Raw genomic sequence first — 57,671 nt, 5'->3', positions numbered from 1 at the left:
CGCACCGGTGCCCCGGGGCGCCCCTCCGCGTACGGTCCGCGGCGGGGCGCCCCGGTCCGTTCCCCGGGCTCCCCCGAGCCGGGCGCCCGCGGGGCTCGCCCGGCCCTTCAGCCGTACTCCACCGCCGCCGAGCAGGCTGTCCGGGACAGCGACGGACCCATCGGGAGGAGCGCCATGACTACGGAGCCGCGGACCGGGGAGTCCCGGGTCGCGCTGGTCACCGGGGCCACGCGGGGTATCGGCCGGGCGGTGGCCCGGACCCTGGGCGGGACCGGGATCAAGGTCTTCATCACCGCGCGCGACGCCGGCGACGTGGCGGCGACGGTGAAGGAGCTGACGGCGGAGGGCGTCACGGCGGCCGGGGTCGCCGCCGACGTCCGGCGGGGCGAGGACGTCGTCCGCTCGGTGGCGGCGGCCGTCGACCGGTTCGGCCCGGTCGGCATTCTGGTGAACAACGCCGGACGCAGCGGTGGCGGGGTGACCGCCCGGATCCCGGACGAGCTGTGGGACGACGTCCTGGCGACCAATCTGACCAGTGTCTTCCGGATGACCCGGGAGGTGCTGACGGCGGGCGGTATGGGGGACGGCGGATCCGGCCGGATCGTCAACATCGCCTCCACCGGCGGTAAGCAGGGGGTGATGCTGGGGGCGCCGTACAGCGCTTCGAAGCACGCCGTGGTCGGCTTCAGCAAGTCGCTGGGGCTGGAGCTGGCGAAGACGGGGATCACCGTGAACGCGGTCTGCCCCGGCTATGTGGAGACCCCGATGGCCCGGTCGGTACGGGAGGGGTACGCGGGCCACTGGGACGTCACGGTGGACGAGGTCCTGAAGCGGTTCGAGGCGAAGATCCCGCTGGGCCGCTACACCTCGGCCGACGAGGTGGCCGCCCTGGTCGGCTATCTGGTCACCCCGGCCGCCGCCTCGATCACCGCGCAGGCGCTCAATGTCTGCGGCGGGCTGGGCAACTACTGATGGCGCGGTACGGCGCCGTCGGCGCCCCGACCGCAGGAGGAGGACGGGTTTCCCCATGGCAGTGACGCATCGAGCCCGGCACACCATCACCGTCGGCGCCCCGGCGCGCACGGTGTACGGCATCATCGCGGACGCCGCGGCCTGGCCGCGGGTCTTCCCCCCGTCGGTCCATGTGGAGCAGACCCCGCTGGGCGGCGGGGAGGAGACACTGCGGGTCTGGGCGACGGCCAACGGCGGGGTGAAGTCGTGGGAGTCGCGGCGGCGGCTGGACCCGGACGGGCTGACGATCGGTTTCCGGCAGGTACGTTCCCCGGCCCCGGCGGCGTCCATGGGCGGCGAGTGGCGGATCCGTCCGCTCGCCGACGCGCGCTGCGAGGTGGTGCTGCTGCACGAGTTCACGGCCGTCGACGACGATCCCGGCCATGTGGCGTGGCTCAACAAGGCGCTGGACGAGAACAGTTCGGCGGAGCTGGACCGGATGAAGGCCACGGCGGAGTCGGCGGACGGCCTCGGCGAGCTGCTCCATGTCTTCGAGGACTCGGTCCGGATCGAGGCCCCGGCGGCCGGGGTGCACGCCTTTCTGTGGCGGGCGGAGCACTGGGAGGAGCGGCTGCCGCATGTGGCGCGGGTGGAACTGACGGAGCCCCGGCCCGATGTGCAGACCCTGGAGATGGAGACGCTGGCCAGGGACGGTTCCCGGCATACGACCACGTCGGTACGGGTCAGCCCGGACCCGGCCCGGATCGTCTACAAGCAGCTCCGGTTGCCGCCGCTGCTGACCGCGCATGTGGGCGCCTGGCTGCTGTCGGAGTCCGGTGGTACGACCACGGCGACGGCCCGGCACACGGTGGTGATCGATCCGTCGGCGGTCCATCTGCTGGGGCCGGGGTCCACGGTGGCGGGGGCGCGGTCGTACGTCCGTGACGCGCTGGGCACCAACAGTCTGGCGACGCTCCGCCGCGCCAAGGAGTTCACCGAACGCTCCCCGGCGGCCGGCTGACGGCACGGCACGTCCCTGGGCCCGGACCCGCGCGTTCGGCGCGGCCCGGGCCCTCGGCACGCCCCGGCCGGGGTCGGCCGGTCCGTATCAGCCGGGTTCGTGGGGCTCAGGCGTGGCAGGTGATCGGGGCGCCCCCGTTGTAGTGGGCCATCTCGGCGAAGACCGGCGCCGATCTGATCTCGGTACCGGCGGGCGCGCCGGACTCCTCGGCGTAGGCCCGGTGCAGATTGGCCACCAGCCGTTCGGGGTCGCGAAGTCCGGTGTGTTCGGCGAGGTCGGTACCGAGGGCCGTCTCCAGCGGCGACAGCCCGGCGGCGAGTCCGCGCCGGGCGGCGGTACGGACCAGGAGGAGGTAGTCCCGGGTCGTGTCGAGCACTTCGGGTCCGGCGACGGGTCCGTGGCCGCCGACGACGACCGCCGGGGCCAGGGCGCGCAGCCGTTCGATCGCGCGCAGGGTGCCGTCGACCGAGCCCATCAGCACGAACGGCGTACAGCCCGGCATCAGGACGTCCCCGGCGAACAGGATCCGCTGTTCCGGCAGCCAGACGACGATGTCGCCGGTGGTGTGCGCGGTGCCGATGTGAAGGAGTTCGGCGGTCAGGTCGCCGACGCGGAGCACCGCCCGGTCGCGGAAGGTGAGGGTGGGCAGGGCGAGCCGGATGTCGCCCCAGTCGGTACCGGGCCAGACGTCGCGAAGGGCGAGTCCGCGCCGCGCCATCTCCTCCCGGGTGTTCTCGTGGGCGACCACGGCGGCGCCGGGCGCGGCGACCGAGGTGCCGAAGTGGTGGTCCCCGTGGTGGTGGGTGAGGACGACGGTGCTCACGGGGAGCGGGGTACGGGTGGCGACGGCGGCGCGCAGGGCGCGGGCCCGCCGCGCGGTGGCGGCGGTGTCCACGAGGGCGACCGTGTCGTCGCCGATCAGGACCCCGGCGTTGCCGAGGCACCAGCCGCCGTCCGGCTGGATGTACGCGTGGACACCGGGGGCCGTCTCCTCCAGCCGGGGCCGGAGCGGCGGGGCGGGGGTGGGTTCGGGTGACGGGTGCATCGGGGCTCCTTCACACCTTCGGCGGGCCGACTGCCGCGCCGGTCCCACGATCTGACGCCGGGTTGGAGAGCGGCACGTGCCGTGGTGGGCCGGACGGCCGGTATCCGCCGGTCGGCTTGCGCCCGCCCACTTTCTGGGGCATGCTGCTCCACATCTTCGGAACAGCTTGCCCCGAAGATCGGAGGTTCGGCTGTCCGCACCACCGATCGGCTCCGTACCGCGACGGGTTCCGTCCGGTTCCGTCCGCCGACCGGCTCCGTACCGCGACCGGCCGGTGCCGCGTTCCGCAACAGCACCGGCGCCGGCTGTCGTACGCGCGCCGCTTCGGCCCCGTACCACCCGGGGGCTCCCATCCACCGACGGCTCCGTACCGGGTACGGAGCCACCGGCCGGGGCCTCCGGCCGCTCGCCCCGTCCGACTCACCCGCAGGAGAGATCCGGTGTCCGAACGATCCGTCAAGCGGCCCCGCCCCGCCGGGGCCGTACCGTCCCCCGCCGCCGAAGTACCGGGCACCGGCGACCGCAAGGCGCTGGCCCTGGCCGTGATCGCGGTCGCCCAGCTGATGGTCGTCCTCGACGTCTCGATCGTGAACGTGGCGCTGCCGTCCATCCAGAACGCCCTCGACTTCTCGGCGACCAATCTGGAATGGGTGGTCAACGCCTACGCCCTCGCCTTCGGCGGGCTGCTGCTGCTCGGCGGCCGGATCGCGGACCTCTACGGCCAGCGCCGGACCTTCCTCGTCGGCGTCGCCGTCCTCACGATCGCGTCCCTGCTCGGCGGAATGGCGACCCATCAGGGCTGGCTGATCGCCGCCCGCGCGGTCCAGGGCCTCTCCGGGGCGCTGGTCGCACCGGCCGCCCTGGCGCTGATCGCCGGGACGTTCGCCGAGGGAGCCGAACGGACCAAGGCCATGGGCGTCTACGCCGCCATGGGCGGTGCGGGCGGCGCGCTCGGCAATGTCCTCGGCGGGGTCTTCACGGACGCCCTGAGCTGGCGCTGGGTCCTCTTCGTCAATGTGCCGATCGGGATCTTCCTGCTGTTCGCCGCGGTCCGGGCGTTCCCCGCCGAGCGGATCACCGCCACCGAGCGGCGGCTCGACCTGCCGGGCGCGGTCACCTCGACCGTCGGTATGTCCCTCGTGGTCTACGGGCTGATCCACGCGGCGACCGAGGACTGGAGCAGTGCGGGCACCGTCGGCCCGCTGGCCGTCGGCACCGCCCTGCTCGCCCTCTTCGTACTCGTCGAGGCCCGGACCGAATCGCCGCTGATGCCACTGGGCATCTTCCGCGACCGCAACCGGTCCGGCGCTTACGCGATCATGCTGGCGCTGGGCGCCGGGATGATCGTCCTCTTCTACTTCCTCACCCTCTTCATGCAGATCGTGATGGGCTTCAGCCCGCTCCGGACCGGCTTCGCGTTCCTGCCGTTCGCGGTCGGCGCGGCCGTCTGCGCCACCGTCAGCAGCCAGATCCTGGGCCGGGTCGGTCCCCGGGTCCTGCTGGCCGCCGGGACGGCGCTGGCGGCCGTCGCCTTCTTCTGGTTCTCCGGGATCGGCCCGGACGCCGGATACACCGGCGATCTGCTGGGCCCGCTGGTCCTGGCCGGCAGCGGGGTCGGCCTCTGCTTCGTACCGCTGACCCTGGCGGCCGTGGCGGGTATCGACAAGGCGCGGGCCGGGGTGTCGTCGGCGCTGCTCAACGCCGGTCAGCAGGTGGGCGCGGCGCTCGGGCTCGCGGCGCTGGGCACGGTGGCCGTGGCAGCCACCAAGGACCGGCTCACCGAGCTGATGGGCGCCGGGGCCGCCGCGTCGGCCGAGCACTACGGGCCCGCCGACGCGGCGAAGATGCCGCCGGACGTACGCGTCGCGGTCTACGACTCCCTCGCCCACGGCTACGGCATCGCGTTCCTGGCCACGACCTTCGTCCTGATCGCCGCCTTCGTCCTGGCGGTGACGGTGATCCGGGTCTCCGCCGAGGACGCCGCGAAGGCCGAGCCCGGCGTGGTGATCTGACCGCCCCCGGACCGCCGGGCCGGGCCGACGGCAGCCCGGCCCGGCGGTCCGGGCCCCGAGCCACGGACGGCGGGCCGCGTACGGGCTCTCGCACGGAACACGCCGGACACCACACCGGACAGCACGTCGATCCGCGTGCCGATCAGGAGGAGACCGCGATGAGCGGTACACGACCGGGCCGTACGTCCGGCGTCGATCTGACCATGATGTACGCCGTCCACCGCGCCCTGCGGCGGGACCTCGGCCGGCTGACGGCGGCCCGGCGGCCGGATCCGGACACCTTCCGGGCGGGCTGGCGGCTGTTCACCGGCTATCTGACGATCCACCACGTCTCCGAGGACGAGTCGCTCTGGCCGGTCCTGCGCGCCAAACTGGTCGACAAGCCGGAGGAGTTGGCCGTACTGCGGGCGATGGAGGCCGAACACACCCGGCTGGACCAGGTACTGGCCACGGTGGACGCGGCCCTCGACGGCGAACCCGGCACACCGGTCCCGGCGGATCTGATGGCGGATGTGAGCGCCTGTCTGACGGACCATCTGGACCATGAGGAGGCTCGCGCGCTGCCCATGCTGGAGGCCCTGCTGACGGCCGCCGAGTGGCAGGGTTTCGTCGCGGGGCAGCGCCGCCGGGTCGGCCTCCGGGGCGCGCCGACGTTCATCCCCTGGCTGCTGGACGGGGTGTCCGACGACGAGCGGCGGTCCGTACTGGCCGTACTGCCGGTTCCGCTGCGGCTGGTGTACGGCGCCTTCTGGCGCCCCCGCTACGAACGGACCTCGCCCTGGCGGCGCCCCGCCGGGGCCCGTTGACCCACTCCCCCGACTCCGGTGCCGGAACCTCGCGTCCCCCGTAGGTCCCGGCACCGGCCGTTCCCGGCTCGCAGCGGCCCGGGGACCTCCGCCGTCCCGGACCGTACGGCACGGTCCGGGGCGGCCGGAGCTCGACGGAAGGCCGTGACCCGGGGGTGTACGCCCCCCGAAGCGGCCCGGACCGGACGGCACCGGCTCACCGCAGGAGAACGGCCTTGCCGTTGATCCGGCGCTCGGCGAGCCTTCGCAACGCGGGCTCCGGATCCGACCACACACCGGTGAACGCCACCTGGGGGTCGAGCCCTCCGTCGGCGACGAGCCGGAACAGCGCGGCCAGATCACGGCCGACCGGTCGGCGGGTCATCTCGTCGAAGAGGTGCAGATAGCGCAGTCCGACCCCGGGCCGGGCGTGCCCCCAGTCGAAGGGCAGGCTCAGCTCCGCCCGTACGGTGTTGCCGTAGCAGACGACCGTGCCGCGCCGGACCACCAGGCCGTACGCGCTCCGCAGCACATCGCCGCCGACACTGTCGAGCAGGACGTCCACGGGGCCGGTGGCGGCGGGCCCCTCGGCGTAGGTCGTCGCGGTCCCGGCGCCGAGCCCGGTCAGGCCCTTCGTCCGCTCGGCGGACCCCGCCCAGGCCACCACGTCGGCGCCCGCGGCCCGTGCCAGCTGGACGGCGATCCGGCCCACCCCGCCACCGGCCCCCGTCACCAGGACCCGTCGACCGAGGACGGATCCGGCGTACCGCAGGGCGTACAACGCGGTGAGCCCGGCGACGGGCACGGCGGCGGCCTGCGCCCACTCCACTCCGTCGGGGAGCGGAGCCAGCCGGGTCGTGGCCAGCGCGACCCGCTCGCTCCAGCCGTCCTGTTCGGCCACGCCCGCCACCCGGGTCCCGGGCGGCGGTCCGCTGCCGTCGGCGGCGGCCCTTACGACGGTCCCGGCCACGTCGAAGCCGAGCCGGGACCCCGGGGGCAGCATCGCCAGCAGCGACAGGTCGCCGCGGTTCACGGAGACCGCCCGGACCTCCACGACGGCCTGGTCGGGCCGGGGTTCGGGCTCGGCCACGGGGCTCGGCCGCAGGCTGAGGCCGCCTTCGGCCGGGGTGAGATGTGCGAGCACGGGAACGTCCCTTCGGATCGCGGACGGATGGCACGTACGGACGGCGCGGAAGAAGCAGACGGCACGGAAGGCACGGACGGGCGGTTGCGGCCCGGATCGGGGGCGCGGAGGCGTTCACCCCCGTACGCCACCGCCGCAGTCGTCGGAAGCCGACGCGGAACCGGAACCAGCGTCGGCGCCGGGTGTCACCAGCGGACCGCGCCGTCGACGGGCAGTACGGCGCCGTTGACATAGCCGCTCTGCGCGGAGGCGAGGAAGACGGCGGCGGCGCCGACCTCGGCGCCCGTCCCCGGCCGTCCGGCCGCCAGCCCGGCCGACAGCCTCGGCCAGAGCCGTTCGTCGGCCATCAGCGCACGGCCCTGGCCCTCGTCGATGAAGCCGGGCGCCAGACAGTTGACCGTGATGCCGTCGGCGGCGAGTTCCAGCGCGCAGACCTCGGTGAACCGCTCCACCGCGGCCTTGGACGCGCAGTAGGCGGCGGCGCCCGGCACGGCCCGTCGGCCCAGGATCGAGGAGACGGTGATGATCCGGCCGTCGACCACGTCCCGCAGATAGGGCACGGCGGCCCGGACCGTGTGGAACACCCCCGTCAGGTTGGTACCGACGACGGCGTCCCAGTGTTCGTACGAGAGTCCGGCGACCGGCCCCGGCCTGCTGATCCCGGCGTTGGCGACCACGATGTGCGGACCGCCGTACCGGGCGCCGACGGTCTTCATCAGCGCCTCGACCGACCCGGGCACGGTGACATCGGCCTCGACGGCGACGATCCGGCGGTCCCCGTCCGGGGGCTCCTCCGGTACGTCACGGGCCGCCGCCACGACGACGGCCCCCGCGTCGGCCATGGCCCGCGCCACCGCCCGGCCCAGTCCGCGGGTGCCCCCGGTGACCACCGCCGTCCTGCCCTGAAGCAGCATCGTTCCTCCCCGAGTCGCCGGGCCCGTGCGGGCTCGCGCAGTCGATGCTGCTCGCCGCCGCTGGCGGACCGAGGGTGCCCCACTGGAGCCGAACGGCCCGGCGCGGGGCGGGGCGGCGGCACCCCAGCGGCGCTGGACCGGTGTCCGAGGCGCGGCGGCCAGACTCGGGCTCCGGCGGGCCCGTGGGAGGCCCCGCGGCGATGGAGGACGGCCGTGCCCGTACCCGTACAACGCGATCCCGAACGGACCCGGCGGACCCTCGCCGCCTGGCTGACGGCCCGTACGCCCGGGCCGGGGCCGGTGGACGTGGGCCCGGTCCGGGTCCCCGGCGGCGCCGGGTTCTCCGGCGAGATCCTGCTCTGCGACGCCACCCGGCCCGACGGCACCGTGGAACCGCTGGCGGTACGGGTGGCGCCGACGGGCCACCGGGTGCTCCCCGACGACAACTGGGCGGACCAGGTCCGGCTGCACGGGATCCTGACCGGAACGCCGGTCCGGGTCGCCCCGCTGCTGGGCCACGAGCCGGACCCGGCGGTCCTCGGGGCGCCGTTCCTGGTGATGCGCCGGGTCGAGGGGCGGGTGCCCGCGGACCTGCCCTCGTACCACCGCGAGGGCTGGCTCGCCGAACTCCCGCCGGACCGCCGCCGCGCGGTCTGGCTCGGCGGGGTGGAGACCCTCGCCGCGATCCACCGCCTCGACCCGTTCGCCACCGGCCTCGGCTTCCTCGGCCGGCCGGGACCCCACGGCGGCGGACTCGCCGGGCGGCTCGCCGACGACGCCGCCCGGCTGCCGTTCTACGGCGCCGAACACAACACGGTCGCCACGGCCGCACTCGACCGGCTCCGGGCCCGGCTCCCCGAGGAGTCCGGCCCGCCCCGGCTGCTCTGGGGCGACGCCAGGATCGGCAATATCGTCTACGCGGGCGAGTCCCCGGCGGCCGTACTGGACTGGGAGATGGCCGGGATCGGGGCGCCGGAGGCCGATCTGGCCTGGTTCCTCCATCTGGACCGGCATCTGAGCGAGGGCGTCGGCGCGCCCCGGCTCCCCGGCCTGCCGGACCGGGCGGAGACCGTCGCGTACTACGAGGAACTGACCGGACACCGGGTCCGCGACCTGGCGTACTACGAGCTGTACGCGGCCTTCCGCTTCTGCGTTCTGACGGCCCGGGTGACCCGGCTGCTGACCAGTACCGGAATCCTGCCGCCCGGGACGGACTTCCCCCTGCACCGCAACGCGACCCGGCTCCTCTCCGAGGTCCTCGCCGCGCGCACCGCGCCTTAGGCCGTCTCTTTCGGATCTTGCTGGGGCTCGCGTGCCCTGGCACCGCGCTCCCCCTGGGCCTGGCGGCCCGGGCGGTACCCCCACGCCGCGTTGTCGTCAATCACCAATGGCCCCCTGCGCCTAACGGCGCGGGAGGTACCCCCACCGCAGTGGCTCAATCCTCCGCCTTGCGATCCACGGCACCAGACCGCACTCACTCACCCAGCCTGACCCGAAAGAAACGACCTAGCAGCCCCCCGCCGGCCCGTCCCGGGACGGGCCGGCGGGGGGCGTGGGATCCGCGCGACCGGCCGCACCCGGCCCGCGGCCCCTGCCCGGGGGTCGTCCGGCGGGCGTCACCCGCTCGCGGACAGCACCCGGTTCACCGCGGCCAGGAAGTCACGGGGCGTCGCCACCCCGTCCAGGGCGTCGTCGCCGATGTCGACCCCGTACTCCCGGGAGATCCGCCCGGCGGTCTCCAGCAGAGCCAGGGAGTCGTAGCCGAGGTCGGTGAAGTCGGCGTCGAGCACATCGCCGTCGAGGTCGACCGACTCGTCCTCACCGGCCGATTCGCGCATGATGCGGATGAGGTCCGCCACGGCCAGTGCGGCCGGGCCCGTACGGATGTCGCTCATGGGTTGTCCCTTCGGCGGATACGTCGGTCGGATACGGAGATCGGAACGTGCGCGGACACCGGGCCGGGGTGCGGGGGCGGCGTCATACGCCGGCGCGCCGTACGACGACCGCCGCGTTGAACCCGCCGCGTCCGCGCGCGACGACGAGCGCGTACCGCAGGTCGGCGCGGCGGGGTTCCCCGGTGACGAGGTCGATGGGGTGGTCGGGTCCCGGGCCCGCGACATTCGCGGTGTACGGGATCACCCCGTCGCGCAGGGCCAGCAACGCGGTCGCCAGGTCGAGGGCCGCGCCGCCCGCGAAGAGCCGGCCCGTCATGCTCTTGGGCGCGGTGACGGGGACGCCGCCGGAGCCGAAGACCTCGGCGACGGCGCGGGACTCGGCCCGGTCCAGTTCGGGCACCCCGGCGGCGTCGGCGAAGACGACACCGATATCGGCCGGGCGGACTCCCGCGTCCCGCAGGGCGCCCCGGACCGCCCGGACGAGACCGGTCGCGCCCGGCCCCGCGGGATCGGGCCCGGGGTCGAAGGTGGCCCGGTATCCGGCGATCTCGCCGTAGATCCGGGCGCCGCGCCGGGCGGCGCTCTCCGCGTCCTCCAGGACGAGGAACGCCCCGCCCTCCCCCGGGACCTGGCCGGGCGCGCCGTCGGCGAAGGGCAGATAGGCGCGGTCGGCCCGGTGACCGCCGGTGGTCATGGTCCCGGCGCTGAGCTGTCCGGCGAGGCCGAGGGGGCAGAGTGCCCCGTCGACACCGCCGGTGAGCATGGCGGTGGTGCCCCGGCGGATCCGCCGCCGGGCGTCGCCGACGGCGTCGAGGCCGCCCGCCGCGTCGGTGACCAGGGTGGCGCTGGAGCCGCGCAGCCCGTGCCGGATGGAGATCTGGCCGGTGTTGACGGCGTAGAACCAGGCGAAGGACTGGTAGGCGCTGACGAACCGGCCGCCCTTGCTCCACAGGTTCTGGAGTTCCCGCTGGCCGAACTCGAAGCCGCCCATGGTGGACGCGGTGGCCACGCCCATGCCGTAGGCGGGGAGGGCGGCCGGGTCGAGTCCGCTGTCGCGGAGGGCTTCGTCGGCGGTGAAGAGGGAGAGCCGGGTGTGGTGGTCGGTCTGCGGCAGCAGTCGGCTGGGGATGTGCTCGCCGGGGTCGAAGCCGGGGACCTCTCCGGCCAGCCGGAGCGGGTATCCGGCGGTGTCGTAGCGGGTGGTGGGCGCGATCCCGCCGCGGCCCGCGAGGGTCGCGGCCCAGTAGGCGGCGGTACCGAGCCCGTTGGGGGCGGCGACGCCGATTCCGGTGACGACGGCCCGTACGGTGCCGGTCGGGCCGCCGCCGTCCGTACGTCCGGCACGGCCGGTACGGATGGCGGTGGCGGTAGGGCCCGCGGGGCCGGTGCGGATGTCGCTCATGCCGTCTCCCGTTCGGGCCGGGCCAGGACGACGGCGGTCTGGAAGCCGCCGAATCCGCTGCCGACGCTGAGGACCGAGTCGACCCGGGCCTCCCGGGCCGTGAGGGGTACGTAGTCGAGATCGCATTCGGGGTCGGGTTCGTGGAGGTTGGCCGTCGGCGGGATCAGTCCGTCGCGCATCGCGAGGACGCAGGCGACCAGTTCCAGCGCCCCGATGGCGCCCAGGGAGTGGCCGATCATCGACTTCACGGAGCTGACGGGGGTCTCGTACGCGTACCGGCCGAGGGCGGTCTTGAAGGCGGCGGTCTCGTGCCGGTCGTTCTGCCGGGTGCTCGATCCATGGGCGTTGACGTAGTCGAGCGCGTCGGGGGCGAGCCGGGCCCGGGCCAGGGCGTCCGTGATGGCGTCGGCCATCTCGGCGCCGTCGGCCCGGAGTCCGGTCATGTGGTAGGCGTTGCAGCGGGTGCCGACCCCGGCGACCTCGGCGTAGATCCTGGCCCCGCGCCGCCGGGCGTGGGCCAGTTCCTCCAGGACCAGGACGGCCGCGCCTTCGCCGAGGACGAGCCCGTTGCGGGTCGCGTCGAAGGGGCGCGAGGCGTGTGCGGGGTCGTCGTTGCGGGGCGTGGTGGCCTTGATGGCGTCGAAGCAGGCCAGGGTGATGGGCGAGATGGGGGCGTCGGTTCCGCCGCTGATGACGATGTCGGCGCTGCCCTCGCGGATCAGGTCGGCGCCGTGTCCGATGGCGTCGAGGCCGGAGGTGCAGCCGTCGGAGACCAGCGCCACCGGGCCCCCGGCCCCCACCAGCCGGGCGAGTTCGGCGGCGATGGAGCTGGGCACGAAGTGGTCGTAGAGATGGGGTACGGCGTAGCGGTGGTCGACCAGCCAGTCGGCGCCGCCGTCGCTGAGCACGGTGTACTCGCGTTCCATGCTGGTGGTGCAGCCCACGGCGTTGCCGAGGGCCACCCCGACGACGGAGGGGTCGGCCGCGGGCAGATCGAGCCCGCTGTCCTCGACGGCCTCCCGGGCGGCGGCGACGGCGAACTGGGTGGCCCGGTCCATCCGCCGGGCCTCTCGTGGGGTGAGCCCCGCGGCGACGGGGTCGAAGTCGCATTCGGCGGCGACCCGGGACCGGTAGGGAGTCGCGTCGAAGGACGAGATCGTGCGGGTGGCCGTGCGTCCGGTCGAGATCAGCTCCCAGTACTCCTTGGTGCCCGGTTTGCCGGGCGCCACGGTGCCGATCCCCGTGACGACGATCCGTCGCTCCATGACATCCTCACCTCACCTCGCAGTCGGCGGGGCCGGTGACCGGCCCCGGCCTGTCACGCTCGCAGTCCGGCCTGGAGCCGGGGTGGTGCGGTCCTGGGAGTACGCCGATGCCGGGTCCGGGGGCCGTTCGGTTACCCCGGCGCCACGGTGTCGAGCGGCAGCGGATCGCCGGTCAGCAGCCCCTCCGCGAGGAGGTGTGACACGGCGGCACGGAGACTGTCGAGGTCGGTGGAGTCGCCCCGGGCGCGGGCCGGGAGCAGGGCCACGGCCGCCGAACGGCCGCTGCCGACGGCGCGGTGGCGGCGGGCGAGGGTGGTCAGGCCCCGGCCGGGGCCGCACTCCAGCAGCAGATGCCGGCCGGTGCCGAGGAGGGCGTCGAGGGTCGGCCCGTAGAGGACGGGGGCGGCGGGCTGCCCGGCCCAGAAGGCGGGGTCGGCGGCTTCGGCGGCGGTCAGCGGGCCGCCGGTGTACGCCGAGTGCAGCGGCAGTCGGGGCGCCCGCAGCGGTAACCGGGCGAGTCCGGGCAGGGCGGCCCGCGCGGCCGGGGCCAGGGCGGGGCTGTGGAAGGGGCTGAGGGCCCGGGTCGCGCGGCAGGTGAAGCCGTCGGCCCGTAGCCGGGCCCCGGTCTCGGCGAGGGGTTCGGCGGAGCCCGCGAGCACGACCTGGCGGGGTCCGTTGACGGCGCCGACGACGACATCGGCGTGCAGATAGGGCGCGAGGTCGCCGGGGGCCGCCGAGACGGCGAGCATGCCGCCGACCGGGCCCGCCGCGATGTGTTCGACCCGGTCGGCCATCAGGTGGGCGGCCTCCTCCAGGGTGAAGACCCCGGCGAGGGTGGCGGCGGCGATCTCGCCGACGCTGTGCCCGAGCAGGGCGGTGGGCCGGATACCCCAGTCGAGGACCGTACGTCCCAGGGCCCAGTCGACGGCGAACAGCAGGGGCTGCGCGCGGCGCACCCCGTCGGGGTCGAGGGAGGGGACCGGCGCGAGCAGATCGGCCCGGAGGGCGGCTCCTTCGGCGCCCCAGAGGTCGAGGACGCGGTCGAGATGGCGGCGGAACGGCGGATGGCCGTGGTAGAGCCCGGCGGCCATCAGGGGCTGCTGGGCCCCCTGCCCGGGAAAGGTGAGCACCGGACCGCGCGGCCCGGCGGCGGCCGGGGACGGAATGTCGGCTCGCACTACTGCCTCCTCGTTGGTGACGGCACGGCCTTCAGCGTCGCACCGGCCGCTGGAGCCTCCCAGGAACACACACCCCGGACCGGAGCTGAGTGAAAGCGCCCGGGCCCGACCAGTACAGCGGGCCAGGACCGCAGGGCGCCCCGGGGGCGTCGAGGCCCCGTCGCCGAAGGGATAGGGGGCGGAGCCGCGCGACCGGCCCCGTACGGCCCAGGGACCGCGAGCAACCCCCGGCCGCCGGACGGAACCCGGTCGTCCGGCGGCGCCGGGATCCCCGCCGCCCGGCACACGCGGCGGTGCCGAGCGCCCCTCCTCCATCCGGTCTCCACCCCGCTCCCATGTCCCGTTCCGAGACTGGAGACGGCCGACGTGGCGCGACCCGCTGATCGGCCGAGCGCGCGCCCCGCACCCCGGCCGCCGGGCCACGGTCAACACACCGTCGCCCGGCGGCCGTTCCCATGAGCCGGACACAACGGCCGGGCGACGGGAACCGGCCGCGACCGGACGACCGTACGACCGCACGACCGCGCCCGACCGACGAGAGGCATTCGCCCTATGAGGTTCGACGATCTGTACATCGCCGCGGCGGCGGTCCACGTCCCCGGCCGGGTCGCCGTCGCGGACGCCGTCGCGGACGGCCTGTTCGACGCCGGGCTCGCCGACCGTACCGACCTGCTGTCCGTCGCGGTCTCGGACGGCGAGTCACCGCCCGAGATGGCGGCCGGTGCCGCCGCGGCGGCCCTGCGGCGGTCCGGCGTCGCACCCGGGGAGATCGAGCTGATCCTGCACGCCGACGTCTACTACCAGGGCCACGACCTCTGGGCCCCGGCCTCGTACATCCAGCGCGTCGCGGTCGGCAACCGGTGTCCCGCGATCGAGATCCGCCAGCTCTCCAACGGGGGCATGGCGGCCCTGGAGCTGGCCGCGAGCGCGCTCACCGGCGGTGCCCGGGGCGGGAGTGCCCTGCTGACGACGGGCGACCGGTTCTGCGGCCCCGGCTTCGACCGCTGGCAGAGCGATCCGGGCACGGTCTACGGCGACGCAGGTACGGCCCTGCTGCTCTCCCGGCGGCCCGGCTTCGCCCGGCTGCGGAGCCTGGCCACGGTCTCGGAGCCGGAGCTGGAGGCGATGCACCGGGGCCACGACCCGTTCGGTACGGCCCCGTTCGCGGTCCGGCGGCCGATGGATCTGGAGGCCACCAAACGGGCCTTCGTCGACGAGGTGGGGATCTCGTACAGCGTCGCGCGGGTCGGCGCGGGCGAGGCGGAGGCGCTGAAGCGGGCACTGGGCGACGCGGAGGCCGAACTCGGCGACATCGACTGGTTCGTCCTGCCGCACTTCGGGCTCCGCAGGCTCAGCCGGACCTATCTCCGGAGCTGGGGTATCGCCCCGGAGGTCACGACCTGGCCGTTCGCCAGGACCGTGGGGCATCTCGGCGCGGGCGACCAGTTCGCGGGGCTGGCCCACCTCGCCGGGAGCGGGCTGCTCCGCCCGGGGCAGCGGGTCCTGCTGACCGGGGTCGGCGCCGGGTTCACCTGGTCGTCGGCGGTGGTGGAGATCGAACACCCGCCGCCCCCGTACGACCGCTGAACCGGCCGCCCCGGCGCGCCGTAAGACCAACGGTCCACCGACCACCGGGGGCCGTCGCCCCCTCGACAGAAGACGCCAGTCCCGTAGCGACACGGCAGGAGGCCGCCCAGTGGTTCGAGAACAGCACCGCGCCGATGTGGTGATCGTCGGCAGCGGATACGGAGGAGCCGTCACCGCCCTGCGGCTGGCGGAGGCCGGGGTGGACACGGTCCTGCTGGAGCGCGGCCGGCGCTGGCCGGTCGACGGCTCGGGCACCACCTTCGCCACCCAGACCGCGCCGGACGGCCGGGCCGCCTGGCTGAGCCGGAGCTCCCCGCTGACCGACGCCGAACTCGACGTCTACTGCGGTGTCCTGGAGTTCGTACCGGGCGACGGGATGAATCTGCTCGCCGGGGCCGGGGTGGGCGGCGCGTCCCTGGCGTCCAACGGCACGATGTGCCTGCCGTCGGAGGAACTGTTCGCCCATACGCTCGGCGCCGTCCTCGACTACCGGGAGATGGTGGAGCGGTGGTATCCGCAGGCCCGGGAGCTGATCGGCTGCGCGCCGATCCCGGACGACGTCTACGAGTCGTCGTTCTACCGCTCGGCGCGCTCCTTCGCCGACCAGCTGGAGCGGGCCGGGATCCCGTGGAGCAAGGTCGATCTGGCGGTCGACTGGGATGCCGTACGGGAGGAGATGACCGGGGCCCGGGTGCGGTCCCATGTCGACGGGCTCAATGTGTTCGGGGTCAACAGCGGCGCCCAGCTGAGTCTGGACCGGACCCTGCTGGCGCGGGCCGAGGCGTCGGGGCGGCTCGACGTCCGGCCGCTCAGTACGGTGACGGAGATCGGCCCGGCGGACGGCACCGCGCCCGGCGACGGGGGCGGGTACCGGGTCGACTACGACCGGATCGACGAGCGGGGCGAGATCGTGTCCCGCCATCGGATCGTCACACCGCGACTGGTCCTGGCGGCGGGCACCCTCGGCACCAACCGGATCCTGCTGCGGGCCCGGGCGACCGGCGCCCTGCCCGGTCTCCCGGCCGCCCTCGGCAGCCGCGTCGGCAACAGTGAGGTCATCACGGCCCGGACGGGCATGGCGGAGAACAACCCCCGTCAGGGCGGCCCGTGCGCGATCATCGCCCAGGACGGCAAGGACGATCCGGCCCGGCCGGTCTCGCTGCTCAACTTCCCCTGGCCGGACGCCCCGGCGGGCGAGGGGTGGATCACCACGATCGGTTCGGTGCCCGCCCCTGCGCTCGGTGTCTTCCGCTACGACCCGGACCGCGACGACGCCGTACTGAGCTGGCCCGTCGACGATCCCGCCTTCGCGGGGGCGCGGGCCTCGATCACCCGGACCCTGGACCGGCTGGACGAGGCGAACCCGGGGAGCCGTACGGCCTTCAGCCGGATCGGCACCACCGGGGGCAATGTGGTCGGCGGCGTGCCGCTGGGCACGGTCACCGACGACGTGGGCCGGGTGGCCGGTCATCCTGGCCTGTATGTGATCGACGGCTCCCTGCTGCCCGGTACGGGGGTGCCGCCCGCCCTCACGGTCACGGCGGTCGCGGCCCGGTCCGCCCGGCACCTGGTCGGGGACGTCACCACCGGCGCCTGACGACCGGCCGCGCACCGCGTGCGCGTCGTACGGTCATACGTACGGGCCGGGCCCCGGATGTCCCCGGGGCCCGGCCCGTATCCATGTCCGCCCCGAGTTCAGCCCGCCGCGCGGAAGTGCGGCAGCACGCCCTCCGCGAAGAGCCGGATCGTCCGCTCGGACTCCTCGTAGGGCGGATTGCCGGAGATCACCTGGAGGCTGACGGAGATCTCGCCGAACCACTCCCGGATGGTCCGCAGCCGCTCCGCGATCTCGTCGGGCGTACCGACCAGGGTCTTGTTCTCGGCGAGCGACCGGTCGAAGTCGTGGCGGGCGATGTTCTCCACGACCTTCTCGTATCCGGCGTAGCCGGTGCTGCGGCGCTCGGCCCAGGCGGCGACCGCGTCGCGCATCACGGTGTTGGCGCGGCGGGCGTACTCCCGGCCCTTGGTCCTGGCCTCGGCGGCGTCCTCGGCGAGATAGCAGCCGTAGCTCATATGAACCTCGCCCTCGCCCGGGTGGCCCGCTTCGGCCCACGCCTTGCGGTAGAGGCCGAGCATCTCCTGGACGGTCTCCCGTTTGTTGATCGACGGCACCATCATCAGCCCGTGGCCGTCCCGGCCCGCCTGTTCGCAGGAGGCGGCGGTCTTGGCCGTGGCGACCAGGATCGGCGGGTGGGGCCGCTGGTACGGCCGGGGCAGCAGGGTGACCGGGCCGAAGGAGTGGAAGGCGCCGTCGAAGACGACGTCCTCCTCGGACCAGAGCCTGCGGCAGGCCAGTACGCCCTCGTCGAACCGGGCCCGGGACTCGTCCAGGTCGATGCCGAAGGCGTCGAACTCGCCGGGCAGGAAGGCCCGTCCGAAGCCGACCCGGAGCCGGCCCCGGGAGATGTTGTCGAGCATGGCCAGCTTGCCCGCCAGCTTCACCGGATGGGTGAAGGCGGGGATGACGGCGCCCGTCACCAGCTGGATCCGTTCGGTCCTGGCCGCGGCGGCGGCCAGGAACGTGACCGGGTCGGGACAGTAGCCGCCGTACCGGAAGAAGTAGTGCTCGACCGTCTTCACATGGTCGAAGCCGTACTCCTCGGCGCGTTCGACCAGCCGCAGGGCCTCCTCGAAGTAGTCGGCGGCGTCCTTGTCGCCGGGTCCGACGGTGGGGAAGAAGTTGATGCCGAATTCCATACGGGCTCCCGGATGGTGGCGGTCGGGGTGGGAAACGGTCAGAAGACGGCGCTCGCCCCGCCGTCCACGGGCAGGACGAGTCCGGTGGTGAAGGCGGCCTCCGGGCGGGCCAGTTCGACCGCCCACCGGGCCACCTCCTCCGGCTGCCCGACCCGGCCCAGGGGCACCCGGGCGCTCTGCCGGGCCCGTAGCCGGGCCACCTCGTCGGGTCCGAGTCCGGCGCGTTCGGCGAGCGGGGTGTCGACGGGCCCGGGCGCGATGCCCACGACCCGGATGCCGCGCGGCGCCAGCTCCACCGCCCAGGTGCGGGTGAGGAAGTCGAGGGCCGTCTTCGCGGCGCCGTACACCGAATGCCCGGCCCAGCCCCGGCCGATCCCGGCGGTGGAGACATTGACGACGGTGCCCTTGGCCGCCTCCAGCCGGGGCAGCGCCTCCTGGGTGAGGAAGAGCGGCGCGAGCAGATTGACCCGTAGCTCCGTCCGGGCGTCGAGGTCGTCGATCCGGCCGAGGGGTTCGGGCCGCAGCCGGGCCGCGTTGTTGACGAGGACGTCGATCCCGCCGAACTCCCGGACGGCCTCGGCCACCACGGCCGCCGGGGCGTCCGGTTCGGAGAGGTCGGCGCCGTAGCAGCGGATGTTCGGCCGGTGCCGGGCGGTCTCCGCCAGCGCCTCGGTCCTGCGGCCCACCACCAGGACCCGGGCGCCCTCGTCGGCGAAGGCGTGGGCCGTCGCCCGGCCGATGCCCGAGCCGCCGCCGGTGACGACCACCGTCCGGCCCTCGAACGCGTACTCGGCCCGCTCCGGCGGTGTCTGTGCGGATGGTTCCGGCTGTGCGTGTGTCATACGAGGGTCCCCTTCGTCATCGCGGCGCGCGGGGCGGGGGCCGCCCGGGAGCCCCGGACGGCCCCCGCGAGGGCCCGGACACCTCCGGGCGGCCGTACCGGATCAGTACTCGTGCCGGGTGCCGTCGGCGCCGACCGGGGACCACCACAGATTGGCCTGGGTGACCCCGTCGGCGAAGAGCGCGCTGCGGCCCTCGACGATCCGGCCGTCCTCCCAGCGCAGGACGTGGACGCCCTCGATCCGCAGCCGGTCGTACGGGGAGGTGGCGCCCTCCTCCGCGTGGCCGCGGTAGCCGTCGAGGCGGTAGACGTCGACGGAGACGCCCGCCACGGGGTCGATCAGCACATCGAGGGTCTCGGAGCTGATCCGGCCCTTGGTGGCCGCCATCAGCTTGCCCATCTTCTCCAGATACTCGTCCAGGCCCTCGAACCAGCCCGCGTACTGGTGGTTTCCGGGCATCTGGAACCGTACGTCCGCCGACCAGTACCGGGCGATCCGCTCCCGGTCCCCGGTCACCAGCGACGCGTACGCCGCCGCCACCCGCTCACGCGTCAGCTCGGGCGCGGTCTCGGAAGCGGGCGCGTTCTCGGGGCCGGTCTCGGGCTCGCTCATTCTCGGGCTCCTCCGCTCTCAGGTGGCGTCATGGGTGATCAGCCGGTGGCGGATCCGCCACCGGCCGTCCCGCAGCACCAGCACGTCCTCGCCGGTGGTGCTGAGGTAGGTGGTGGCCCGCCCGCCCCTCGGGGTCTCGATGACCTGGGCGTAGTAGCGGGTCAGCACGGTGTCGTCGGCCCGCCGGTCGCAGGCCACCATGCCGAACCAGTGGCGCCGCTGGACGTCCCGCCCGGCCTGCCGGTCGAGACCGGCCCGCATCCGCTCGGCGATCACGGACCGGCCGCGCCACGGCTCCGGTTTGACGTTCTGCTCGAAGACGGCGTCCTCGGTGAAACCGTCGGCCCACTCCTCGGCCGCGCGCTCGTCGAGGAGCTGCATGTGCTCGGCGTAGAACTGGAGGATTCCGGCGTAGGTGTCGCCGTCGACCGGGGTGGCGGCCTTCAGGGGTCCGGACACGGCTCAGACCTCCCCGACACCGGACGCGACCGGGTCGGACAGATGCGGCTCGCCCTTGATGACCGTGCCCAGGGCCCGCAGCCTGGCCCGGAACTCCGGTTCCTTCAGCGCCGCCTCGAAGGACCCCTGGTCCTGCCACTCGGCGACGTTGAAGTAGACGGACGGATCGTTCTGCGACCGTACGAGCTGATAGCGGATCAGTCCGGGCCTGGTACGCATGAACTCCGCGACATGGGCGTAGACGCGCTCCAGGTCCTCGGCCGCTCCGGTGAGCGTCAGCTTGTTGACGAAGACGACCACGACGACTCCTGTTCGTCCGGCGGACGGGCGGGGGCCGGTGGGGCTCCCCGCGGCGGGCGGGGCCGTCTGCCCCGTCGCCGCCCCTCACCCTCGGTCCCGGCGCTGATGCGCCGTTGGTGCGGCGGTGGAGGGGCGCGGACGGGATCCGGCGTGGACGGGAACCCCATCGGCGCACCAACCGGGCTCCCCAGACTGAGCACCCCGAGAAGCACTCCCCCGACGACCGAGGAGTCCTGGTGGCGGATGAACACGTGCCCGTACTGATCGCGGGCGGCGGCCTGGCGGGGCTGACGACCGCCCTCTTCCTGGGCTCGTACGGCATCAGGCCCGTGGTGGTGGAGAAGCACCCCGGTACGTCGGTCGTGATGAAGGCCCGGGGCCAGTACCCGCACACCATGGAGGTGCTGCGGATCGCCGGGGTGGCCGGGCGGATCGCGGCGGCCGGACCCGACGGCGGCACCGGCGAGTTCCTGATGGTGATCGCCGACTCCCTCACAGGACCGGTCCGGAAGACCATCACCGGCGCCGATATGGCGATGCGTCATGTGTCGCCCGAGGACTGGGCGATGGCGAGCCAGGAGCGGACCGAGGTGATCCTCGCCGACCGGGCCCGGGAGCTGGGCGCCGAGCTGCGGTTCGATACCGAGCTGGTGTCCTTCGAGCAGTCGGCGGACGCCGTGACCGCCGTACTGTACGACCGGCGGACCGGCACCGAGCGGACCGTGACCGCCGACTATCTCGTCGGCGCCGACGGCCGGCACAGCCCGGTCCGCGCGGGCCTGGGCATCGGTATGCACGGGCGCGGCGACCTCGGCGAGATCTTCCGGGTCTTCTTCGACGCCGATCTGAGCGGGCCGCTGGCCGCGCTGCCCGAGGTCGCCGAGGGCCGCAGATTCGCCCTGTTCTGGCTTCAGGAGCCGGTGCCGGGCGTCTTCTACACCACCGATGTGCCCGGCCGGTACGGCTATGTGCTCGGGATGTCGCGGCATCCGCCGGACTTCGGCGCCTTCACCGACGAGCGGTGCGCCGAACTGGTCAGGACCGGGCTCGGACTGCCGGATCTGCCGCTGAAGGTGATCGAGACGGGCCGGACCGAGATCCTCAGCATGATCGCCGACCGGTTCGGCGAGGGCCGGGTGCACCTGGTGGGCGACGCCGCCCGGCTGGTCCCGGCACCCGGTGGCCTCGGCGGCAATACCGCCGTCACGGACGGCTTCTACCTGGCGTGGAAGCTGGCCATGGTCCTCAAGGGCGAGGCGGGTCCCGGGCTGCTCGACAGCCATGACGCCGAGCGCCGGCCGGTCTCCGAGATGATCGGCGAGCAGCAGCTCCGCAACACTGTGGAGCGGCTGGCGCCCTATCTCGACGACGGGGCGCTCGCGGCCCCGCTGCCGCCGGTGGTCCAGGCGTTCGGCTACCGCCATCTCTCCGGGGCCGTGGTCCGCGAGCCGGACGACGCCGGGGAGCCGCTGGAGGACCCGGCCGCGCCGACCGGGCGCCCCGGGTCCCGGGCGCCGTACGCGGAACTGCCCGACGGGGCGCCCGCCGCCTCCACCACCGCGCTCTTCGGCCGGTCCTTCGTCCTGCTGACGGGGGCGGCCGGGGACGATCCGGCGGACGAGTGGAGCGCGGCGGCGGCCGAGGTCGCGGACCGGCTCGGCCTGCCGCTGCCCGTGCACCGGCTGGGCGGCGGCGACTGGCTGCGGAGTTACGGGATCTCCGGCGCCGGGGCCGTACTGGTCCGGCCCGACCGGTTCGTCGCCTGGCGCTCGCCCGGCCCGGCCGGGGGGACGGACGCGGCGGTCCGCGCGCTGGAGGGCGCCCTGCGGACCGTACTCGACCGCCCGGTGACGGGACGCGGCGGTCGATGAGGACAGCTGCGACACCGACACCGAATGTGACTGTGAAGATGACGACGGAGACAGGGAGACGACTGTGATCCTGGTGACCGGAGCGACGGGGAACGTGGGCGGAAAGGTGCTGTCCCTGCTGCGCGAGGACGGCCGGAAGGTACGGGCGCTCAGCCGGAACCCGGCGGCGGGCGGGCTGGTACCCGGCCCGGGGTTCGAGGTGGTGACCGCCGATCTGGACCGCCCCGAGACCCTGCCCGCCGCGCTCGACGGGGTCCAGAAGGTCTTCCTGATGTCTCTGGGCGCGAACAAGGCCACCCACGACGCCCGGCTCGTGGCCGCCGCGCGGACGGCGGGGGTCGAGCACATCGTGCAGCTGTCGACCCTCGGGGTGGAGGTCGCCGACGACCCGCGGGCCAATCCGCTGGGCCACTGGCACCGGCTCGCCGAGGACGCGCTGCGGGAGTCGGGCGTGCCGTGGACCGTGCTCCGGCCGAACGGCTTCATGAGCATGAACCTCGGCTGGGCGCCCGGGATCAAGGCCGACGGGACCGCCCGGGGCCCGCTCGCGGACGTCCCGGAGGCGATCGTGGACCCCCGTGACATCGCCGAGGTCGCCGTCCGGGCCCTGACCGGCGAGGGGCACCGGGGCCGGGTGTACGAACTCACCGGGCCCGAGGCGCTGACGGCCCGCGAGCAGACCGCCGTACTCGGTGGCCTCCTCGGCCGGGAGCTGCGGTTCGAACCGATCCCCTTGGCCGACTTCCGGCGGATGCTGCTGGCCCGGTTCTCCGAGGAGACCGCGAACGGGGTGATCAGGACCCTGGAGGAGGCCGTGGCACACGGCGCCGAACTCCACGGCAGGCTCTCGCCGCATGTCGAGGACGTCCTCGGCCGCGCTCCGCGCTCCTTCGCCGACTGGGCCCGGGACCATCTGGACGCCTTCCGCGGCTGAACGACCGGGCCGCCGAGGCCGCCCCCGGGGGCAGTCTCGGCGGCCCGGCGCGTACGGGTGGCGCCCGGGTCGCACCGGAGACCGCGTGCTGCCCGCGGGCCGGAAAGAAGTGGCAGACTCGGGCCCGTACAACAGATCGACCGGGGACGACGAGTCAAGGGGAGCAGATGTCCGCACAGGCCGACACCACGGGACACGGCCCGCGTGTGCCCGGGCGCGGCATGGACCCGAGGGCGGCCCGCAGCCGGGCGTCGGCCCTGGCCGCGGCCCAGGAGCTGTTGGTGGAACAGGGCTGGGCGGCGGTCACCCATGTCACGGTCGCCGCCCGCAGCGGAGTGGGCCGGACGACCCTCTACCGGCACTGGCCCGACGCGGCCGCCCTCCTGTACGAGGCGATCGCCCAGCGCATCGCCTCGGTGCGCCCGGCGCCGACGGGCGTACTGCGCGACGATCTGATCGGCCAGCTCGACGGCTTGCGCGAACTGCTGCACGATCCCGTGGCCGAACGCGGTATGCGGGCCGTCGTGGAGCGCGCGGGCGTCGACCCGGCCTTCTCCGGACTCAAGGAAGCGCTGTACCAGGCGGGTTCCGGGGGGTTCCGGGCGATCGTCGGCCGGGCCAAGGACGACGGGACGCTCCGGTCCGATCTCGATGTGGAGCTGGCCATCGACCAGCTCGCGGGCCCGCTGATCTTCCGTCGGCTGCTGGCGGAGCGCACCTTCGGCCCGGAGTACGTCCGGGCCGTCGCCGACTCCTTCCTCGCGGCCAACCTCACGGCCGGTGCGGCGGATACGGCCGGGGATCCGGCGGACCGGCCGGACACCGGGGCCTGAACCCCGGCACCCGCCCCCGGCGGAGGTCTCCGCCATCGGCACCCGGCTCTTGGCTCTTGGCTCTTGGCTCTTGGCTTACGGCACCGGCCTCCGGAACCAACGCGGAAGGGGTCCGGGACGACACCCCCGCGCGGTGTCGTCCCGGACCCCTTCCGCCGTCTTACCCCCTAACCCCCGTTACCCCCTTACCCCCTTACGGCGCTCAGCGCCTCAGCAGCGGCTCCCGCCGGTGCGCGGTCCGCGACGCGGCGACCAGTTCACCGTTCGCCGCCTTCGCGCCCCGCCCGGACGGTGCCGCCGGGCGCTCGGCGGACAGTACGCCGTCCGTGTCGGCGGGCGCGTCGATCGCCGCGTCCCCCATGAGGATGGCCTGGTGCAGCCGCCGCAGCCGGGGCGAGGGATCGAGCCCCAGTTCGGTACGGAGCACCGCACTCAGCCGCCGCTGTACCTCCAGGGCCTGGGTCCGCCGGCCCGCCCGGTAGAGCGCCAGCATGAACTGGGCGTGCAGGCTCTCGTGCGTCGGATAGCGGACCGTGAGTCCGCTCAGCTCACCCAGCAGCTCCTGATGCCGCCCCAGCCGGAGATCGGCGGCGATCCGCTGCTCGTGGACGCTGACGCGCTCCTCCTCCAGACCCACGAGATACGCCCGGAGCACCGGACCCCGCTGGACGTCGGAGAGCGCGGCACCGTGCCAGAGCCTCAGCGCCTCCGCCAGCCGGGCCGAACCCCGTTCGTCGTCGTGCCGGAGCGCCCCGCGCCCCTCCCTGACGAGCCCCCAGAACCGGTCGGCGTCGAGTTCACCGTCGGCCACGGCGAGCAGATATCCCCCGTCGCGGGTCTCCAGAATCCCCCGGGCGGCCTGGAGACTGCCGATCCTGGGCACCCGGCGCAAACTGCGCCGGAGTTGGAGGATGTACGACTGGAGGGTCGACAGGGCGCTGTTGGGAGGAGCGTCCTCCCATAGCTCTTCGATACATGTACCGGTCGACACCACCTCGTTCGCGTTGAGCAGGAGCAGGGCCAGCAGTTGCCGTTGCTTCGGCGCAGTCGGTGTGTAGGACACCCCGCGTTCATGCATCCGCAGAGGTCCCAGTACGGAGAATTCCACGATGTCTCGTACACCTTCCCGGTAAGCGACCTGGATCTTTTGCCTGGCGTACTGGCGAAGTCGAGTAAAATACGATTCAATTGCAGCTAAAATATGATGCTAGCCGTCGTCGCACATCTCGCGTCAATCGACGGCTCACGCCGTTGCGCTCACCGACCGGGCGGAATTCCACCATCCGGGACGGTTACCGGCGCATGACCAAAGCCACTCGACATCCGCCGTAAACATATTCTTCATGTTCCGGGGCAGCCGTCGCCCCGTTACCGCCGTGGCGAGAGTGACAGCCGTGACAAAGAACCGGATACGGCCGCCGTTTGTCCGGCGGCCGTACGGCACAAAGGGACGGAGCCGTGGCGGCTCCGTCCCCTCGGCGCTCCGCTCCGGGGTCGCCGGGGCGGATATCGCCCGTGTCAGGGCGTGCAGTCGGCGTAGCCGGGAAAGCTCCGGCCGACGAGATCGGCCCGGGACGGCGAGGGCAGCGGCCGGGCCGCCGCCCCCGCCGGGCCTATGGAGAGGGTGGTGAAGCGGGGGACGCCGCCGCCCCATCCCGGACGGCGCTCCAGGAACTTGGGATGGGCCGTGGCGACGATGAACACGGCGCCTTCGGCGGTCTCCTGACCGACGGCGCCGATGAAGTCCAGTACGGCGTCGTCCGCCTCGTGCAGATCGTCGACCATCACCACCAGCGGACAGTGGGGTTCGAGGCCGACCAGCGGAGTCCGGGTGGACCGGGCCAGCTGGCCGAGGTCCATCTTGCGGCTCTCGGCGCCGTGCGGATCGAGCAGCGGACTCATCCGGGAGTGGAAGAGATGGGAGTCGCAGCAGGTTTCGCCGTCGCCGCCGAGGCCGCCGGGAACCACGAAGCGCATCGCGGACGGCTGACCCATGGCCCGCCGCTCGAACTCCTCCAGCAACCGGCTCTTGCCGGTGCCCGCCTCGCCGAAGACGGTCACCACATGCGGGGTGCCGCTCTGCCGGACGCGCTCCAGCATGCCCCGGAGTACGTCGAGCTCGATCTCCCGGTCGACCACCCGGGGCCGCTGGGCCCGCTCGTCCCGGCGCGGTGTCCGGGTCAGCTTCCAGACCCGGGGCGCGTCCCCGGCCTGGACGTAGGAGAGCGCCGGGACGGTCATCCGCCAGGTGGCGTCGCAGACCCGGATGTCCCCCGGGGCGGCCAGCGACAGCAGGGACTGGCACTCGTCCAGCAGGGACCCGTCCGCCGACGCGAGGGCCTCGGGACAGCGGTCCTCGTACCGCAGCAGGGCCTGTCCGGTGGCCACCGCGGCGCTGATGGTGACCTCGCAGCCCCGGCGGATCGACCGGCTGAGCGGGATCACCCCGTCCGGGGCGTGGAACTCGCCGCGGATCGCCAGCGCCGCGCGGACCGCCCGCTCGGCATAGCCGTCACCGCCGCCCTCGGGCCCGAAGACCGCGAGCCGGGTGGAGCCGATCGAGCAGATCACCGATCCGCCGAAGCCGTGCACCAGTTCCCGGATCCGGCCGGTGACGGTGTCCCGGAGCTCGTCGGCGCCCTCCGGCCTGCTCCGGTCGGGCCGGGAGCTGAGCCGGGCGTCCAGCAGCAGCACACTGACCGGGCGGCGGCTGGCGGGCAGCCTCCCCTCCGGACCGTCCGGGTCGCGGACGGCCTCCCCGGCACGCGGCGCGGCCTCGGCGGCGGGCGCCGGGGCGACCGGCCGCGGGGAACCGGTCCGTACGGGCTCCCCCCCGGCGCCGGGCGCGGTACGGACGGCCGCCGGGGCCGCCGCGACCTGAACCCGTACCGGGGCCGGAGCGGCGACCGCGGGAGAGCCGGTCGCGACCGGGGACAGCTCCGAGTCCTGGTGCAGGATGGCCTGCTGGAGGGCCTGGAGTTCCCGCTGGGGTTCCAGACCGAGATCCTCGATCAGGGACGCCCTCACCCGGCTGTACACATTGAGCGCGTCGGCCTGCCTGCCGCACCGGTACAGGGCGAGCATCAGCTGGCCGCAGAGCCGCTCCCGCAGGGGCTCGGCCTCGACCGTCGCCTCCAGCGCGCCCAGCATCGACTGGTGCCGGCCGCAGCGGAGTTCGGCTTCGAAGTAGTCCTCCATGGCGTCCAGCCGGGCGCTGGCCGCCGCGGCCAGCTCGGGCCAGTTGATCCCGCTTTCCACGAGGTCGGCCAGGACCTGCCCCTGCCACAGCGCCAAGGCGCTGCGGAGGGTGTCGGCGGCCTCGGCGGAGGCGCCGGACTCCAGCAGGGCGCGCCCGTCGCGGAGCCCGCGGTGGAAGAGGTGGAGGTCGACCTGGTCCGGGTCGATCCGCAGGACGTAGCCGGGTGCCTTGGTGAGCAGGACACCGGCCTGGCGGTCGGCCCGGTCGGCCGCGAGGGCGCCCCGCAGGCCCCATACGGCGTTCTGGAGGATCTTGCGCGCGGTGGCCGGGAGGGCGCCGTCGGGCCAGAGGGCGCCGAGGAGCTCCCTCGACGACACCACCCGATTGGCGTTGAGCAGCAGATAGCCCAGGGTCGCCCGCTGCTTGGTACCGCCCAGCGGGATGATGTGATCTTCTTTGACGACTTCTAATGGTCCTAGCACTCGAAACCACATGACTGCTCCGCAATTGACTTAATCCGAGACAGCGGACTGGTGTGTGTTTCTTTGCGGGAATCTGATCCCCGGGTCGCGGATGTCTCCGCGCGCCGACGGACCCGAAGCTCCGGGTGTCGTCCCCCGGCCGGCCCATGGGTGATCGTTTCCGATCCCCGGACCGGGTTCGGCTTCGGGCCGCCGTTCCGCGCCGTCGGCCCGGCGATGTCCGCACACCGCCGGAGCGACAACGGAACGGAACAGCTAATTCCGCCCCGGGCGTCCCGCGGACGCACCGCACGGTCGACAGTCGGTGCCCGCGGCCCGTGGCGCGCGGTACTCCGGAGTGTTCGATGCACAGTTCTGCTGCATGCGCGATGTCCCCTATGCGTGTCACTCCGCCGCTGTCAGATCAGCGACGGAACCCCGTGTGTGACGTATGCCAGCCCCATCGGCGGTCAATCCGCGCCTGGCTTGTGGAGGTACATTAACCTTCGTGATGTCCTGAAACAAGTGTAAGTATCAGTGCCCGCCTGCTGGTTCCAGCGCGTTTCCGGCCACTCCGCGAGCCGCTCCGTGCCCCATCGGCGCTGCTCAGGACGTCAGACCCATTCCATGCCCTCCCACCCCTCCACGGGCGGTAATTGAACTCCCTTCGACCACTTTTCCCTACTCATTGCCCGGATTTGGTGGTCGCCGGACCCGTGTAACGTCCGCGGAGGGCGGAACGGGCGCCCGTCGGCGCCATCGGGGCCCGATCTTTCCGATCGGGTCCGGACTCCGGGATTCCGCCGGTCCGCGACTCCGGCCCGGCGGGAAAACGGAACGGAAATCCCGGATTCCGCCTACAGCGCTTTCCACTCGCTTTACATGCACTTCTCGTCTCGACCACAGGAGCAGCCATGACGCATCCGGACGCGAAAAGTGTCGTCCTCGCCTATCTCCGGGCCATCGACGTACGGGACCCGGAGGCCATCACGGCCACCCTCCACGACGATGCCGTGTTCCATATCCCGGGCGATCATCCGCTGGCCGGGGCGTGGGTCGGATTCGACGAGATCCTCAACAAGTTCATGCTGCCGCTGATGGAGCGGTTCACCCCCGACGCCCCCTACACCGTGGAGACCCGGGGGCTGGTCGCCGAGGGCGACACCGTGGTCCTGGACTGCGTCGCCCGGTCCACGGCCCGCTCCGGGGTGCCGTACGAGACCGACATCGTCTCGGTCTACAACGTCCGGGACGGCCGGATCGCCGTGATGCGGGAGTACTTCGACACCCAGTACTTCACCAGGACGCTCTTCCCGGCGGGCTGACGGCGCCCGGTGTCCCGCCCCGCCGGGCAGCGGCGGGGCGGCGGCCATCGGGTGACGCCCGGCGGACGGCTCCTTGCCAACCGCGACCGGGGGGCGACCGGCGCGCGAGGCCGGGCTGGCAGGGTCGGGCCGAGAACGATTCGACCGGGAGGTCAGCGATGGGCCCGACTCCGTCCGCGCCCGCCGACGCGCGGATCGCCCCCGCCGTACTGCGCGGGGTCCTGCGCGAGGTGCCGACCGCCGTCACCGTCGTCACGGCGGCGACCCGGCTCGGCCCGGCGGGCCTGACGGTGGGCTCGTTCGTCTCCGTCTCCCTGCGGCCGCCGCTGGTCGGCTTCTTCATCGACGAGAACTCCACCAGCTGGCCGGAGATGCGGACTTCGCCGACGTTCGCCGTCAACGTCCTCGCCGGGGACCAGCAGGAGCTGTGCGCCCGGTTCGCGGCCGGCGGCACGGACAAGTTCGCCGGACTCTCGTACGGTACGTCGCCCTCGGGCAACCCCCTGCTCCCCGGCGCCGCGGCCTGGCTCGACTGCCGGGCCGAGGACGTCCGCCGACTGGGCGACCACGATTTCGTCCTGGCCCGGGTCGCGGCGCTCGGTACCGCGTCGGCCGGTTCGTCCATCGTCTTCCACCGGGGCGCGCTGCGGGCGATCCCCTGAGGGCCGCGGCGGTTGACCTCGTCGCGGCGTCAGGGTGTGTCCTGGTGACGCGGCCGCGCCGCGTTCCACGGGGCGGGACAGGGCCGCCCCGATCCGCCTCGACCCGTCGGAGGTCCTGTCATGACCGGCGATCTGCCCGTACCAGCACCGGAGCGCCCGGACACGGAGACACTCACGGCCCGGCTCCCCGGGGAGGCGGAGGCCCCGGGGTGAGCGCCCCGGGGCCTCGGCCCGCCTACACACCGGGGGCGTGCTCCCGGCCGCCTGCCCCGGCCCGCGATGGGGCCGGGGCAGGGCCCGGGCTCATCCCTCCGACGCGCAGGGGTCGCAGCAGGAGGGGGCCGGTTCGACGCAGATGGTCACCGAGTCGGTGTTGTCCGCCGGGTCGGGGTCCTTCTCGACGGCGGTGGCGGTGGCGGTGTTCTCGACCGGTCCGGGCCTGGTGGCCTTGGCGCGGAGGACCAGCGTCGCCGTCGCGCCCTCGGCCAGTTCGCCGACGATCCACCGGCCGGTGGCCGGGTCGTAGCCGCCCGACGTGGTCTTGGCCGTCAGGAAGGCGAGGCCCTCGGGGAGCCGGTCGGTGACCGTGACGCCGGTCGCCCGGTTCGGGCCCTTGTTGTGGACCGAGATCCGGTAGGTCACCGTCTGCCCGACGGTGACGGTGGTCGCGTCGGCGGCCTTGGTGACCACCAGGTCGGCGGCGGGCCTGACTTCGGTGATCTCCTCGTCGGATGTGGCGGTCAGCGGTTCGGGCCGTTCGCCCAGCCGGTTCTCGTAGCCGGCGGTGGCGGTGTTGACGATTCTCCTTCCGCCCGCCGCCCGGTCGATCACGACCCGGTACTCCACGGTCGTCCCGGCCGGGAGCGTGCGGGTGTTGGGCAGACTGCCGCCCTGGGTGGCCGAGGCCCCGGCGCCGAGCCGGAAGACGACTCTGCCACTCGCGGGGTCGTACTCGGCCTGGTCGTCTCCCCCGGTGTCGGTCTTGACCCCGGCGCCGGGGCCGTCGACGATCCGCAGGGAACCGGGCAGATAGCTGGTGCCTTCCGGTACGGCGTCGGTCAGGACGAGGTTCTCGGCGTCGCCGCCGCCCTCGTTGCGCGCCGTGACGCGGTAGGTGAGGGTGTCGCCCACCTCCAGCGGTCCCATCGGCACGGCGGTCTTCTCCAGGACGACGGCGGGCGCGGTCCCGAAGAAGATGCCGTCGAGGAAGTTGCCGATACCTCGGTTGCCTCCGGCCGCGGAGATGGAGCGGAAGGCGAACCGTGTCAGGGTCTGTCCCGCCGGGACGGTGTAGACGCCGGTGTAGCGGCCCCACTCGGTGTTGCCGTCGGTGAACCGCTGCTGCTCGACGGTGGCGCCGGGCGCGCCGATGTCCAGGGCCATGGTGTCCCGGCCCTGCCGCCCGCGGTGCTGGAGCCGCCAGTACAGCTTGGTCCCGGGGGTGGTGGGCAGATCCTGGTAGAGCGTCGAGACCTCGTTGGCGTTCAGCTCGGCGAACTGGACGCCGTCGGCCGCCGGGACACCCTGGAAGCCCGAGTGCCACAGCTCGATCAGATGGTCGGACGCGGTGGTCAGCCAGCCGGGGACACGTCCGGGTGTCTGGGTCTGCGAGGCGTCCGGCAGAAACGCCATATCGGTGACGCCGGGGCTTTCGAAGCTGCCGTTGACGAGGGCGACGCGGAGCGGAGCGGGAGGTGTGGCCATGGTTCATCCCCTTCGAGTCTGCGCTGTCGGGAGGCGGGCACCGCCGACGGCGCGTACCGCTGGTACGCCACGACGACCCGCAACGCCTAGTAGCGAAACGCGCGTTCATCGATACGTAAAGTGATGAAGGGGTGGGTTCGGTCAACCTGGTGCCAGAGGTTTCCCCGCGCCCGTCCCGGAGTTCCCGCCCGCCTCCCGGGGCCGGGCGCTCCCCGGGCCGCAACCCCCGCCCCAGGGACCGCGCCACCCACAACGGCCGCCCTCGTCCTGACCGAAAGCCACTGCCGAACTCCCCGCCGCCCTCTCCGGAACGGGTGAATCAACAACGATCCGGTTGACGCCGTAACGATCCGTGCTCCCGGTCGCCGCCCCGGGCGGCCCGCCGGTTCCGGAGTCGTATCGTCACCGCCGCCGTCCGTTCCCGGGCCGGCTCCGGGCTCGGCGGACTCAGGGGGTCAGGGGGCTCAGGGGGTGAACCGGCCCAGGTCGCCGCGGAGCCGCTGGGCGCGGAGGACCAGTTCGAGTTCGAAGCGGCGGTCCGGGTCGTCGATCTCGTCGCCCCACAGCTCCCGGATCTGGCGGAGCCGGTAGCGGACGGTCTGGGGGTGGACGCCGAGGCGGGCGGCGACCTCGGGGGCGCCGCCGCGGGTCTCCAGCCAGGCGAGCAGGGTCTCGGCGAGGCGGCGGGCATGGGTGCGCGCGCAGTGGGCGAGCGGTGCGAGGGCGCGGCGCGCCAGGTCGTCGATCAGTTCCTCGGGCTGGAGGAGTACCAGGGCCTCGGTGTGTTCGGTGCAGTGCAGCACTTCTCCCGCCGGGAGCAGTCCGCGTTCCATCAGGCGTACGGCGGCCTCGGCCCAGCGCAGCGACTTGGCGGCGTCGACCAGCGGGACCGGCGGTCCGATGGCGCCGGACCAGCCGGTCATGGCGCGCCGCAGCAGTTCGGGCCGTCCGGCCGCGTCCAGATCGGGGACGACCACCCGGGGGCGCTCGGCCTCCATGTCGAGCAGGACGCCCTCGCCGACGGCGGGGGCGACGGCCTGGCGGGCGGGGCGCAGCAGTACCCCGGCGGCGACCTTGGCGGGCAGGGGCCAGCCGATCCGGGCGGCGCGTTCGGCGAGGGCGGCAGCGATCTCGTGCGGGCCCGCGGCGGGTCGGGTGCGGTGTTCGGCGAGGAGGAGTTCCATCAGCTCGCGCTGGAGCCGGAGGCGTTCCCCGGCCTGCCGGGCGGCGGCCTCGGCATAGCCGCGTACCGACTGGTCGACCAGGCCGTCGAGGTATTCGTAGCCCGCGTCGACCAGTTCGTACATGGCCGGTGGGGGGATGTCGACGCGCTGGCCGATCTCGGCGAGGCGCCGCCAGGTGAGCCGGACGCCGAGCCGGTAGATGGCCTGGAGGGAGTCGAGGCTGCGGCCGCCGATGCCCTCGCCCCGGCCGAAGTCCTGGAAGACCTCGGGGTGGACGCGGGGCCGGTCCTCGCCCGTCTCCACATGGAGGACGAAGACCTCGATGGCGCGCCGGATGCCGATGAGGGACTTGGGTTCCCCGGAGTCGTCGAGGATGACCGGGACGTGCGGATACTCGCGGCGGATCTCCGCCAGGATCTCCTCGGCCAGGGCGGGCGCCTCGGCCATGGCGAGCGCCGCGAACCGGCGGACCTGGCTCCGCGGTACGTCGTGCCAGGCGGAACGGGCCCCGGCCGGGGGCACGGTCCGGTCCTCGGGGCCGGCGTGGGCCGGGCCGGCGCCCGGGGATCCCGGGGGTGGTGCGGGCATTTCGGTCAGCGCTCCCCGGCAGGCGTCTCGTAGGTCACGAGGGGCGTGTTGGGCTGGTCCGGGGTGGCGCCGAGGAGGGCCACGACACCGAAGGCGGCGCCTACGGCGAGGGCGGCGGCGGCCACGACGGTGAGTGCGGCGGCGAGCAGTCTGGACATGCTGGGGATCCAGCCTTTCCGGTCGAAAGGTCGTCCCCACCCTGGATCATCCGCGTGATCCGCGCCAGTGCCGTCGGGTTTCCCGTATCGCGAGGGGTCACGGGTTCCCATCCCGTTCCCGATCCGGCTGTCCGGATGGCGGCGCGCGTCGGCCCCGACCGACGGGAGTCAGTTTCAACAATGCATTGACACCTCGTCAAGGGTGCGCCTACGGTTCCCGCCCCGTACCGCGGCTGCGTTTCTCACCCGCGCGCATACGTTCCGTCACCTTGTGACCGCGATTTCCCGACACCGTGTCGAGCCGCCTCGAACCCCTTCTGGAGTGCCCGGATGCGCCGTACCACCTCACCCCTCTCGCTCGTTCTGCTGGGCATAGGAACCTTCTTGCTGGTGCTGGCCGCGATGCTCGCCTGGTATGTCGAGCCGCGCGCCCAGCGCACCCCGACCGATACCGACGCGACCACGGTCTTCACAGGTCAGGGCAGCTATTTCGATGCCAAGAAGGTCAAGACCGTCGATGAGACAAAGCTCACCATCACCCGTAAGGTCCGCGGCGACGTGGCCGACAGCGAGAAGAGCGGCCGGGCCGTCTGGGACGTGTCGACCAGTGTCGACACCCCGGGCTCGCTGCCCGCGTCCGATCCCACCGACGCCTTCCAGTGGACGGTGGAACGCTGGGTGACCGACCGGAAGACCAACGCCCCCGTGCACTGCTGCGGGGAGACGCCCCGTTTCGAGGGCGAGGCGTATCTGAAGTTCCCGTTCAATGTGGAGAAGCGCTCCTACCGCTGGTGGGACAGCACGCTGGGGGCCACCGTGCCGCTGGAGTTCCGGGGCACCAAGAAGGTCCAGGGGTATGAGGGCTACCGGTTCACGGGCACGGTCGACCCGGTGAAGACCGGGACGCGGCAGGTGCCGGGGGTACTGGTGGGCGGGAGCGGCCAGGTGCTCGCCGAGGAGTGGTACGCCAACACGGGCATCGAGCTGGTCGTGGACCGGAAGACCGGGCGGATCCTGTTCGCGGCGATCGGTCCGCGCAAGACCCTGCGGGCGCCCGGCGCGACCTCCGGCGAGGGCGAAGTGGTGCTGCTGCGGAGCGACCGCATCGCGTTCACCGAGGAGACGCAGAAGACGCAGGTCGACATCGCGAAGAAGGACAACCGCAAGCTGCGGCTGGTGGGGGTGACGGCGCCCGCCGGGGCGGGCGGTCTGGGCCTGCTGCTGGCCGTGGCAGGCATGGTTCTGGTGGCCCGGGGTCGCCCCGGGAGCCTCGTGGCGTCCCCCGTTCCGGCCCCGGCGCCGGAATCCTCAACCCGGTGATGAGATACGCCCGGTAACAGTTGGGCAATTTGTCATCCCGGTGAGTAGCCGCAATGAACTGGTGGGCGAAAACTGTCCCTCCCACCCACCCGAACACCATCCGTGCGGTACCCCGTCACATCCGAGCGGCCCCGGCACCCTCCGGGGCCGGCTCACCGGGACCGGGACGGCACCGGGACCGGACCGCGCGCGACAATCCGTCGCTCCCCGACGCGGCTCCGGACCGGGCCCGCCCGTCCCGACCCCGTACCAACGAAAGCCCGTACCACCGCGGGCCCGTATCGCCGCGACGCCGTACGACGTCCCGGCACAGGATCGTCCCGTTCCGCCTCGTACCTCCCCGCTCGCCCTTCACTCACCCCCGTCCCCCGTAACCCGTTCCCGTTTCCCATCCCGACGTCCCGACGTCCCGACGATCCCGCACCGTCCGCTCCTTCCGTGCCGGAGGCGGTCCAGCACCGCGACCGCCGTACGGTCCCGCACCCCGAGACGCATCGGAGCACCCATGCCCCAGCACGTGCCCGCTTCGCTGCGCACGGCCGGTTCCCGGCCCGCTCAGCCCTCCGCGGCGCGGCCCGGCGAGCCGCGCCGCATCGTCTTCCTCTCCCGCCGCGACCTCGGCAACTCCGCCGCCGGAGGTTCCGAGATCCTGGTCGACCGGCTGGCCGGCGGCCTTCAGCGGCTGGGCCATCAGGTCACCCTCGTCTGCGGTGGTCCGGCCGCCGACCGCGACTACCGCGTGGTGTCGGCGGGCGGCGACCTCGGTCATTTCCTGCGGGCCCGCAGAACCCTGGAGCGACAGGTCGGCCCGTGCGATCTGCTGGTCGAGGTCTGCAACGGCATGCCGTACCTGGCGCCTCTGTGGCATCGCGGCCCGACGCTCTGCCTGGTCAATCATGTCCATACCGAACTGTGGGAGATGCGTTTCGGCGGCCGGGTCCTCGCCCCGGCGGGCCGGCTCGGACGGCGGCTGGAGTACTGGGCCCTCGGGGAGGCGCAGCGGCGGAATCTGATGGTCGCGGTCTCCCCCTCCACGGCGGGCGCGCTGCGCGCCATCGGCGTCGACCAGGACCGGATCCGTCTGGTGCACAACGGGGTCGAGGAGCCGGGGCCTTCGCATCCGCGCTCGCCCGAGCCGCTGTTCGTGGCGCTGGGGCGGCTGGTGGAGTACAAGCGGATCGATCTGCTGCTCCGGCTGTGGGAGCGGGTGCGGCCGGTGACCGGCGGCCGGCTCGTCATCGTCGGCGACGGTCCGGAGCGGGAGCGGCTGGAGCGCCTCGCGGGCCCCGGTGTGGAGTTCGCGGGGCATGTGACGGAGGCGGAGAAGCACCGGCTGCTCTGTTCCGCCTGGCTGCTGCTGCATCCGTCGGCCGTGGAGGGCTGGGGTCTGGTGGTCACCGAGGCCGCGATCCGTTCGACGCCGACGGTCGGCTTCGACGTGCCGGGGCTGCGGGACTCGGTCGACGACGGGGTGAGCGGCGTCCTGGCCCGGGGCGAGAGTTCGTTCGCCGCCGCCTGGAGCTCCCTGGCGCTCGACCGGGAACGCCGGGCGGCGATGGGGCGGGCGGCCCGGGAGCTGGCGGCCGGATACACCTGGACCAATACGGTACGGGCGTTCCGCGCCGTCGCCGCGGAGGCCGTCGCCCGGCACCGCGACACGGGCCGCGACCGGACCGGCGGACCGGCCGAAGGACCCGGTCACGGCCGGGGCCACGGCTCCGATCAGGAGCGGAGCCCCGGCGGAGGACCGCCCGGCCTGCCCGGCCGGTCCCTCGGTTCCGAACCGTCCGGCGTGCCCCGGCCCGGAGCCCGGCGGACCGGAACCCAGGAGTCCGCGTATCCCGCCCGGACCGCCCGTACCGCCAGTGCCGCCCGATCCACCCCGACCGCCCGAGGCGCCCAGCCCGCCCGGACCGTCCAGCCCGCCCCGACGCCCTCCCGGCGGAAGTGAGTACCGATGCCGACCCCCGCTCCATCCGTCCGCTCCGTCGCGGGCGCCGTCCCCGGGCCCGCGCGGCGGACTGATCGCCGCACGACGCTCAGGGACCCCTCCTTCCGCCGCTCGTGGGCCCTGTTCCGGGCCTTCATGCGGGAGCAGGAGGACCCGAGGGCGTGCTACACCCTGCTGGCCCGGGACACCGTCGACCAGATCGAGGCGTACGACGGTCCGGTCGGCGGCCGGACCGTCGTCGACATCGGCGGCGGGGGCGGCCATCTCACCGAGGAGGTCCGCCGCCGGGGCGCGTACGGTCTCCTCTTCGAGCCCGACCCGCGCGAGCTGGGTCCCGCGCCGCCCGAGGGCGCGGTCGTCGCGGACGGCTATCTGCTGCCGCTCGCGGACGGTTCGGCCGATGTCTGCGTCTCCTCCAACGTCCTGGAGCACGTGGACGATCCGCAGACCTTCATCAGTGAGATGGTCCGCGTCACCCGCCCCGGCGGGCTGATCTATCTCTCCTTCACCAACTGGCTCTCCCCCTGGGGCGGCCATGAGTGGGCGCCCTGGCACTATCTGGGCGCCGCGAGGGCCCGCGCCCGCTACGAGCGGCGTACCGGCCGTCGCGCCAAGCACACCCTCGGCGAGAACCTCTTCGCCGTGCACATCGGTCCCACCTTGCGCCAGGTACGGGCCAGGACCGACGTCACGGTGGTCTCGGCCCGGTCCCGCTACTGGCCGTTCCTGGCCGGGGCGGTGACCCGGGTGCCCGGCCTGCGTGAGTTCGCTACCTGGAATCTCCTCCTCATTCTTCGGCGGTGCCCATGACCAGTACGGCCCCAGCGGCCCAGGCTCCCCCTCCGGCAACCGTCCGGACCACCGGTGCGACCCAGGACCCTCCCGACGGGCCCCGGTCGCGGCGGTGGCTGCTGGGTTTCTGGGCCGTGGTGTTCGTGCTCTTCCTGGCGGTGTCGCCGGGACGGATGACGTTCGAGACCAAGCTCGGTGTCGCCACCGATCCTTGGGGGTTCATGGCCGATCTCGGACAGTTGTGGCACGACCGCGGCGGCTTCGGCGGACTCACCGACCAGTACATCGGCTACGCGTTCCCGATGCTCCCCTACTACGGCCTCGCCGATCTGGCGCAGTTGCCGGTGTGGCTGGCGGAGCGGCTGTGGCTGTCGCTGGTGGTGGCCACCGCCTTCTGGGGCGCGCTGCGGCTGGCCGAACGCCTGGGTGTCGGCAGCCGTTCGACCCGGCTACTCGGTGCCGCGGTGTACGCGCTCTGGCCGACGTTCACCATCGTCGTCGGCTCCACGTCGGCCGCCGCGCTGCCCGGCGCGCTGCTGCCGTGGGTGCTGCTGCCGCTCACCGACGACCGGTACTCCGCCCGGGTCGCGGCGCTGCGCTCCGCCGTACTGATCCCGTTCATGGGCGGGGTGAACGCGGCGTCGACCCTGGCGTCGCTGCTCCCCGTCGGCCTCTATCTGCTCTCCCGCCCCAACAGCCCCCGGAAGCTGAGGCTGCTGGCGTGGTGGGTGCCGGGGGTGCTGCTGGCGACCCTGTGGTGGGTGATCCCGCTGCTGCTCCTCGGGACGTACGGGGAGAACTTCCTGCCGTACATCGAGACGTCACAGGTCACCACGGACACCATGGCGGCCACCGAGACCCTGCGCGGCGCGGGCAACTGGGTGGCGTATCTGCACTTCGGCGAGGCGTGGCTGCCCGCAGGATGGAGCGTCGCGGCTTCGGTGCCGGTCGTGCTCTGCTCGGCGCTGGCCGCCGCGCTGGGCCTCGCCGGGCTGGCCCGGCGGGATCTGCCGGAGCGCCGCTGGCTGGTGCTGACCGTCATGACGGTCGCCCTGCTCACCCTCGCCGGATACGCGGGGAAGTCCGGCGGGCCGTTCGCGGGGCCCGTACAGGATCTGCTGGACGGGGTGCTGGCGCCGTTCCGGAACATCTACAAGTTCCAGCCCGGTCTGGCGCTCGCCCTGGTGCTGGGGCTGGTCCATCTGACGGCCGTCGCGAAGCGGGTGCGCGGACCGCGGCCGGGCCACGGGGTGCGGTGGGGGCGGCGGTACGCGCCGCTGATCGCGGCCGTGCTGGTGCTCCCCGGGCTCGCCCTGCCGTATGTCACCGGGGCCGTACTGCAGCCGGGTTCGTTCCAAAAGCTGCCGACGTACTGGGAGGCGACGGCCGACTGGCTGAAGAAGAACTCCCCGGACACCCGGGCCCTGGTGGTCCCGGCGACCGCGCACGGCGTCTACACCTGGGGCTCCCCCATCGACCAGCCCCTCGACGTACTCGCGAAATCGCCGTGGGCGCAGCGCGACTACGTGCCGTTCGGTACGCCCGGCAACCGGCGGGCGATGGACGCCGTGGAGCAGGCGCTGCTCACCGGCGCCGAGATCCCCGGCCTGCGGGACTACCTGAGCCGGGCGGGACTGCACTACGTGGTGGTCCGCAACGACCTCGACCCGGACCAGATCGGCTATGTGCCCACCCCGACCGTGAAGCGGGCGCTGGAGCAGTCCGGCTACGAGCGGGTCACCGGACTCGGCCCGGTGATGACCGGCGGCCGGATCGCGGACGACACCCCGCTCCAGGTCGAGGGGCTCTATCCGCGCCAGCGGGCGGTCGAGATCTACGCGCCCGCCGAAGGCTCCGGCCGGCCGGACCGGGCCGGGATCTACCCGGCCGCCGATACGGCCGTGGTGTCCGGCGGGCCGGAGTCGCTGCTGCCGCTCTCGGCCGATCCGTCGCTGCGCGGCCGGCCGACCGTACTGACCGGCGACCGGCATCCCGGTGTCGACCGGCCCGCGCTCCAGGTGACCGGTGACGGACTGCGCCGCGCCGACACTCGGTTCGGGCTGGTGAACGCCAATACCTCGTACACGTACACCGAGGACGAGCGGAACCACTCCGGCAGCATGCAGGACCCCGGGGCCGAGCCCCGGCAGATCCTGCCGGTGAAGGGCGCGGACCGGCAGACGGTCGCCGAACTGCGCGGGGCCCGCGCGGTGACGGCGTCGTCCAGCGGCAACTGGCTCTTCCATCTGCCGCAGTACGACCCGGTGAACGCCTTCGACGGGAACCCGGACACGGCGTGGGCCACGGGTGTTTCCGGCAGTTCGAAGGGCCAGTGGCTGCGGATCGCGTTCGACGGGAAGAAGACCCTGCCGTCGACGCTGGACGTGACCCCGCTCCCCCAGGACGGGGTGCGGTCCGCCGCGACCCGGGTGAAGGTGGAGACCCAGCAGGGCAGCAGGATCAGCCCGCTGGCGACCAACGGCAAGCCCCAGACGATCGAGGCGCCCGCCGGTGAGACCGGCTGGCTCAAGATCACCGTCCTGGCCGTGGAGTCCGGGCGGCCGGGCCTGGCCGGGGCCGGGTTCGCCGAGATCGCCGTACCCGATGTCACCGTGACCCGGATGCTGCGGCTGCCGACCGACGGCGTCGGCTCGGACGCGGCGAGCGAACTGGTCTCCCTGCACCGGCCGTCCGACCCGGGCGGGCTCTCCCCGGCCGGTACGGAGCCGGGGCTGCACCGCTCCTTCACCACCGGTACCGCCGGAGCGTACGAGGTGAAGGCCAAGGCGGTTCCGGTACCCGGTGACGCCCTGGACAAGCTGCTGTACCAGGTGGCGCCGCCCGAGCCCGGACAGCCGGGACGGATCACGGCCACCGCCGACTCGACGGCCCGCCTCGGTACCGGTCTGTCACCGCGGAACCTGACCGACGGCGATCTGTCGACCGCGTGGATCGCCGGGAGCAAGCCGGTGATCCGGCTCCAGTGGACCGGCCCGAAGCAGGACGTGGGCTCGCTGGTCCTGGCCGCCGCGGGCGGGCTCTCGGCCCGTCCCACGAAGATCGAGATCAGTTCGCCCGACGGGGCGGCGATCGCGAATGTGGACGACAACGGCTGGGCCCGCTTCACCCCGATCAAGACCAACCGGCTGGACATCACCATCACCAAGACCGCTCCGGTGACCCTGCACAACCCGGTCGCCGGTGCCGATCTCCAGCTCCCCGTGGGCCTCTCCGAGCTGCATGTACCGGCGCTGTCGCAGTACCGGACCGCGCAGCCCGACGCCGATGAGCCGTTCAGCCTGGCGTGCGGCCAGGGGCCGGCCCTGCTGGTCGACGAGACCCTGCACCCGACCAGCGCGAAGGGCACCGTCGGGGATCTGCGGCAGCGGCGCCCGATCGAGGTGACGCTCTGCCGGGACGGCGCCGAGCGCCCGGCGCTCGAACTCGCCGCCGGACAGCACAAGGTCGAGGCGGGGGACGCGGGTCCGCTCGCGATCACCGATGTCACCCTCACCCGCGGCACCCCGGCCGCGCCGGGCGTGGGCCGGGCCGTCAGCGTCGGGGACTGGCTGAGCGACCGCCGGGAGGTGTCGGTCGGCCAGGGCGACGTCTCGTATCTGACGACGTACGAGAACTTCAACGACGGCTGGAAGGCCACCCTCAAGGGCAAGGAGCTGAAGCCGCTCCGGCTCGACGGCTGGCAGCAGGGCTTCGAGATCCCGGCGGGCGAGGGCGGCACGATCGAGCTGACGTACGAGCCGGACCAGGTGTACGAGGCCGGGCTGATCGCCGGCGGTGTGGCCCTGCTCGCTCTGATCGGCCTGGTCCTGTACCGCAGGCGCGAGGAGAACCCCGATCACCCCGACCACGCGGTCCACACCGAGCACGGCCCCGGTACGGTCCTCGGGCTGGTGGCGCTGACGCTGGTGGCCGTGGTGGTCGCGGGCTGGCTGGCGCTGCTGGTCCCGGTACTCGCCCTGATCGCCCTGTGGCGGCACACCCTGCTGGTGCCGATCGCGTTCACCGCGATGGCCGGGGCGGGCGTCGTGGCCGCCACCGGGGCGGGTGAGCCGCTGGCCGCCGGCACGGGCGCGTTCGGGCACACGGCCCAGGTACTGGCGTTCATCGCGCTCTTCGCGGCCCTGGTGACCGTCGGCGCGACCGGCCGGGGCGGCCGGGAACCCGCGGCCGAACCCGGGTCCGGCTCCGGTCCGGTATCCCGCTTCCGCCTCGGAAAGGGCAGGGGTACGGCGGCGGCGCCCGGGGCCACCCGGGAGGCGGCCGGATACCCGGACGTACCCCCTCCCGGGGCTCCTCCGAGCGGTACGGACCCGGGCGCGACCCGGCCGTACGACCCCGGCGCCCCCGGAAGCGGCGTCCGGTGACCTCACTCGCCGGACCCGCGCGCACCGCCCACGCCGGGCGGCACCCCCTGGTGCCGTTCCCGGTCGTGGACGAGCTGGCGCGGCACTGCTTCCGGGCGGAGGAGCCGGAGTCGATCCATATCGAGATCCGGCTCCCCGGGCGGCCCGATCCGGACCGGCTCCGGCAGGCGCTCACCGAAGCGCTCCACCGCCACCCGCGCGCCCTGATACGCCAGGCGCCGGGCCCGTGGTACCGGCGCCGCTACTTCTGGCAGCTCGCCCCGGCGCCGGACCCGGATGTCGCCCTGGTGACCGTTCCGGCGCCGGAGCCGGAGGCGCTGGAGCGGGCCAGGGAGCGGTGTCTGGCCTCGGCCCCGCCGCTGTCGGCGGCCCCGCCGATCCGGGTGGAGCTGGTCGCCGACCCCGGACGGCCCGGCGGTACGGCCCTGTTCGCCACGGTCAACCACACGGCCCTCGACGCGCCCGCGGGCCTGCGGGTCCTGGCGACGGCCGCCGAGTTGTACGGCGGCCGGGCCGACGCCCCGGCCGCGCCCCCCGTCCGCCCCGCCCCGGTCCCCCGGGGCGGGGCAGCCCCGAGACCGTCCCCCTGGGTGCCGCCCGCGCGGGTGGCCCGCGGCACCCCGTCCGGCCGGCCCGGCGACGCCCTCCTCGTGGCCGACCTGGCCGTACCGCGCCGCCCGCCCGGGGCCGCGTACACCGTGAACGACCAGCTGCTGGTCGCCACCGCCTTGACCATCGCGCACTGGAACCAGGGGCGGGGCGCACCGCCGCGCCCGACGCGGATCACCATGCCGGTGGACGACCGGCCGCGCGGAGCCGATATGCCCATCGGGAACGGCACCCGGCTGGTGGAGGTGCCCTTCACCCCGGCGGAACTGGCGGCCGGTGAGCGGGCCGCCGCCGAAGGGGACGCGGACGCCGTCGGCGAGCTGCTGCGCCGCACCGGGGACCGTACCCGCGCCCTCAAAGCCACCACCGGACCGCAACTCGGTTACGGGGTAGCCCTGTTGACGGCCCCGGTGCTGCCGGTGGCGTGGCGGGCCGCCGTGACCCGCGGCGTACGGCGGGCCGCGGCGCCGTGGACGTCGACGGCCCTGCTCAGCAATCTGGGACGTACTCCGTACACCCTCGACTTCGGCGACGCGGGCCGGGCCGACGCCGTCTGGTTCTCGGCCCCCGCCCGGCTGCCCCGGGGCCTCAGTGTGACGGCGGCGTCCACCGCCGGACGGCTGCATCTGGCGATCCGCTGGTCGCGCGCGCTGCTCTCGGAGCGGGACGGTACGGAACTGCTGGCACTGTTCGAGCGGTATCTGGCCGCGACGGAACGCGCCCCGGCCGACGACGGCGGGGCGACCGAGGGGGGTTCGCGATGACGACGACGGCACGGCCCGGGACGGGCCGGGAAGCCACCGGGACGGACACCCGACCCGCCGGAACCGCGCCGGGACTGCGGGAGTTCTACGAGAACCCCGCCGTCCCCGTCGCGTCCGGGGACGCCCGCAGTCTGCGGCAGGCCCGGATGCTCGCCGCCGCGCTCGGCCCGGCGGGCGGGCGGCCCGCCGTCGTCCTCGACGTCGGCTGCGGCGACGGTACGGCGGCGGCCACCGCGGCCCCGCTGCTCACCGGCCACCGGGTGATCGGCGTCGACTGGTCGCAGGACGCCCTGCGCCGGGCCCGGACCCGGCTCACCCATGTGGTGCGCGGCGAACTCGAAGCGGGGCGGCTGCCGTTCCGGTCGGGCGTGGCCGACGCCGTGCTGTTCAGTGAGGTGATCGAGCATCTGGTCGACCCGGACAGCGCCCTGGACGAACTCCGGCGGGTTCTGCGCCCCGGCGGCCATCTGATGCTGTCCACCCCCAATCTGGCCGCCTGGTACAACCGGGCCCTGTTGCTCGCCGGTGTGCAGCCGGTCTTCTCCGAGGTCAGCCTGCGCGGCATCCACGGCCGCCCCGGCCGTGAGGTCGTCGGCCATCTGCGGCTCTACACCGCCCGCGCGCTCCGGGAGTTCGTGGCCGCGTCCGGATTCGAGGTGGTCCGGGTCGCGGGCGCCCCCTTCCACGGCGTGCCCCGCCCCCTGCGCCCCCTGGACCGGCTGGCGTGCGCGGCCCCCTCGCTCTCCTCGATCCTGCTGCTGCACGCACGGAGGACATAGGTGTGGTGGGGGGTCGCCGCCGCACTCCTGGCGAACCTGCTCTACAGCACCGGATTCGTCCTGCAGAAACGGGCGCTCGGCCGGTTGCCCGCGGTCTCCGTCCGGCGGCCCGCCCGGCTGCTGCGACTGGTCGCCGGCAGCCCGCTGTGGACCGGTGGCGCCCTGGCGCTGGCCGCCGGGTTCGGGGCGCAGCTGATCGTCTACCGCACCCTGCCGATCGCCGCCGCGCAGGGCATCTTCGTCTCCGGCCTCGTCCTGCTCCTGCTGCTGTCGGCCCGGCTGCTGGGCGAGCGGATCCCGGGCCGGGAGCGGTACGCCACCGGGGCGATCCTGGCCGCCCTGGTGATGGTGGTCCTCTCCCTGTCCCGGACCACCGACACCGTCGGCACGGGCGCTCCGGCGCGGCTGATCCTGCTGGTCTGCGTCCCGTCACTGGCGGCCGGGACATGGCTCTACGCGGTCGCCGAGCGCCGGGCCGCGAAACGGCACCGGAAGCCGACGACGGGGGTCGAGTACGGGGTCGCCCTGGGGCTGCTGTACGGGGTGAGCGGGCTGGCGATCAAGGGGGTGTCGGACCGGTCCGCCGGGCTGCTCGCCGACCCCGGCGGCGCGCTGCTCGCCGTACTGGGCTCCCCGTACCCCTATCTCCTGCTGTTCACGGGCGCGTTCGGTCTGGTGATGTCGCAGGCGGCCCTGCAGCGCTGCCGGGTGTCCCTGATCGTCCCGGTGAGTACGACGGTGGCGAGCGTGTTCACGGCCGTGCTGGGTACGTTCGCGTTCGGTGAGGCGCTGCCCGCCGATCCGCTCCGGCTGGCGCTCCGGGTCGCCGGGGCGCTGCTGGCCGTCGCGGTACTCCTCGCGATGCCGAAACACGACCCACCGCCCCCCGACCGACCCGAAGCCCCGCACCCGAAGCACCCCGCCGAGGAGCTGACCGCCCATGACCCCCGATGACCCGCTGCTGGCCGTCCTCGTCTGCCCGCTGGACAAGGGCCCGCTACGGCTCGTGACACCCGCCGCCTCCGCTGCCGTACCGGCCGGTGGCGCCCTGTACAACCCCCGGCTGCGGCGGCTCTATCCGATCGTGGACGGCGTTCCGCGACTGCGCCCGGTCTCCGGGGAGCCCGTCTCGGAGGAGACACACGCCGCCCTGACCGGGTGGGACGGCGCCGACCCCGGGCCTGCGGCGGAACCCGGGACGCGACGGCCGTAGGACGCCCCGGGGGACGCTCGACCGCCGGGCCCGTGGTCCGCGGTCCCCGCGGCTCATGGCTGCCGGTGGTCTCGACCAAGCCGACGGCGGGCGGACCGGTCGGCCGTACTCCGGGCACGGCGGGCGGCGGACCGGGGAAGACATCGGTCTCCAGCAGGGCGATATGCGGGCCGGGGCTTTTGTGCGGGCCGTCGGCGGAGGTCAGCGGGGCTGGTTCCCCTCGGCGTAGCGGGCCAGGCCCTCCGCCATGCCCCGCATGAACCCCCGGATGTAGCGCGGCATGATCCAGCGCAGCAGCGGTCCCGTCTCGTAGGCGCCGGACCAGCGGATGACCGTGCCGCCTCCGGGGGCCGGGGTCAGTTCGATACGGGCCCGGAGGTCGCGTATCGACGGATTGAACACGCTCTCATAGGCCAGGAGGCGCGGTTCGACCTTCTCGGTCAGCCGCTCGCCGGTGACCGTCCGGCCGGTACGGAACGCTCGGACGGCACCGATACCGTCGTCGCCGTCCGGGTCGAGGCCGGTCGACCGCCGGGTGTCCAGGCTGTCCACCTTGGACCACAGCGGCCAGCTCGCGCCGTCGACCAGCAGCTTCCATACCTCTTCCGGGGCTGCGCCGGTGGTCACGGTGATGTCGTAGGCAGGCATGACGGCTGACTCCTGTGCGGGTGAGAGGGGACGGTACGGGGCTCGGCGCTCAGCTTCCCCGGATAGCCGCCGCACCGGCACGGGTTCTTGCGGTTTCGGCAAGACGAGCCGCCGGCCCGGACCGGCTCGACAGGTCGGCGTGGAGGGCCGTGACCGCCCGACGGACTGTCATCGGCCGCCCCGTCAGCGGCGATGGCCTCGGCACCGGTCCCGCGCCCGCACGGGTGCCCGCCGCCCGGCGTGCTCCGGCACGGGTCGGCCGGGGCACCGGGTCCGTACGGGACTCTCAGGGCCCCGTGCAGGACTTCGGGTCCAGGTCGGGACGGCCCGGCCGATCGGCGGGGCCGATCAGAGGGTCCAGGTTGTCCCGGTACATGTCCTCCCAGCCCTCCCCGTCCGCCAGGATGTTCCGCACCGCCGAGCAGACCTCCTTCTTCAGATCCGACTGCCCGGAGAGCATCGCCACGCCGTACTTCTCGACCCCGTCGATATTGGGCAGCTTTCGCACCTTGCCCGGGTTCTTCTCGACGTAGCCCGCGAGGATCACATCGTCCGAGGCGATCGCGTAGACCGACGACTTGTCGTCCAGCAGCTGTTCCAGACAGCGCTGATAGGACGCGGGAGGCGACTGCATCATCGTGTAGCCGAGCTTCGGCAGATCCCCCCAGTACGTCGATTTGCGGGCGGTACAGACCTCCACCCGCTGGCGGATCAGATCGCTGGCGTCCTTGATCACATACCGTTTCGACTTCATCCGTACCAGGAACGACCGGCCCGCCGTGTAGTAGGGGCCGACGAAGTCGATCTCGTCGTCCTGCCGCATGGTGTACGAGGCGACGACGAGATGGACCGCCTTCTTCTTCAGCGCGCTGTCCCGGTTCTGGGTATCGACCGGGACCAGCTCGACGTCTTTCCGGTCCGTGTATCCCAGCTCCGCGGCGACCTTGTAGGCCATGTCGACGTCATAGCCCGCGAAGGTGTTCTTCTCGCCCTTCACCCGTTCGCTCAGGCCGGGCTGATCGTCCTTGATACCGATCCGCAGCCGGGGGTTCTTCGTCTTCCACCGCGGCGCCTGGGCACCGTCGCCCCGGCTGTCGGAGCCCGCGACGCCGCTCTTCTTGTCCTTCTCGTCCGAGCCGGTGGCGTCCGCGACCAGCCAGCCGACGGTGGCCAGCAGCACCACGCTCAGGGTCGCCGCCACGATCACCTTCGCCCTCTTGCCGAAGGCGAGACGCCGGGGCTCGGGCGCGAGTTCGTCGCGTACCGGCGGCGCGACGCCATCGGGACGTACCGACTCCGGTTCCGGTTCGGGCGCCGGTACCGGTACCGGCTGGCGCGCCGTGGCTCCGTCCGGCTCCGGGCTCTGCGGGTCGTCCAGCACCTCGTCGAGCATGAACTCGGCCGTGGCGGCGTCCAGGCGTTCGCGGGGGTCCAGGCGCAGCAGCCCCTGGATCACCGGCGCGAGGGGAAGTGCGAACCGGATCGCCGGGACGGGCGATGCCAGGATGTGCTGCTGGACCTCCCAGACCTCCCGGCCGCGGAAGGGGCGGCGGCCCTCGACCATCTCGTAGAGCGTGACGCCGAGCGCCCACAGGTCGGAGGCGGGGGTGGGTCCCGGGGAGCCGGGGGCGAAGAGTTCGGGCGCCAGGTACGGGGCCGTACCGATGACGCTGCCGGAGCTGGTCAGGGGGGTGGCGCCTTCGAACGTCGCGATCCCGAAGTCCACCAGGATCACCAGCCCGTCGTCCCGGACCAGCACATTGCCCGGTTTCACATCGCGGTGGACGACCGACGCCGCGTGCACCGCCCGCAGGCCCTGGAGGATCTGGCGGGCGATTTCCGCCGCTCTCGGTACGGAGAGCGTCTTCTGGTTCGTCAGCAGACCCGCGAGGGACTGCGCGTCGAGCAGCTTCATCACGATCCAGACCTGGTCGTCGGTCTCGACCTGGTCGTGGACCGTCACCACGTTCGGGTGCTCGATCCTGGCGATCGCCTCCGCCTCCCGGCGCGCCCGCCGCATCGCGGCGGCCTGGGTGTCAGCGGTCAGAGCGTTGCGGTCGAGCAGCCCCTTGACGGCGACGGGCCGGTTGAGCCGCCGGTCGTGGGCCCGCCACACCTCGCCCATGGCGCCGCTGCCGACCGGCTCCAGCAGCTCGTAGCGGCCCTCGATCACCATATTGCGGCGACCGGAACCGGCCCTGTCTCTCCCCGACATGTACCCCCCTCGCGACCCGAACCAGGCAACAGTAAATGCTCGGTCGGAAGGGCGCAGTAAAAGAGGAGGAAGCCCGCTCGTGAGGACGCCCCCGGCCCGTTCGGCGCGCCGCCCGCCGATGGCTCCGCGATCACCGCCCCCAAGGCCATTGACCATTCAACATCTTACGTTGCGCCTCGGTTCACGCCTCGGACACGAGCGGCCCCGAGGCTCGGTCCCGGCCTGGTCGTTTCGTGACCGGGCGACGGATGCATGGCGATCACTGGAGGTCAATGATGGTCGAGCGGCGTGAACTGCTCGGACTGGTCGGCGCGGCCGTCGGAACGGGAGTGCTGGGCGCGGGCACGGCCGAGGCCGCCCCTCGGGACGGGCGGAAGCCCGGCGGGCCCCGGCACCGGAGGCTCACGGTCATGCAGTTCAACATCTGGCTCGGCGGCAGCCGGGTACCGGGCGGCCGGGCGGGGATCGCCGACACCATCGCCGCCGTCGAGCCGGACGTGGTGATGCTCAGCGAGTCGAACCCCGAGCGGGTCGCCCATCTCCTGGCCGATCTCGCCGAGCGGGGGCTGACGTACTTCGACAACCGGAACCCGGTCGACCCGGCGGTGATCTCGCGCTATCCGATCGTCGAGCACGCCTCGTTCCCGTACTGGTCGAAGGCGGTCGTCTCGGTCGACGGCACCGAGGTCGCGGCCTACTCCGGGCATCTGGAGTACCGCTATTACGTCAACTACCTGCCGCGCGGCTACGGCGGCGGCACCCCGTCGCCCCTGGAGACCTCCGAGTACGGCTGGGGCGAGATCCCGGCGGGCCCGATCACCGATGTCGATCTCATCGGGCGGCTCAACGCGGCCTCGGGACGTACGAAGGTGACCCGGACGGTCCTCGCGGACGCGGCGAAGGAGCGGGCCAAGGGGCGGCTGACGCTGCTGGCCGGTGACTTCAACGAGCCCTCGCACCGGGACTGGAACCACCGGACCAGGAACCTGTTCGACCACAACGGCGCCGTCGTCACCTGGTCGACCACGAAGGCGATCGAGGACGCCGGGTTCCGCGACAGCTACCGCGTGATCAACCCGGACCCCGTCCGCAGGCCGGGCTTCACCTGGCCGAGCGACAACCCGGGCGCCGATGTCGGTCAGCTCACCTGGGCGCCGAAGGCCGACGAGCGGGACCGGATCGACTTCGTCTTCTACCATCCGGACCGGCGGATCAAGCTGCTCGACAGTGTGATCGTCGGCCCGTCCCGCACGATCGTGCGCAACGAGCGGGTGGAGGAGTCGGGCCGGGACCGGTTCTGGGAGCCCACCTGGACCTGGCCGACCGACCACAAGGCCGTCCTCAGCACCTTCCGGCTGACCACGCGCTGAGCGGACCGCTCGGTCCGGCCGGGCGGTCCGCCGGTCCTCGGGGAACCCCGGCGCTTCGCGGACGAAGCGCCGGGGCCCTTGCGGAGGTGCGGGGATGTGCGGGGAGTGTCAGCGCTTCCAGACGGTCGCGCGCCAGGTCGTCGCGTTACCGGCGCCGTCCGTGCCGACGGCGAATCCGGCGACCACCCCGGCGTCATTGATCATGAACGCCGCGCCGTACCGGCCGAGCGGCGTCGGCGGCAGCTGGACGACCGTACCGTCCGGCTTCCACAGCAGCGCCGTGTCCAGTGCGGGGTTACCGGCGGGCGGCCACGCGTACCCGACGGCCGTCCCCCGGTTGTTGATCCCCAGTACCTCCCCGGCCGCCTCCGCCGGATTGTCGAGCACCGTACGGGTGCCGTCCGCGTTCCAGCGGGCCGTGTCGCCGTACGGGTTGTCGTCCAACGAAGCGCCCACGGCGGTGCCCGCGCGGTTGACGCCGTAGCCGCGCCCGCGACCGGCGTCGCGCACGGTACCGTCGGCCGCCCACACCAGGACCCGGTCGTACGCCGTGCTCCCGGCGAGCCGCCCGTGCCCGAAGATCCATCCGTTCTCGGTGATCCGATTCGTCCGGGCCCCGTCGAACCCGGCCGGAAGCGGGAGCGGGCTGACGGCGCCCGCCGCGTTCCAGCGCACGGGGTGCGCCGGGCCGCCGGCGCCTTCGCGCTTCTCGGTCCATCCGACCGCCGTACCCGCGTTGTTGACCGAAACGGCCGTACCGCTGTCGTCGCCGGGCAGCACCGGCAGGTCGGTTCTGCCGCCGTCGGACCGCCAGCGCAGCGGATGGCTGCGGTTGTCCGCCCCGGCCGCGTCGCCGACCACGACCCCCGAGTTGTTGACGGCCGCCGCGTTGCCGCCGACCGCCCCGTCCGGCAGCGCCAGCCGGGTCGGGGTGGCACCCGGCGTCCAGCGCACCGGGTTGGCGCCGGGCCGGGTGTTGTACGACACCCCGGCCGCCCAGCCGCGGTCGCTGACAGCCGTCGCAGTGCTGAACTTCTCACCGGCCAGGGGTGCCAGCGGGGTGTAGCCGGGGCGGTCGGCGTTCCACCGGATCCCGAGCGGCCCGTCGGAACCCGCCACGTAGTACTCGCCGACGATGGTGCCGCTTCGGTTCAGCCCCTTGACGAAGCTGTGGAGCCCTCCCTGCGGCAGCGGAAGCAGTCGCGAGGTCGGCGGCCGCTCCGCCGATTCGGCCACCGCGACGGGCGCCGAACCCAGCAGGAGCAGGGCGGTCGCCGACGCTGCGGCTAGGGTCGCGGATCGGGAAGCACGCAAGCGGGCCATCGGAGACTCCTGATCTCTTCGATCGACAGGGGCGTACGAGTGCATGGGCATTTCGTCTGTTCCAGGCCAGCAGGGATCCCGCGCGGCCGCTCAAGTTTCCGCCCCCGGAGGCCCGTTGACAGCTCGATCTACAGAACGGCCGGATTCGTACACCCGTTCACTTCACTCCGCTCTCCGCCTGCCCGCCGCGCCCGCCCTTCGCCGGGGCCGGACTCGCCCCCGGCGACCGTGCCCCAGCAGCCCTTCCGCGCCCACGACCAGATCGCGACCGACGCCGGACGCATACCCTGGCCCATCGGTACGCGGCAGCGGCACGACGACACCTTCCGGCCACTCGCCCCGGCTCCCGGCCCGGGCCCCTGATACTGGTGCCCCTCGGCCTGCCGGACGGACCGGCGGGCCTTGTCGCACAAGGAGCGCCTGTGACCTTCGTCCCCGAGACCTGGAGACGTGAACTGGCCGACGCCTTCGAGGTGCTCCTGGGCAAGCCGCTCGACGAGTTCCCCGCGGAAGCCGAGTACGTGCTGTACCACTGGGACGAGATGAGGTCGTCCGAGATAGCCGAGGAGTTCATCGGCGGCGAGGTGGACCTGAGCGCCGTCGCACGCGGCGAACCGGTCGACGGCGACCGCTACGACGACGGCGACGCCCCGTTCGGATGGACCACCTGGTCTCTCGATCTCGGCCGGTCGATCTGGCACCTCGAGGAGAGCGCCTTCGACGCCGACGGGCCACTCGGCGATGCGCTCGGTACGGCACCGGCGGCGGCCTCGGCCACAGCGGACGGACCGGAACGGGAGGTGTCCGGAGCGGACTTCGCCCGTGCGCTGGCCGCCCACGGCGAAGACCTGGCCGAGGTCGACGCCGAGGAGCTGACCGGCATGGGACCGGTGGTACGGATCGCCACCGACGGCACGCTGTTCGACGCGATGCGTGCCGCCACCTGGACCATGGGCGACCCCGGGGACCTCACCCCGTTCCTCCGGGACGCCGACGAGATCGAGGTGGCCCCGGAGTGGGAGGAGAGACTGCGCCGGATCCCGGACCCCCGGCTCCGCGACCACCTTCGGATGCTCTGCCTCTCCGCGCATTCGGCCCGCTCGGAAGGCGGCTACTACCTCGGCCCCCGGGAATGCCCCGCCGGCCTCCGCTGGATGACCGGCCGGCGCGGCCACGAGACGATCGCCGGTTGGCAGTTCGGCGAGGGACAGGCGTTCTCGGCGATCGTGGCGATCACCTGAGGACACCGGGCCCGCCTCGGCCGTGAACCCCGGGGCGTACCCCGAACGGGCGTACTCCCCGGCCTTTCCGGTGATCCGCCCGCTCCCGGTCCCTAGCCTTGCCGGGCAGGCCGACAGGGCACGGGGAGGGCCGGGTGACTCGACCGAACACGGGAGCCGTCGACCAGGCGGCACTGTGGTCGGCCGCTCTCGCCGCGGTGATCAGCCTGTCGATGGGCGAGGGCCGCTACGACTGGCTGAGCTTCGCCCTGGGAACGGCGCTCGCCCTCCAGATCGCCGCCTTCTACCGCCCGGCACCGCACGCCCCGGACCAATGGTGGGACCGCGGCTCGGCCGCGGGCAGTTTCGGCGCGGTGGGCGGTCTGGTCGCCGCGATACTCCTGGCCTGGCCCGTCCAAACGGCGATCGGAACCCCACGCCGGTGCCGCGCGGCCGGAGTCGACACCGACGACTGCGCCGGGGCCTTGGCGTACCCGTGGTTGGGCGTGGTGTGGCTGACGGCCTCGGTCGCCCTCTCCTGCTGGCACTGGACGAAACTGGTCCTCGGACCCGCACCGCGACAACCCTGAGCACGGGCCCGCCTCGGCCTCGTGGCTCTTGACGACCTCCGACGGGACTCGGGGCCGTCGCCCCATCGCGTATCGGTCACCTAGCGCACGGTCGCACGGCAATCGCGCCGGGGGAGTTCCATGTTGCCGACGGTGGTGCCCGCCAGGCGGTCGGCGAGGGAGCGCCCGCGGCCCACGAGGGCGGGGACGCCGTTGGTCCAGAAGACCGCCACCGCGACGACCCAGCACAACACCGCGATCGCGTAGGACCCGCCGATCAGCGCGATACAGGCCACCGCGAAGCAGCCGACATCGGCGACCGTGGTGACGAGGGCCCGGATCGCGGCCCGCCGCGGACCCAGCCGGCGCCGACCGGCATGGGAGACGCGCAGCCCGAACAGCAGCTTGCCCACCGTACGGTTGGTCGATACGAGCGCCGTGAAGTGGTAGGCGAAGGTGATGAGGACCAACGCGGCGAAAGCCTGCCGGACGGCGCGCACGGCGGAGCCCCAGAGGTCGTCCCACACCCGCCCGCCCGCGTCGAGCGGCTGCCCCCGTGAGGTGATGACCTCCCAGGCGCCTCGGCCGACCATTCAGGACCGGAACGGCCGATGGCCGGAACGGCCGGTGGACCCGTACGGCAGCCGTGGGTCCGCGTACGCGGTCCCCTCGCGGCGATCCGGTTCCCGCCACCGCATTAATCTGGTTTCCGCCACGGCCCCGGTAGGAGACGGGCCGTGGCGCGGGAACCACGGGGGGATTCACTCGAATGACCGATCAGCGGGACAGGCACGCCCAGGCGGAGGCGGCGCGCGATCAGCTGCTTCGCGAGATGCGGCGGATCAGGGAGACGGCTCAGCTCAGCTTCGGGCGGCTCGCCCACCGTACGCACTACAGCCGGTCGTCGTGGGAACGCTTCCTCAACGGGAAGCAGTTGCCGACCCGAGTGGCCGTCGAACAGCTCGCCGCCGTCACGGGCGACGACCCGGAGCCGCTGCTCGCCCTGCTGAAGCGGGCGACCGACGCCCCCGCCGGTGACGCCCCGTCCGACGCGCACTCCCTTGGTACGGCCGCCTCCGATACGGCCGCCTCCGATACGGCAGGGGCACCCGGGCCCGGTCCGGCACCCGCCGCCGCTGCCGCTGCCGGAGGACCCACCGAGGCCGAACCGGGCCGGGCACGCTTCCCCTCGATCCCGCCCGCGTGGCGGCGGCGGCTCACCGTGGTCGGCTATGTCGCGCTCGGCACGATCCTGGGTTCGGTCACCACCGCGCTGCTCGTCTCCAACACGATGCGGGGGAGCACGCTCTCCGACACCCCCGGCGGCCGGGACTCCGCGGCGAGCGGCTCACCGCGTATGGAGCTCAAGGAGAAGGTCATCCGGATCGGGTGCAGATCCGACACGTGTCTGCGTCACGACCCCCAGGCGAAGGACTGCCAGTGGGACGCGACCACCACCCAGGCCACCTGGCTGCGGGGGATGCACATCCAACTCCGCTACAGCGCCGCCTGCCAGTCCGTCTGGGGGCGGATCGAGGGCGGCACGGTCGGCGACCGCGTGATCATCAAAGACGCCCGGGGCGAGGAGCTGGACGCGACGATCCGGTTCGAGAACGACACCTACACCCGGATGCTCGCCGTCTCCCCCGAGGCGCCGCTCGCCACGATGACGGTCTGCGGGGCCATCCCCCGGCAGCGGGAGATGGCGTGCGCCGAGACGAAGACCGTGACGGCGACCGGAACCGGCAGCACCGAGGAAAGGCAGCGGGGCGGTCCGGGCGCCGGAACCGCGCCCGCGACCGGGAGCGGCGGAACGGGGAGCGGGGCGGAGGCCACGCGGGGGCCGGATCGGGCGGCGCCCGTCCTGCCGTGAGGCGTGGCCGCGTGCCGACCGGGGACCCGACGGCCAAACCGGACGACCAGGCGCGGCGGCCACGGTACGGAGCCCCGGGCCGCGCAGTGGCCGGTCCCGGAGCCCGCGTCCGTACGGCCGTCGGCTCCTGGCCCCCGTCCGCTCCGGAACTGTCCCACCCTCCGGGGCACCGGTGTCCCACCGTGCCCACGGGCCGTCACGGGACGTCCCTGGGACGCTTTATGACCGCTGTGAGCTGCGGTTTCCCCTAGGTTCGAGGGAGATCGGATCCCGCGGAACCCTCCACGGTGATCGCCCGCGGCCGGTGCGCCGGAACCATGGCCGCCGCGCCCCGGCGACGTGACCGCCGCGCGAGAGACCCCAGTGACAAGGAGCTGCACGGTGGACGACGCCCTGCCACCCACGACCCCGCCCCGGAACGGCGGCCGGGACTTCCGCGAAGTGCTGACGGCACGCACGAGCCGCCGGAACGTCGTGCTCGGCGCGACGATCGCCGCGGCACACCTCGCACTCGTCCCGGGCGCGGCGGCGCTCGCGCGGCCCGCCGGGCATCGGCTCCGGGGCTCGTTCCGGCCCGTACCCGTCGGCGCCGCGGACCGGATCGTCGTACCGGCCGGTCACCGCGCCGAGGTACTCGCCCCCTGGGGAGCGCCGCTGCTCCCCGACGGTCCGAGGTGGCGGCCGGACGGCGGCGGTTCGGCCGCCGACCAGGCGCGGCAGATCGGGTCCCACCACAGCGGACTGCGCTACCTGCCACTGCCCGGGGGCGGGGACCGGCACGGCATGCTCGTGATCCACCACGAGTCGGTGGACCCCGTCCTGCTCCACCCCCGGGAGCCCGGGGGCGGCCGGGCGGTCACCGCCGCGCGGGTCGCCAAGGGGCTCGCGGCCCAGGGCATCACCGCGATCGAGGTCCGCCGGGGCCGCGACGGGTCCTGGCGTCCGGTCGCCTCGTCCCGCAACGCGCGGCTCACCGGAACCACCCCCGTGGTCTTCAGCGGCCCCCTCGCCACCGGGCATCCGGCGCTGGAGAGCGCGGCGGAGCCCGTCGGCACGCTGGGCGACACCGGTCACGGTGCGACGCCGTGGGGGACCCACCTGGTCTGCGAGGAGAACACCGGCGGCTGGTTCGGCACCGACGATCCGCGTTGGCGGCCCACCGCCGCACAGCGCCGGTACGGTCTCGGCGCACTCGACCACGGTCACGGCTGGCACCGGGCCGACCCCCGGTTCGATCTGGCCCGCTCGCCCGGCGAGCCGCACCGCTTCGGCTGGATCATGGAGGTCGACCCCCTCGCGCTGAACGGGTCCACGCCGGTCAAGCGGACCGCGCTGGGGCGGTTCAGCCACTCCGCCGCCGCGGTCGGCGAGACCCGGGACGGACGGGTCACCGTACACAGCGGGGACGACCAGGACGGCGGCTATCTCTACCGCTTCGTCGGCGACCGGCCCTGGCGGCGGGAGCGGGCCGGGGGCCGCAGTCCGCTCGACCACGGGGTGCTCCAGGTGGCCCGGTTCGACGAGGACGGCACCGGTCGCTGGCTGCCGCTGGTCCACGGCCGTGCCACGCTCACCGCGGCGCACGGCTGGGCCGACCAGGCCGATGTCGTGCTGCGGGCCCGGGAGGCGGCGGACGCCCTCGGGGCGACCCGGATGGACCGGCCGCAGCAGATGGTCGTCGACCCGCGCACCGGTGAGGTGTTCGCCGCGCTGGCGAACAGCGCCGGTGGCTTCGGCGGCGACGCCGGTTCCCGGGACGCCAATCCGTACGGGCACGTCATCCGTATGCGGGACGACCCGGACGGCGGGACCGGGCTGCGGTGGGACGTCTTCGTCCTCGGCGGCGATCCCGCGCACGACCCGTCGGTACGGCTGGACCGGTCCAACGCCTTCGGCTCGCCCAAGGGCCTCTATCTCGACCCGGCCGGACTGCTCTGGATCAGTACCGGCGTCTCGCCGCACTCCCAGCACCTGGCGGAACGCGGGCACGAGAACCTCGGCAACAACGCCCTGCTGGCCGCCGATCCGGCGACCGGGGCGATCCGGCGGTTCCTGACCGCGCCGCGCGGCGCGGAGGTGACCGGGGTGAGCGGCACCCCTGACGGGCGCACCCTGTTCGTCAACATCCAGCACCCGGGCTCCGCCACGGCGGCCTGGGGCGCTCCCACGCCGGCCGACCCGCAAGTCGTCAGCGGCTGGCCCGACCACCGGCCCGACGGCCGACCGCGATCGGCCACGATCGCGGTGCGTCGCGACGACGGAGGCGTGATCGGCGGCTGAGCCCGCCCGATCCCTCCCGCCCAGGCATCCCCGGCAGACCTTCCCACGGAGAACACCGCCCATGGTCCAGATCGTCACACGCGAAGAGTGGCACGCCGTCCCGCGCAAGACGCCCGAGACACGTTCCTTCACCCCCTGGCTCGGGGGATTCGCCATTCACCACCTCGGAAAGGGACTGAAGCTCCAGAGCCGTCACGACGACTGCTACGGCCATGTCCGCGACATCCAGCGGCAGCAGATGGCCGAAGCGCCCCCGTGGCCCCTGCCGCGACACGACAAGGAGGTGTACGACGACATCTCCTACAACTACCTGGTCTGCAACCACGGAGTCGTCTTCGAGGGCCGCGGACCCACCCTGCGGTCCGCGGCCAACAGTACGACGCCGGGCGCCAACCAGAACAACTTCGCCATCTGCGGAATGATCGGGCTGGACGACACGGTCCACGCCGAGATGGTGACCGCGATCCGGGAGCTGATCGCCTGGCTCCTGGCCCGCTTCGACGGCGGCCCCACGATCAAGGGGCATATGGACTTCACCAGTACCGAGTGCCCCGGGAAGCTCTACCCGTATGTGCAGCGCGGCGACTTCCACCAGACCGGTACGCCCGAGGAGACCCCGCCGCCGCCGAAGCCGAGCCAGCCGCTCTTCGCCTACACCCGTGCCCAGTGGGGTGCCCGTCCGCCCAAGGAGGTGACACGGGTTCCCCTGTCCTCCCGGACGGGTTTCACCGTCCACTACTCGGCGGGCGCTGCCACCCAGACCGTACGGCAGATCCAGAACTACCACATGGACTCCCGTGGCTGGTCGGACATCGGATACAACTTCCTGGTGGACCGGGACGGCCGGATCTTCGAGGGTCGTGGCTGGGACGTCGTCGGCGCGCACGCCACCGGTCACAACAACACGCACATCGGGGTCTGCTTCATCGGGGAGGACGGCGACGCCACCCCGCGGGCGCTCTCCGCGATCCGCGCGCTGTACGAGGCGGCCAACGTGGGGGCCGGCCGGACCCTGGACCGGACCTGGCACGGCGGGCTTTCCGGGCAGTCGACCCAGTGCCCCGGGGCGGGGCTGCGGGCCTGGGTCCAGGGCGGGATGACCGCGACGACCCTTCCGGTGCGCGGGGGCACGGGATCGATCGGCGGCTCCGGCGGCGGTACGGGCGGCGGCGGCGGGATGACCTCGGTACGCCCGATCACCGCACAGCAACAAGCCGTCAACGGCCTCGGATACACCCCCGCCCTCACCGTCGACGGCACCTGGGGACCCAA

The 57,671-nt window shown here is 73.5% G+C and carries 46 protein-coding genes and 1 pseudogene; 26 read left to right on the top strand and 21 right to left on the bottom strand.

What is annotated here, in order from left to right:
- Positions 1-174: 174 nt before the first annotated feature.
- Both AB0G74_RS09065 and AB0G74_RS09060 read left to right on the top strand, forming a co-directional pair.
- Positions 175-972, top strand: a complete 798-nt coding sequence (locus tag AB0G74_RS09065; RefSeq protein ID WP_361142276.1) for an SDR family NAD(P)-dependent oxidoreductase — start codon at positions 175-177, stop codon at positions 970-972.
- A gap of 55 nt (positions 973-1,027) precedes the next feature.
- On the top strand, positions 1,028-1,972 hold the full coding sequence (locus tag AB0G74_RS09060) for an aromatase/cyclase (protein WP_361142273.1): 945 nt from the start codon (positions 1,028-1,030) through the stop codon (positions 1,970-1,972).
- A 106-nt stretch (positions 1,973-2,078) separates the two neighbouring features.
- Here the strand turns inward: AB0G74_RS09060 and AB0G74_RS09055 are convergent, their stop codons facing one another.
- Complete coding sequence (locus AB0G74_RS09055) at positions 2,079-3,017, bottom strand: MBL fold metallo-hydrolase (protein ID WP_361142270.1); 939 nt, start codon at positions 3,015-3,017, stop codon at positions 2,079-2,081.
- A 440-nt stretch (positions 3,018-3,457) separates the two neighbouring features.
- Between AB0G74_RS09055 and AB0G74_RS09050 the strand changes: the two genes are divergently transcribed.
- The gene (locus tag AB0G74_RS09050) at positions 3,458-5,029 is read left to right on the top strand and encodes an MFS transporter (protein WP_361142267.1); all 1,572 of its coding nucleotides are present in this window, start codon (positions 3,458-3,460) and stop codon (positions 5,027-5,029) included.
- 158 nt (positions 5,030-5,187) lie between these two features.
- A complete protein-coding gene (locus AB0G74_RS09045; protein WP_361142264.1) occupies positions 5,188-5,835 on the top strand; it encodes a hemerythrin domain-containing protein in 648 nt (215 codons plus the stop codon).
- 196 nt (positions 5,836-6,031) lie between these two features.
- On the opposite strand, the gene AB0G74_RS09040 is transcribed toward AB0G74_RS09045, so the two are convergent.
- Together AB0G74_RS09040 and AB0G74_RS09035 are read right to left on the bottom strand one after the other, a co-directional pair.
- Positions 6,032-6,958 carry a zinc-binding dehydrogenase gene (locus AB0G74_RS09040; RefSeq protein WP_361142261.1) on the bottom strand — a complete coding sequence of 309 codons (927 nt, stop codon included), beginning with the start codon at positions 6,956-6,958 and terminating at the stop codon, positions 6,032-6,034.
- A 185-nt stretch (positions 6,959-7,143) separates the two neighbouring features.
- On the bottom strand, positions 7,144-7,872 hold the full coding sequence (locus tag AB0G74_RS09035) for an SDR family NAD(P)-dependent oxidoreductase (RefSeq protein ID WP_361142258.1): 729 nt from the start codon (positions 7,870-7,872) through the stop codon (positions 7,144-7,146).
- 213 nt (positions 7,873-8,085) lie between these two features.
- Between AB0G74_RS09035 and AB0G74_RS09030 the strand changes: the two genes are divergently transcribed.
- On the top strand, positions 8,086-9,153 hold the full coding sequence (locus AB0G74_RS09030; protein WP_361142255.1) for a phosphotransferase family protein: 1,068 nt from the start codon (positions 8,086-8,088) through the stop codon (positions 9,151-9,153).
- 335 nt (positions 9,154-9,488) lie between these two features.
- On the opposite strand, the gene AB0G74_RS09025 is transcribed toward AB0G74_RS09030, so the two are convergent.
- The 4 genes from AB0G74_RS09025 to AB0G74_RS09010 form a co-directional block, all read right to left on the bottom strand.
- Entirely contained in the window at positions 9,489-9,767 is a 279-nt protein-coding gene (locus AB0G74_RS09025) for an acyl carrier protein (RefSeq protein WP_358828213.1), read from the bottom strand.
- A gap of 82 nt (positions 9,768-9,849) precedes the next feature.
- On the bottom strand, positions 9,850-11,169 hold the full coding sequence (locus tag AB0G74_RS09020) for a ketosynthase chain-length factor (protein ID WP_361142252.1): 1,320 nt from the start codon (positions 11,167-11,169) through the stop codon (positions 9,850-9,852).
- Entirely contained in the window at positions 11,166-12,434 is a 1,269-nt protein-coding gene (locus AB0G74_RS09015) for a beta-ketoacyl-[acyl-carrier-protein] synthase family protein (RefSeq protein ID WP_361142249.1), read from the bottom strand. The genes AB0G74_RS09020 and AB0G74_RS09015 overlap by 4 nt, the downstream gene beginning before the upstream one ends.
- A 131-nt stretch (positions 12,435-12,565) precedes the next feature.
- A complete protein-coding gene (locus tag AB0G74_RS09010) occupies positions 12,566-13,612 on the bottom strand; it encodes an acyltransferase domain-containing protein (RefSeq protein WP_361142246.1) in 1,047 nt (348 codons plus the stop codon).
- A 552-nt stretch (positions 13,613-14,164) separates the two neighbouring features.
- Here AB0G74_RS09010 and AB0G74_RS09005 point away from each other — a divergent pair.
- Complete coding sequence (locus AB0G74_RS09005; protein WP_361142243.1) at positions 14,165-15,199, top strand: ketoacyl-ACP synthase III family protein; 1,035 nt, start codon at positions 14,165-14,167, stop codon at positions 15,197-15,199.
- A gap of 109 nt (positions 15,200-15,308) precedes the next feature.
- Positions 15,309-16,796, top strand: a complete 1,488-nt coding sequence (locus AB0G74_RS09000) for an FAD-dependent oxidoreductase (RefSeq protein WP_361142240.1) — start codon at positions 15,309-15,311, stop codon at positions 16,794-16,796.
- Between the two features lie 98 nt (positions 16,797-16,894).
- Here AB0G74_RS09000 and AB0G74_RS08995 read toward each other — a convergent pair whose 3' ends face one another.
- The 5 genes from AB0G74_RS08995 to AB0G74_RS08975 all read right to left on the bottom strand — a co-directional run bounded on the left by AB0G74_RS08995 (position 16,895) and on the right by AB0G74_RS08975 (position 20,169).
- Positions 16,895-17,956: an LLM class flavin-dependent oxidoreductase gene (locus AB0G74_RS08995; protein WP_361142237.1), complete on the bottom strand. Its 1,062-nt coding sequence runs from the start codon at positions 17,954-17,956 to the stop codon at positions 16,895-16,897.
- Between the two features lie 38 nt (positions 17,957-17,994).
- A complete protein-coding gene (locus AB0G74_RS08990) occupies positions 17,995-18,798 on the bottom strand; it encodes an SDR family oxidoreductase (protein ID WP_361142234.1) in 804 nt (267 codons plus the stop codon).
- Positions 18,799-18,900: 102 nt separating this feature from the next.
- Entirely contained in the window at positions 18,901-19,410 is a 510-nt protein-coding gene (locus tag AB0G74_RS08985; protein WP_361142231.1) for a nuclear transport factor 2 family protein, read from the bottom strand.
- An 18-nt stretch (positions 19,411-19,428) separates the two neighbouring features.
- Positions 19,429-19,869, bottom strand: a complete 441-nt coding sequence (locus AB0G74_RS08980; protein WP_361142228.1) for a nuclear transport factor 2 family protein — start codon at positions 19,867-19,869, stop codon at positions 19,429-19,431.
- Positions 19,870-19,872: 3 nt separating this feature from the next.
- On the bottom strand, positions 19,873-20,169 hold the full coding sequence (locus AB0G74_RS08975) for an antibiotic biosynthesis monooxygenase family protein (protein WP_361142225.1): 297 nt from the start codon (positions 20,167-20,169) through the stop codon (positions 19,873-19,875).
- Positions 20,170-20,405: 236 nt separating this feature from the next.
- Between AB0G74_RS08975 and AB0G74_RS08970 the strand changes: the two genes are divergently transcribed.
- From AB0G74_RS08970 to AB0G74_RS08960, 3 genes are all read left to right on the top strand, one after another.
- A complete protein-coding gene (locus AB0G74_RS08970; protein WP_361142222.1) occupies positions 20,406-22,040 on the top strand; it encodes an FAD-dependent monooxygenase in 1,635 nt (544 codons plus the stop codon).
- A 73-nt stretch (positions 22,041-22,113) separates the two neighbouring features.
- Positions 22,114-22,974: an SDR family oxidoreductase gene (locus AB0G74_RS08965; protein ID WP_361142219.1), complete on the top strand. Its 861-nt coding sequence runs from the start codon at positions 22,114-22,116 to the stop codon at positions 22,972-22,974.
- 167 nt (positions 22,975-23,141) lie between these two features.
- A complete protein-coding gene (locus AB0G74_RS08960; protein ID WP_361142216.1) occupies positions 23,142-23,807 on the top strand; it encodes a TetR/AcrR family transcriptional regulator in 666 nt (221 codons plus the stop codon).
- Positions 23,808-24,009: 202 nt separating this feature from the next.
- Here the strand turns inward: AB0G74_RS08960 and AB0G74_RS08955 are convergent, their stop codons facing one another.
- Both AB0G74_RS08955 and AB0G74_RS08950 read right to left on the bottom strand, forming a co-directional pair.
- Positions 24,010-24,870: an AfsR/SARP family transcriptional regulator gene (locus AB0G74_RS08955; RefSeq protein ID WP_361142213.1), complete on the bottom strand. Its 861-nt coding sequence runs from the start codon at positions 24,868-24,870 to the stop codon at positions 24,010-24,012.
- A gap of 455 nt (positions 24,871-25,325) precedes the next feature.
- Positions 25,326-27,500, bottom strand: coding sequence for a BTAD domain-containing putative transcriptional regulator (locus tag AB0G74_RS08950; RefSeq protein ID WP_361142210.1), 2,175 nt, complete (start codon positions 27,498-27,500; stop codon positions 25,326-25,328).
- An 881-nt stretch (positions 27,501-28,381) separates the two neighbouring features.
- Between AB0G74_RS08950 and AB0G74_RS08945 the strand changes: the two genes are divergently transcribed.
- The gene (locus tag AB0G74_RS08945) at positions 28,382-28,792 is read left to right on the top strand and encodes a nuclear transport factor 2 family protein (RefSeq protein ID WP_361142207.1); all 411 of its coding nucleotides are present in this window, start codon (positions 28,382-28,384) and stop codon (positions 28,790-28,792) included.
- 158 nt (positions 28,793-28,950) lie between these two features.
- The gene (locus AB0G74_RS08940) at positions 28,951-29,454 is read left to right on the top strand and encodes a flavin reductase family protein (protein ID WP_361142205.1); all 504 of its coding nucleotides are present in this window, start codon (positions 28,951-28,953) and stop codon (positions 29,452-29,454) included.
- A 303-nt stretch (positions 29,455-29,757) separates the two neighbouring features.
- Here the strand turns inward: AB0G74_RS08940 and AB0G74_RS08935 are convergent, their stop codons facing one another.
- The 3 genes from AB0G74_RS08935 to AB0G74_RS08925 form a co-directional block, all read right to left on the bottom strand.
- Positions 29,758-31,158: a hypothetical protein gene (locus tag AB0G74_RS08935; RefSeq protein WP_361142202.1), complete on the bottom strand. Its 1,401-nt coding sequence runs from the start codon at positions 31,156-31,158 to the stop codon at positions 29,758-29,760.
- A gap of 464 nt (positions 31,159-31,622) precedes the next feature.
- A complete protein-coding gene (locus AB0G74_RS08930; RefSeq protein WP_361142199.1) occupies positions 31,623-32,864 on the bottom strand; it encodes a helix-turn-helix domain-containing protein in 1,242 nt (413 codons plus the stop codon).
- Between the two features lie 71 nt (positions 32,865-32,935).
- Positions 32,936-33,088 carry a hypothetical protein gene (locus AB0G74_RS08925; RefSeq protein ID WP_361142197.1) on the bottom strand — a complete coding sequence of 51 codons (153 nt, stop codon included), beginning with the start codon at positions 33,086-33,088 and terminating at the stop codon, positions 32,936-32,938.
- Positions 33,089-33,418: 330 nt separating this feature from the next.
- On the opposite strand from AB0G74_RS08925, the gene AB0G74_RS08920 reads away from it, so the two are divergent.
- The 8 genes and pseudogenes from AB0G74_RS08920 (at position 33,419) to AB0G74_RS08885 (ending at position 44,901) form a co-directional block, all read left to right on the top strand.
- Complete coding sequence (locus AB0G74_RS08920; protein ID WP_361142194.1) at positions 33,419-34,408, top strand: DUF3068 domain-containing protein; 990 nt, start codon at positions 33,419-33,421, stop codon at positions 34,406-34,408.
- Between the two features lie 505 nt (positions 34,409-34,913).
- A pseudogene (locus AB0G74_RS08915) lies at positions 34,914-36,050 on the top strand (glycosyltransferase family 4 protein); the annotation flags it as partial.
- Positions 36,051-36,365: 315 nt separating this feature from the next.
- Positions 36,366-37,169, top strand: coding sequence for a class I SAM-dependent methyltransferase (locus tag AB0G74_RS08910; RefSeq protein ID WP_361142191.1), 804 nt, complete (start codon positions 36,366-36,368; stop codon positions 37,167-37,169).
- Positions 37,166-41,536, top strand: a complete 4,371-nt coding sequence (locus tag AB0G74_RS08905; protein WP_361142290.1) for an alpha-(1->3)-arabinofuranosyltransferase family protein — start codon at positions 37,166-37,168, stop codon at positions 41,534-41,536. Before AB0G74_RS08910 ends, AB0G74_RS08905 begins: the two co-directional genes overlap by 4 nt.
- Positions 41,533-42,909, top strand: a complete 1,377-nt coding sequence (locus tag AB0G74_RS08900) for a condensation protein (RefSeq protein ID WP_361142189.1) — start codon at positions 41,533-41,535, stop codon at positions 42,907-42,909. The genes AB0G74_RS08905 and AB0G74_RS08900 overlap by 4 nt, the downstream gene beginning before the upstream one ends.
- Positions 42,906-43,688 carry a class I SAM-dependent methyltransferase gene (locus AB0G74_RS08895; protein WP_361142186.1) on the top strand — a complete coding sequence of 261 codons (783 nt, stop codon included), beginning with the start codon at positions 42,906-42,908 and terminating at the stop codon, positions 43,686-43,688. Before AB0G74_RS08900 ends, AB0G74_RS08895 begins: the two co-directional genes overlap by 4 nt.
- The gene (locus AB0G74_RS08890) at positions 43,689-44,642 is read left to right on the top strand and encodes a hypothetical protein (RefSeq protein ID WP_361142183.1); all 954 of its coding nucleotides are present in this window, start codon (positions 43,689-43,691) and stop codon (positions 44,640-44,642) included.
- Complete coding sequence (locus AB0G74_RS08885) at positions 44,629-44,901, top strand: Trm112 family protein (protein WP_361142181.1); 273 nt, start codon at positions 44,629-44,631, stop codon at positions 44,899-44,901. The genes AB0G74_RS08890 and AB0G74_RS08885 overlap by 14 nt, the downstream gene beginning before the upstream one ends.
- A gap of 201 nt (positions 44,902-45,102) precedes the next feature.
- On the opposite strand, the gene AB0G74_RS08880 is transcribed toward AB0G74_RS08885, so the two are convergent.
- Positions 45,103-45,549, bottom strand: a complete 447-nt coding sequence (locus AB0G74_RS08880) for an SRPBCC family protein (RefSeq protein WP_361142178.1) — start codon at positions 45,547-45,549, stop codon at positions 45,103-45,105.
- Positions 45,550-45,835: 286 nt separating this feature from the next.
- A complete protein-coding gene (locus AB0G74_RS08875; RefSeq protein WP_361142175.1) occupies positions 45,836-47,764 on the bottom strand; it encodes a serine/threonine-protein kinase in 1,929 nt (642 codons plus the stop codon).
- A gap of 275 nt (positions 47,765-48,039) precedes the next feature.
- On the opposite strand from AB0G74_RS08875, the gene AB0G74_RS08870 reads away from it, so the two are divergent.
- Entirely contained in the window at positions 48,040-49,134 is a 1,095-nt protein-coding gene (locus AB0G74_RS08870; RefSeq protein ID WP_361142172.1) for an endonuclease/exonuclease/phosphatase family protein, read from the top strand.
- 108 nt (positions 49,135-49,242) lie between these two features.
- On the opposite strand, the gene AB0G74_RS08865 is transcribed toward AB0G74_RS08870, so the two are convergent.
- Positions 49,243-50,448: a hypothetical protein gene (locus AB0G74_RS08865; protein WP_361142170.1), complete on the bottom strand. Its 1,206-nt coding sequence runs from the start codon at positions 50,446-50,448 to the stop codon at positions 49,243-49,245.
- Positions 50,449-50,879: 431 nt separating this feature from the next.
- Here AB0G74_RS08865 and AB0G74_RS08860 point away from each other — a divergent pair, with 431 nt between their 5' ends.
- Both AB0G74_RS08860 and AB0G74_RS08855 read left to right on the top strand, forming a co-directional pair.
- Positions 50,880-51,698, top strand: coding sequence for a hypothetical protein (locus AB0G74_RS08860; protein ID WP_361142167.1), 819 nt, complete (start codon positions 50,880-50,882; stop codon positions 51,696-51,698).
- A gap of 134 nt (positions 51,699-51,832) precedes the next feature.
- Positions 51,833-52,267 carry a hypothetical protein gene (locus AB0G74_RS08855; protein WP_361142164.1) on the top strand — a complete coding sequence of 145 codons (435 nt, stop codon included), beginning with the start codon at positions 51,833-51,835 and terminating at the stop codon, positions 52,265-52,267.
- Between the two features lie 80 nt (positions 52,268-52,347).
- On the opposite strand, the gene AB0G74_RS08850 is transcribed toward AB0G74_RS08855, so the two are convergent.
- Complete coding sequence (locus tag AB0G74_RS08850; RefSeq protein WP_361142161.1) at positions 52,348-52,839, bottom strand: RDD family protein; 492 nt, start codon at positions 52,837-52,839, stop codon at positions 52,348-52,350.
- 176 nt (positions 52,840-53,015) lie between these two features.
- Between AB0G74_RS08850 and AB0G74_RS08845 the strand changes: the two genes are divergently transcribed.
- From AB0G74_RS08845 to AB0G74_RS08835, 3 genes are all read left to right on the top strand, one after another.
- The gene (locus AB0G74_RS08845) at positions 53,016-54,119 is read left to right on the top strand and encodes a DUF2690 domain-containing protein (protein ID WP_361142159.1); all 1,104 of its coding nucleotides are present in this window, start codon (positions 53,016-53,018) and stop codon (positions 54,117-54,119) included.
- 381 nt (positions 54,120-54,500) lie between these two features.
- A complete protein-coding gene (locus AB0G74_RS08840; protein ID WP_361142158.1) occupies positions 54,501-56,399 on the top strand; it encodes a PhoX family phosphatase in 1,899 nt (632 codons plus the stop codon).
- Between the two features lie 61 nt (positions 56,400-56,460).
- On the top strand, positions 56,461-57,671 hold a 1,211-nt coding region (locus tag AB0G74_RS08835), incomplete at its 3' end, for an N-acetylmuramoyl-L-alanine amidase (RefSeq protein ID WP_361142156.1).

It is taken from the genome of Streptomyces sp. NPDC020875 (genome assembly GCF_040641415.1).
Classification (GTDB): Bacteria; Actinomycetota; Actinomycetes; order Streptomycetales; family Streptomycetaceae; genus Streptomyces.
Note: the sequence above shows the minus strand (reverse complement) of the source record. Positions and strands in the feature narration are given on the sequence as shown.

What these genes read in the sequence shown, in the direction of transcription:
- AB0G74_RS09065 (WP_361142276.1), top strand. Translation starts at nt 175, where the DNA reads ATGACTACGGAGCCGCGGACCGGGGAGTCCCGGGTCGCGCTGGTCACC.
- AB0G74_RS09060 (WP_361142273.1), top strand. Translation starts at nt 1,028, where the DNA reads ATGGCAGTGACGCATCGAGCCCGGCACACCATCACCGTCGGCGCCCCG.
- AB0G74_RS09055 (WP_361142270.1), bottom strand. Translation starts at nt 3,017, where the DNA reads ATGCACCCGTCACCCGAACCCACCCCCGCCCCGCCGCTCCGGCCCCGG.
- AB0G74_RS09045 (WP_361142264.1), top strand. Translation starts at nt 5,188, where the DNA reads ATGAGCGGTACACGACCGGGCCGTACGTCCGGCGTCGATCTGACCATG.
- AB0G74_RS09035 (WP_361142258.1), bottom strand. Translation starts at nt 7,872, where the DNA reads ATGCTGCTTCAGGGCAGGACGGCGGTGGTCACCGGGGGCACCCGCGGA.
- AB0G74_RS09025 (WP_358828213.1), bottom strand. Translation starts at nt 9,767, where the DNA reads ATGAGCGACATCCGTACGGGCCCGGCCGCACTGGCCGTGGCGGACCTC.
- AB0G74_RS09020 (WP_361142252.1), bottom strand. Translation starts at nt 11,169, where the DNA reads ATGAGCGACATCCGCACCGGCCCCGCGGGCCCTACCGCCACCGCCATC.
- AB0G74_RS09015 (WP_361142249.1), bottom strand. Translation starts at nt 12,434, where the DNA reads ATGGAGCGACGGATCGTCGTCACGGGGATCGGCACCGTGGCGCCCGGC.
- AB0G74_RS09005 (WP_361142243.1), top strand. Translation starts at nt 14,165, where the DNA reads ATGAGGTTCGACGATCTGTACATCGCCGCGGCGGCGGTCCACGTCCCC.
- AB0G74_RS08995 (WP_361142237.1), bottom strand. Translation starts at nt 17,956, where the DNA reads ATGGAATTCGGCATCAACTTCTTCCCCACCGTCGGACCCGGCGACAAG.
- AB0G74_RS08990 (WP_361142234.1), bottom strand. Translation starts at nt 18,798, where the DNA reads ATGACACACGCACAGCCGGAACCATCCGCACAGACACCGCCGGAGCGG.
- AB0G74_RS08985 (WP_361142231.1), bottom strand. Translation starts at nt 19,410, where the DNA reads ATGAGCGAGCCCGAGACCGGCCCCGAGAACGCGCCCGCTTCCGAGACC.
- AB0G74_RS08960 (WP_361142216.1), top strand. Translation starts at nt 23,142, where the DNA reads ATGTCCGCACAGGCCGACACCACGGGACACGGCCCGCGTGTGCCCGGG.
- AB0G74_RS08950 (WP_361142210.1), bottom strand. Translation starts at nt 27,500, where the DNA reads ATGTGGTTTCGAGTGCTAGGACCATTAGAAGTCGTCAAAGAAGATCAC.
- AB0G74_RS08945 (WP_361142207.1), top strand. Translation starts at nt 28,382, where the DNA reads ATGACGCATCCGGACGCGAAAAGTGTCGTCCTCGCCTATCTCCGGGCC.
- AB0G74_RS08940 (WP_361142205.1), top strand. Translation starts at nt 28,951, where the DNA reads ATGGGCCCGACTCCGTCCGCGCCCGCCGACGCGCGGATCGCCCCCGCC.
- AB0G74_RS08935 (WP_361142202.1), bottom strand. Translation starts at nt 31,158, where the DNA reads ATGGCCACACCTCCCGCTCCGCTCCGCGTCGCCCTCGTCAACGGCAGC.
- AB0G74_RS08925 (WP_361142197.1), bottom strand. Translation starts at nt 33,088, where the DNA reads ATGTCCAGACTGCTCGCCGCCGCACTCACCGTCGTGGCCGCCGCCGCC.
- AB0G74_RS08920 (WP_361142194.1), top strand. Translation starts at nt 33,419, where the DNA reads ATGCGCCGTACCACCTCACCCCTCTCGCTCGTTCTGCTGGGCATAGGA.
- AB0G74_RS08910 (WP_361142191.1), top strand. Translation starts at nt 36,366, where the DNA reads ATGCCGACCCCCGCTCCATCCGTCCGCTCCGTCGCGGGCGCCGTCCCC.
- AB0G74_RS08905 (WP_361142290.1), top strand. Translation starts at nt 37,166, where the DNA reads ATGACCAGTACGGCCCCAGCGGCCCAGGCTCCCCCTCCGGCAACCGTC.
- AB0G74_RS08895 (WP_361142186.1), top strand. Translation starts at nt 42,906, where the DNA reads ATGACGACGACGGCACGGCCCGGGACGGGCCGGGAAGCCACCGGGACG.
- AB0G74_RS08885 (WP_361142181.1), top strand. Translation starts at nt 44,629, where the DNA reads ATGACCCCCGATGACCCGCTGCTGGCCGTCCTCGTCTGCCCGCTGGAC.
- AB0G74_RS08880 (WP_361142178.1), bottom strand. Translation starts at nt 45,549, where the DNA reads ATGCCTGCCTACGACATCACCGTGACCACCGGCGCAGCCCCGGAAGAG.
- AB0G74_RS08875 (WP_361142175.1), bottom strand. Translation starts at nt 47,764, where the DNA reads ATGTCGGGGAGAGACAGGGCCGGTTCCGGTCGCCGCAATATGGTGATC.
- AB0G74_RS08870 (WP_361142172.1), top strand. Translation starts at nt 48,040, where the DNA reads ATGGTCGAGCGGCGTGAACTGCTCGGACTGGTCGGCGCGGCCGTCGGA.
- AB0G74_RS08850 (WP_361142161.1), bottom strand. Translation starts at nt 52,839, where the DNA reads ATGGTCGGCCGAGGCGCCTGGGAGGTCATCACCTCACGGGGGCAGCCG.
- AB0G74_RS08845 (WP_361142159.1), top strand. Translation starts at nt 53,016, where the DNA reads ATGACCGATCAGCGGGACAGGCACGCCCAGGCGGAGGCGGCGCGCGAT.